Genomic DNA, 54948 nt, shown 5'->3' on the forward strand with positions numbered 1-54948 from the left:
GTCACCGGGTCTCCTCGGTGGGCTTCAGCCAGTAGCCGCCGCCGGGGGCGGTGGTGCAGTGGGAGGTGCGGTGCCCGTAGAACGGCTCGTCGCCGGATCCGCCGCCGTGGGTGTGCGACCGCCGGCAGAACGGGCACCTGCGGATGACGAGCAGCCACACGTGTCCGCCGCCGATGGTGCGGGTCCTCTTGGGGCGGCACAGTGCGACGGGGTCCGGTACGGTGTCGGAAGACCCGGTCATCAGCTGGTCTTCCTCGTTCGCCCCCGTTGCTGCGGGGGCGTTCGTCTTTTCGGTCGTCATGCCGCGGCCCCGCACTCCCGCGCCGTCAGCCACGCGTCGACGTCCGCGCGCCGGTAGCGGACGCGAGCGGTGCGCCCGTCCCCGAGCTTGGTGTAGCGGGGGCCCACCCCCGACCAACGCCAGTTCGCCAGCGTCCGGGTGCTCACCCCCAGTTCCTCTGCCAGCTGTCGCGGCGACAGCCTCACTTCCGCCATGCAAGCCCACCCCTTAGATGCACGACGCATCATCATGATGCGTGAACGATCAAGAGTGACGATACATGTGTAACGCGAGACATCCAAGGGGTTGCGTTCACATCATTTTGATGCGACGGTTTCTTTCGTGGCAGACGAACGAACAACATCGCTCGGCCCGACCGGGGAGCAGGTGCGCGCCAACGTGCAGCGACTCCGCGAGTCCGCCGGCCTGACGAAGAAGCAGCTCTCTGACCGCGTCGGCGAACTCGGACGTACCATCCCGCCCCTGGGTATCTCCAGGATCGAGATGGGCACGCGCCGGGTCGACGCCGACGACTTGGTGGCCTTGGCCGTCGCGCTGAACGCCCACCCCGCGGCGCTGCTGCTCCCGGAAAGCGTGCGCACCGGCGTAACCGCCGAGGTCACCGCCATGGGGGAGACCACCTCTCGCCGCGCCTGGGAGTGGGCACACGGCATGCGGCCTCCGTTGCCCAGCGGAGACGACAGGGGCAAGGCGTGGATGGAGTGGCGCCTACGCTCGCTGCCCGACGGGTGGCGGCCGATGTCGCCGGAGGACTACGCCGCGTGGGACATGGAGCAGGCCAAGGCCGACTACGAGCACCTGGTCAAGCAGCTCACCCCGAAGGACGGTCCGGAAGAGCCCAGGCAGGAAGGAGGGACAGATGGCTAGGGTCTGGATTGAAGACCGCGCGAACCACGCCGACTACCGCGAAGCGCTGGAGCGCTGGCAGGAGGCAAAGCGCGAAGGGTCAAAGCGACAGCAGCCGGGCCGCTGGCGGGTCCGCTGGTACGGCCCGGACGGGAAGCCGAAGGCGAAGACGTTCGGGAAGCTCCCCCAGGCCGAGGCGGAGAAGGCTGCGATCACGGCCCGTCTGGACAAGGGCTCGTACCGGGACCCGAAGTCAGGCAAGGCCGCGGTGAAGGTCGTCGCCGAAGAGTGGTTCGCGTCGAAGCGGAAGATCGGCCGGACCACGAAGCGGGACTACCGGGACCTGCTCGACAACTACGTGATCCCGAAGTGGGGCGACTGGCAGGTGGCCGCCGTCCAGTGGGAGGACGTCGACGCCTGGGTGACCGCCCTGGAGACGAAGCCGGGGAAGTCCGGCCGGCCGATCGGTCCGGCCCGCATCATCAAGGCGTACCGGGTGCTGGCCATGGTCATGAAGCACGCGGTGTTCTCGAAGCGCGTCTCTGTGAGCCCGTGCCACGACCACGAGTTGCCCCGGCCGGACGATGAGGACGAGCACGTCTACCTCACCTTCGAGCAGCTGGAGCAGCTGGCCGACGCGGCCGACGAATACCGGCTGCTGCTGCTCACCCTCGGGTACTGCGGCATCCGGTGGGCTGAGGCGTCCGCGGTGAAGGTCGGCCGGCTGTCCGTTGCTCAACGGCGCATCCGGGTCGTGCAGAACTACACCGACGTGTCCGGCGTCCTGGCCCTGGGCCCGGTGAAGAACCACGAGAAGCGCTCAGTGCCCGTCCCCCGGTCGTTCGCCGACGAGCTGGGCACCCTCACCCGCGGGCGGAAGGCTGACGCGCTGCTGTTCACCGCGCCGGAGGGCGGCCCGCTCAGGTACGCCAACTTCCGCTCGAGGGTGTTTGACCCGGCGGTGAAGGCGGCGGGCCTCGAGGGCCTGGGCGTCACCCCGCACAAGCTGAGGCACACCGCGGCTTCGCTCGCCATCGCGGCCGGCGCGGACGTGAAGGTCGTGCAGACGATGCTGGGGCACAAGGACGCGGCCATGACGCTGAACGTCTACGGCCACTTGTTCCCGGACCGGCTGGACGAGGTGGCGGACCGGTTGGACGCCGGGCGAGCGCTCGCACTGTCCAAGCTGCGTGCGCCGGTCGCGGGGAAGGCGTAGCCGAGATCATGTGTACAGAATGCGTACTGCCCGCCCGGGGACCTCCCCGAACGGGCAGTGACTAAACGGCCTATGACCTGCCGTTTCACCTGAGAGCCCCCTGTCGGATTCGAACCGACGACCTACGCATTACAAGTGCGTTGCTCTGGCCATCTGAGCTAAGGAGGCACCGCGTACGCGCGGAGCGCGCGAGGGCGGGTCCACTGTACACAGAGCCGGTTTCGCGGGGCCACGCGCTTTGGGGCCTGTCCGGCGGATCACGCCGGAGACGCGAGGGCCGGCACACCCTCCCCCAAGCTCTTCGAGCAGGGGGGACCCCCAGCCGCGTTGCCGTCGGTCACCGACTCCCCCAAGCTCGGCTGCTCCCCCACGCTCGGCTGCGCTCGAGCGGGAGGAACCCCCATGCGCGGGAGGGACCCCCATCGCGTCGACGCCCTCCTCCGCCTTGCAGCTGAACGCTCCCCCAAGCTCTCGGCTCCTCCCCCAAGCTCTCGGCTCCTCCCCCAAGCTCTCGGCTCCTCCCCCAAGCTCTCGGCTCCTCCCCCAAGCTCTCGGCTCCGCTCGAACAGGGGGGACCCCCATGAACAGGGAGGGCCCCCGCGACCCCGCTCACCCCAGCTGGACGGATACCGCCGATTGCCTCCGAATTGATCCGCCGGACGGACCCCAGAGGGCGCCCCCTCCGCTCAGCCCAGTTCGTACGCGAAGGTGTACGGCACCTTCGTCTCCCCGTGCCGGTAGGTGAACCCGCCGGTGCCGCGCAGCCCGGCCAGTTCCCCGGTGCCCGAGCCCTCGACGACCTCGAAGGAGCAGTGCACGGTCCCGTCGGGGTCGAAGCGCCCGCGCTCCTCGACGGCGAAGGTGCCCTCGCGCCCGTCGACCCGGCCGCGGACGAGTTCCATGCCCGCGAAGGAGCCGGTCGTGCCGGTCAGGTAGGAGATGGCGTAGTCGCAGGTCGTGGACTCGGCCTCGATGCCGCCGGTGAAGGCGTTGGTGACGGTGGCGTGGGCGAGCCGGGGGTGGGCGTCCTGCGGGCCCACGGGGACCTCCTTCCAGTCGGCGAAGGTGAAGTGGCCGGTGGTGCGGGTGGCGGGCATGGGTGTTCCCCTTCGGTCGTGTCCGGTCGCGTCCGGTCGTGCTGCCGGCGAGGGAGGTCCGCGCCGGCCCGGCACGACCATCCTGGGAGCCGTACCTGACATCTCCTGTCAGGTACGGCCGGGGCGGGCAGAATGCGTTCCGTGCGTGCCGACCGGCTTCTCTCCCTGCTCCTGCTGCTGCAGAACCGCGGTCTGATGACCGCCCCCGAGCTCGCGGCGGAGCTGGAGGTCTCGGTGCGCACCGTGTACCGGGACGTCGAGGCGCTCGGCGCGTCCGGGGTGCCGGTCCGCGCCGCGCGCGGACCGGAGGGCGGCTACCGCCTGATGGACGGGTACCGCACCCGGCTGACCGGGCTGACGGACGCGGAGGCCGGTTCGCTGTTCCTGGCCGGGCTGCCGGGACCGGCCCGGGACCTCGGCCTGGGTGCCGTGCTGGCGAGTGCCCAGTTGAAGGTGGAGGCCGCGCTGCCGGGTGAACTCGCGGATCAGGCACGGCGGGTGCGTGAGCGGTTCCACCTGGACGCGCCCGCCTGGTTCCGTGACGCGGACCCGGTGCCGCACCTGGAACGGATCTCCGGGGCGGTGTGGGAACGGCGGGTGCTGTGGACCCACTACCGGCGCTGGCGGGGCGAGGTGCACCGGGAGGTGCGCCCCCTGGGGCTCGTGCTGAAGGGCGGCATCTGGTACCTCGTGGCGCTGTCCGAGGACGTCGTGCGCACTTATCGGGTGTCGCGTTTCCAGGAGGTGGAGGAGACGGGTGACCTGTTCGCCCGTCCCGCCGGGTTCGATCTCGCCGCGTACTGGGCGGAGTCCTCCCGGCGGATGGAGGCGGCGCTGCGGCAGGGCACCGCCCGGCTGCGGCTTTCGCCCCGCGGGCAGAAGCTGCTGCCGATGCAGTTCGGGGCGGCGGGCGTAAGGGCGCTGCGGGACGCGGGGCCGCCGGACGGTGAGGGCTGGGTCGAGGTGGAGCTGTCCGTCGAGTCGGAGGCGATCGCCATCGGCGATCTGCTCCGGCTCGGCACCGAGGCGGAGGCGCTCGGACCGCCGGGACTGCGGCAGGCGGTCGCGGGGGCCGTGACGGTCCTCGCCGAGCGCTACGCGGCCGGAGACGGTACGGGACGGTGAGGGGCGGCGAGGTGCTGCGAGGGGCTGCGAGGAGCGGCCTTCGAAAGTTTCCACGAAGTTCACAGGGCCTCGGGTACTGACAGACCAGGTGAACGCCAGGTACCGTCCAGTGCCAGTTCACCCTCGTGGACTGCACCACACGGAACCACAACGGAACATCCCGTCGTGGCACCACCTTCCTACTCGGATCGTCCGGCACGTTCCTGCCGGTAGAAGGGGGCCCTTCACCATGGCCACTGTCACGTTCGACAAGGCGACCCGGATCTACCCCGGTTCGACCAAGCCCGCTGTGGACGCGCTCGAGATCGACATCGAGGACGGGGAGTTCCTCGTGCTGGTCGGCCCGTCCGGCTGCGGCAAGTCCACCTCGCTCCGCATGCTCGCGGGGCTCGAGGACGTCAACGGCGGCGCCATCCGCATCGGCGACCGCGACGTCACGCACCTGCCGCCGAAGGACCGGGACATCGCCATGGTGTTCCAGAACTACGCGCTGTACCCGCACATGTCGGTCGCCGACAACATGGGCTTCGCGCTCAAGATCGCCGGTGTCAACAAGGCGGAGATCCGGCAGAAGGTCGAGGAGGCCGCGAAGATCCTCGACCTGACGGATTACCTGGACCGCAAGCCGAAGGCGCTCTCCGGCGGTCAGCGCCAGCGTGTCGCCATGGGCCGCGCCATCGTGCGTGAGCCGCAGGTGTTCCTCATGGACGAGCCGCTGTCCAACCTGGACGCCAAGCTCCGTGTCTCCACCCGTACGCAGATCGCCTCGCTCCAGCGCCGCCTGGGCATCACCACCGTCTACGTCACCCACGACCAGGTCGAGGCCCTGACCATGGGCGACCGCGTCGCGGTCCTCAAGGACGGTCTGCTCCAGCAGGTCGACACCCCGCGCAACATGTACGACAGGCCCGCCAACCTCTTCGTGGCCGGCTTCATCGGCTCCCCGGCGATGAACCTCGTCGAGGTGCCGATCGCCGACGGCGGCGTGAAGTTCGGCAACTCGGTGGTTCCGGTGGACCGCGACGCGCTGGCCGCCGCCACCGACAAGACCGTCACCGTCGGTGTCCGCCCCGAGCACTTCGACGTGGCCGGTGCCGAGTCCGACCAGGGCCTCGCGGTCACCGTCAACGTGGTGGAGGAGCTGGGCTCCGACGCGTTCGTGTACGGCACCGCCACGGTCGGCGAGGAGTCCAAGGACCTCGTCGTCCGCGTCGGCGGCCGCAACGTGCCGGAGAAGGGCAGCACGCTGCACGTCGTGCCGCGGCCCGGCGAGAGCCACGTGTTCTCGACGTCGACCGGCGCGCGCCTGTCCGACTGAGCCGAGCGTCGTCACATCCGAAACACGACGGCCCGGGTAATTCACCCGAGTTGATGAAGAGGGCCCCGCAGTTCGCTGCGGGGCCCTCTTCGTTGCGTTTTCATTGTCGACAAACACCCTGACATAAAGGTCATTTCGAGCACTGTGCGTCAATACGCCACCCTGGAATCGCCCCCGCCGCGTCACCCGAACCGGTGACTGCATGTCCCCATTCCATTACCTGACGCTACTCTCACACGCGTGAAGCACTCCACTACCCCTCAGATGCGACGTGGCCGGGGCCCCGCCCGCCGGGTCGGCCGCACCCTCGCCTTCGTCCTGCCCGTCGTCCTGGTGTTCTCCGGAACCCTCGCGGTCGCCGGAGTCAACTGGTCGGGGATCCCTTCGAGTCCGGTCCTCGCCGCCGCCGACACCACCGTGTCCGATGCGTCCTCGTCCGGCGCCTCCTCGTCCGGCACGTCCTCGCGTGCCGTCGAGCGGGTCCCGCACGAGGCCCTGCGGGACAGGCTCCTGGTCGAGTTGCACAAGGAGAACCCGGGCGTCGCCCTCACCCACCTCCAGCAGGCGGTGAACGACCGCCCCTCGCTGGCGCGGCACTGCATGTCGATCGCGCGTGAGCTCGGCAAGGCGGCGGTCCGGGTGTACGGCCCCACCAGGGCCCAGTCCTACGCCCGCCCGGTCTGCGACACCTCCTTCGCGTCGGGGGTGCTCACCGCCCACGGCTGAGCCTTCGCCCACCTCGCGGCCGGACCACGCGGCCGGAGCTTCAGCAGCACCTCTGCCGGACTCTCTGCCGGGCCCGCTGTCCGTCCCGCTGTCTGTCCCGCGGCCAAGCGGGGCATCCGTGGGGCCCCGGGGCCCCACGGTCCGGCCCTCAGGGCGCCACGTACAGTGCGCTCATGACCCATCCGAGCGCCGCGTCGCGCCCCGTTCAAGCCGTCGTCCTGGCCGGCGGGCAAGGCACCCGGCTTCGTCCGTACACCGACGACCGGCCCAAGCCGATGGTCGAGATTCCCGGTACGGGAACCCCGATCATCGGCCATCAGCTCTCCTGGCTCGCCGAGGAGGGCGTGACGGACGTCGTCGTCTCCTGCGGTCATCTGGCCGAGGTACTGCAGGAGTGGCTGGAGGCCACCGATCTGCCGCTCTCCGTCACCACCGTCGTCGAGACGGAGCCGCTCGGCCGCGGCGGCGGTCTGCGGTACGCGGCCGCCCGCCTGCCGCACCCGGATCAGCCCTGGTACGCCACGAACGGTGACATCTGGACCCGTTTCTCGCTGCGCGACATGGCGGACTTCCACACCGAGCGGGACGCCGTCGCGACCCTCGCCCTGGCCCGCCCGCGCCTTCCCTGGGGTGCGGTGCAGACCGACGGGTTCGGTCACATCACCGACTTCATAGAGGCACCGCCGTCCCCGTTCGAGATCAACGCGGGGGTGTACGTCTTCTCCCCCGAGTTCGCCGGTCTGCTGCCGGAGCGCGGCGACCACGAACGCACCACGTTCCCGCGGCTGGCCCGGAAGAACCGGCTGGCCGGGTTCCCGATCCCCCAGGGCTCCTACTGGCGGGCGATCGACACCGCGAAGGACCTGACGGAGGCGGCGAAGGAACTGGCCTCCCAGAACCGCTGAGTCCCCGGCGCCGCCCTCCCCCGGCCACATCGTTCCCAGCACGACGAAGGGGTCCCGCACACAGTGTGTGCGGGACCCCTTCGTCGTCGCGACCGCGGCTTGACGGCCGGGCCACCAGGCCGCCGGATTCCCTGGCCGCCGGATTGCCTGGCCGCCGGGCCGCCCGGCTGTTTATCCCAGCAGCCCGCCCACGAGCCGACCGGGCTGCTCGGGCGCCGGGCCCTCGTCGCCGTCGCCCGCACCGTCGCTCGGGACGCCACTGTCGCCGCCACCGGTGGTGCCGCCGCCCGTGGTGGCACCGGCGCTGGTGCTCGGGGCCTGTTCCACCGGGGACGACTGCTGGGGCGGGGCTTCGCCGATGGTGCCCTGGGTCTGGCTGGGCGCGCCGGTGACACCACCGCCGGTGTCACGGGTCGCGTCGGGGACGGTGTCGCCCTCGGAGGGGCCTGCGCTGCCGGTTCCGGAAGTGGCTTCCCGGGTGGTGGGGGAGGTGGAGGCGGACGGGGTCCCCTTCCGGTCCTCGCCGGGCTCCTGCGGAAGCGGGGAGCCGGGGAGTTCGTTGCGCGGGGCCTCGCCGGGGCCGGGGACGATCACGCGGTCGGCGTCGCGCACAGCGCCGCCGAGCAGCGAGCCGACGAGCAGGGTGAGTCCGCAGACGACGACGGTGACGAGAGCACCGCGCCGCAGCACATAACGGCGCAGGTCCCAGAGGTCGGAGCGGGGTCCGAGGTGGCGCCAGGCGCGGGCGACGAGGCGGCCGTCGACGGAGTAGACGGGGGCGCCGGCGATGATCAGCGGGGACCAGGCGGCGAGGTAGATGATGTCGGGCGCGTCGTAGGCGGGAACGCTCTTCCAGCTGACGGTGACCAGCAGCGCGACGGAGAGCAGGGCACCGATGGCGGCGCCGACGCGCTGCCAGCAGCCGAGGACGGTGAGGACGCCGACGATCACCTGGAGGAAGGCGACGAGGAGTCCGGAGCCGATGGGGTGTTCGAGGGCGAACTGCTGGAGCGGCTGGGCGACTTCCCAGGGGTGCAGGGTCTTGAGCCACGTCACCATGGAGCCGCGCTCGCCGCCGTCGAAGTAGAGCGGGTCGCAGAGTTTGCCCATGCCGGCGTAGATGGAGATGAAGCCGAGGAAGAGCCGCAGCGGGAGCAGGACGACCCCGAGGTTCATCCGGCGGCCGGGGTAGTAGGCGTGCCGGGCCGGGTCGTCGCCGTGGCGCCTGGCGCGGCGGCCGCCGGTATTCGGGTCGGTGGCGGTCCGGTGGTCACCGATGTCCCCGAACTCGCCGCTGTCGTAACCCTGTTCGCCGTATCCCTGTTCGCCGTATCCCTGCCGGCCGTAATCCTGCTCGCCGTAACCCTGCCGGCCGTGACCCTGCTCGCCGTAGCCCTGGTCCCCGTAGCCCTGGTCCCCGTAGCCCTGGCCGCCGTACGCCGGTTCGTCGTAGGCGCTGCCCACGGTGCGCATGGGGGGCAGCAGGGGCTGCCGGCCGCCGTGGGTGCGCTGGGGGCCGATGACGGGCGTTTCGAGGGTCTGGGCGGCCGGGTCCTCGGCATAGCCGTAACCGTCGTCGGCGCCGGGGACGACCTGGGTGGCACCGGCGTCGGTGAGCGGTTCGTCGGAGTGGCGGACGCCTTCGTGCCGCATGGTCTGGAGAAGTCGGTGCGCGCCGGTGTCGTCGGGGGCCGAGCGGCCGCTCCAGACGACGGGGCGCCGACGGGCCGCGGTCCGGCCCGGGGCGCCGACGGTGGTGACGACGGGGATGCGGGCCGTGTCCTCGGCCGCGGTCACGTGCCGTGCGATCCGCTGGGATTGGACGCGTCGGTTCGAAACGCCCAGTTGCACGCGGAAACTGGCGTGATTGACGATGACCTGCGCCGGATCACTCGGCACCTTCACCATGCTCAGCGCGGGAGCGTCGTCGAGTGCCGACGAGGGGTCCCCCGGAGGAGTGCGGGGTGTTCTGGTGTCCACACTCATCTAACCGAGTGACCCGACGTTAGGACACTGTCTTGACGCGCCGGATGTGTCCGGACCGCGTCAAGCATGTCCCCCACCCGTACGGAGCACCCGGAACACCCCGTACGGGTGAAGGCGCCGAACGACCGTTCAGGCGCGGCGCCGTGCCGCCTCGTACAGCACGATTCCCGTGGCCACACCGGCGTTGAGGGACTCGGTGCCACCCGGCATCGGGATCCGCACCCGGAAGTCGCAGGTTTCGCCGACGAGTCGGGAAAGTCCCTTGCCCTCGCTGCCGACGACGATCACGACGGGGCCCGCCAGTGCCTGCAGTTCGCCGATCTCGGCCTCTCCGTCGGCGGCCAGCCCGACGATCGCGATCCCCGCCTTCTTGTACGCCTCCAGGGTGCGCGTCAGGTTGGTGGCCCGCGCGACGGGCGTACGGGCGGCGGCACCGGCGGACGTCTTCCAGGCGCCGGCGGTCATCCCGGCGGCACGCCGCTCGGGGACGACGACGCCGTGGCCGCCGAAGGCGGAGACGGAGCGGACGACGGCGCCGAGGTTGCGCGGGTCGGTGACACCGTCGAGGGCGACGATCAGCGGGTCCTGGCCGGCGTCGTGGGCGCCCGCGACGAGGTCCTCGGGGTGCGCGTACTCGTAGGGCGGGACCTGGAGGACCAGGCCCTGGTGGTTCAGGCCGTTGGTCATCCGGTCGAGTTCGGGGCGGGGCGCCTCCATGAGGTTGATGCCGCCGCGCTCGGCCGCGAGCTGGAGCGCCTCGCGCACCCGCTCGTCGTTGTCGATGAACTGCTGGACGTACAAGGTGGAGGCGGGCACGCCCTCGCGCAGCGCCTCGACGACGGGGTTGCGCCCGACGACGAGTTCGGAGGTCGAACGTCCGCCGCCGCGCCGCTGCGGGGCGCGGCCGACGGTCCGGCGGGCCTTCGCCTGGGCGACGCGCTGCTTGGCGTGCCCCTTGCGCATCTCGGCGGGGGGCGTGGGCCCCTTGCCCTCGAGGCCCCGGCGCCGCTGGCCGCCACTGCCGACCTGCGCGCCCTTCTTGCCGGACATGCGGCGGTTGTTCGCGGCCATGATGTACCCGTCTCCATGAAGTCGTGTGTGCGTACGGATCTGCGTACGCACATCGGTGTCGCGTCCGTCGCGTCGGCGACTCGGTGCTGCGTCCGTCGCGTCGGCGTGTCGGTGTATCGGCGTGTCGGTGTTGCGTCTGTGTCGGTGTTACGTCTATGCAGTGTGCCGCCCGGAGGCCCGGACGGCACACTCGATCTTGCGGCCGTGCCCCGGCCGTGCTCCGGCCGCGCTTCCGTCGTGCCGCGGCCGTGCGTCCGTGTCAGCGCGGGCCGAGGCTCCAGCGTGGACCCTGCGGACCGTCCTCGATGACCAGTCCGGACTGGCCGAGCTGGTCGCGGATGGCGTCCGCGGTGGGCCAGTCCTTGCGGGCGCGGGCGGCCTCGCGCTGGTCGAGGACCATGCGGACGAGGGTGTCGACGACGCCGTTCAGCTCGTCGCCGCGGTCGGTGTCGCCGGCCCAGTGGGCGTCGAGGGGGTCCAGGCCGAGGACGGCGAGCATGGCGCGCACCTCGGCGAGGCGGGCGACGGCCGCTTCCTTGTCGTCGGCGGCCAGCGCGCTGTTGCCCTGCCGGACGGTGGTGTGCACCACCGCCAGGGCCTGCGGTACGCCGAGGTCGTCGTCCATGGCCTCGGCGAAGGCGGGCGGCACCTCGGCTGCCGGTTCGACGGCGCCCGCGGTGCCGGTCAGCTCGCCGACCCGCTGGATGAAGCCCTCGATGCGCGCGAACGCGGACTCCGCCTCACGCAGGGCCTCCTCGCTGTACTCGATCATCGAGCGGTAGTGCGGGGTGCCGAGGTAGTAGCGGAGCACGATGGGCCGCCACCGCTTGACCATCTCGCTGACGAGCACCGAGTTGCCGAGCGACTTCGACATCTTCTCGCCGCTCATGGTGACCCAGGCGTTGTGCACCCAGTACCGGGCGAACTCGTCGCCGTAGGCCTTGGCCTGGGCGATCTCGTTCTCGTGGTGCGGGAAGATCAGGTCGAGACCGCCGCCGTGGACGTCGAAGACGGTGCCGAGGTATTTGTGCGCCATCGCCGAGCACTCGAGGTGCCAGCCGGGGCGCCCGCGGCCCCACGGCGACTCCCAGCTCGGCTCGCCGGGCCTGGCCGTCTTCCACAGGGCGAAGTCGCGCGGGTCGCGCTTGCCGGTCTCGCCCTCGCCCGACGGCTGGAGCAGATTGTCGAGCTCCTGGTTGGACAGCGCCAGGTAGTCGGGGAACGAGGTGACGGCGAAGTAGACGTTGCCGTCGGCCTCGTAGGCGTGACCGCGCTCGATGAGGCCGCGCATCATCTCGACCATCTCGGTGATGTGGCCGGTGGCGCGCGGCTCGTAGGTCGGGGGGAGGCAGCCGAGGGCCTGGTAGCCGTCGGTGAAGGCGCGCTCGTTCTCGTAGCCGATGGACCACCAGGGGCGGTCCTGCTCCGCGGACTTCGTGATGATCTTGTCGTCGATGTCCGTGACGTTGCGGATGAACGTCGTGCGCAGACCGCGGTACTCGAACCAGCGGCGCATGATGTCGAAGTTCAGCCCCGAGCGGATGTGCCCGATGTGGGGTGCCGCCTGCACGGTGGCACCGCACAGGTAGATCGAGACACAACCCGGCTGGAGCGGGACGAAGTCACGAATCTGCCGGGCGCTGGTGTCGTACAGGCGAATAGTCACCCCTCCAGGGTAGTCGGCCCAGGGCGGTGCCTCACGCCCCTTCGCGCCGTCCCCGACCCGTGTTTCGGTCGACCCCGGCCCCCGGTTCGCACGGCCGGCGGTCAGCCCCGGCCCGTGCGGACGACGAGGGCGGTGGCGACGGCCATGAGTCCTTCGCCGCGGCCCGGGAAGCCGAGTCCGTCGGTGGTGGCACCTGAGACCGACACGGGTGCCCCGGCGGCCTCGGAAAGGATCTTCTGGGCCTCGTCCCGGCGTTTGCCGATCTTGGGCCGGTCCCCGACGACCTGCACCGCCACGTTGCCGATCCGGAATCCGGCCGCCCGGACGATCCGCGCGGCCTCGGTCAGCAGGGTCACGCCGGAGGCGCCGGACCACTCGGGCCGCCCGGTGCCGAAGTGCTGTCCCAGGTCGCCGAGGCCGGCTGCGGAGAACAAGGCGTTGCACGCGGCGTGCGCCACGACGTCGGCGTCGGAGTGCCCGGCGAGTCCGGGCCCCTGGCCCTCCCACTTCAGGCCGGCGCACCACAGTTCCCGGCCGTCCTCGAAGGCATGGATGTCGGTACCGATGCCGACCTGCGGGAGGACGGGCTCGGGGCGGACGGGCTCCGCGCGTGTGGGCTCGGCGTGGAGGGTCTCCGCGGACACGGCCTCCGCGCGGACGGGCTCGGCATGAAGGGCCTCCGCGCGGACGGGCTCCGCGGGCACGGGCTCCGCGCGGACGGGCTCAACGGGCACGGCCTGCGGCTCAGAAACCATCGTTGAGCCTCCTGCGGGCGAGGACCGCTTCGGCGAGAACGAGGTCGAGGGGACGGGTGACCTTGAACGCCTCTTCATGGCCGGGCACGGTGACGACTGCCAGACCCAGCTGCTCGATCATGCTCGCGTCGTCGGTGACGTCGTCGGTCACCGTCTCGTGCGCGCGCACCAGGGTGTCCCGGTCGAAGCCCTGCGGGGTCTGCACGGCGCGCAGCAGGGACCGGTCGGGGGTGGCGACCACGGGCTCCGGCTCGCCGGGGACGACGGCGGGCTCGACCTGCTTGACGGTGTCGGCGAGCGGCAGCGCCGGGACCACGGCGGGGGCGCCGTCGCGGACGGCCTCGACGACGGCGTCCACGGTGTCGACGGGGACCAGCGGGCGGGCCGCGTCGTGCACCAGAACGATGTCGAACCCGGGCGGCAGCGCGTCGAGACCGAGCTTCACGGACTCCTGACGGGTCTCCCCGCCGGGGACGACGACGAACTCGGTGCGGTCGGGCAGCGCGTGCGCGTCGAGCAGCGTCCTGACCTCCGCGGCATCCTCGGGCGGGGCCACGACGACGACCAGGGAGACGGCGCGGGAATCGGCCATCGCGCGGACGGCGTGGATGAGCATGGGTGTGCCGCCCAGGGTGCGGAGCGCCTTGGGCGCGCCCGGACCGAGGCGCACACCCCGGCCGGCGGCCGGGATCACGGCCGCCGTGCGGGCGGTCGTACGGCCGGGCACGGGCTGCGCCGACGGCTGCGGCTGCGGCTGCGGGAAGGGATCGTCAGACATCGGTTCCTGTCAGGTTTGTGTGCTGGACCCGAGTGGGTATGGCCTGGACGTACCCCTTGCTCCCGGAGCGGGGGAAGTGCCGGGCGTACCGTCTTGACCAGCCCCTTCCGTGACTCTGGTCGAGCCGGCCGCCCGGACCCGACAGGGTGCGGGAAGCGCGGCGGGTGCGAGGTGTACGGGCCGGGCGGCATACGGACGCGGCATACGAATGGTGTCCGGATACGAACATGCCGCAGCGCCCGGCGACTTCACATACGTCATCGGGCACCGCGGCATTTCGATGTGCTGATCCTCGAGGTGCACTGGAATCAGGTGTGCACCGGGCGACGAAGCTCCGTGCATGCCCCGCCTGCTGCCTTTCCCGCCTCAGGAGGCGAGAACCTCGTCGAGGAGCGCTTCGGCCTTGTCCTCGTTGGTCTTCTCCGCGAGGGCGAGCTCACTGACCAGGATCTGGCGCGCCTTGGCGAGCATGCGCTTCTCACCGGCGGAGAGTCCGCGCTCACGCTCACGACGCCACAGGTCACGCACGACTTCCGCGACCTTGATGACATCGCCCGAGGCGAGCTTCTCCAGGTTTGCCTTGTACCGACGGGACCAGTTCGTGGGCTCCTCGGCATACGGTGCGCGCAGCACCTCGAAGACCCGGTCCAGCCCGTCCTGACCGACCACATCACGTACGCCGACGAACTCCGCATTGTCCGCTGGCACACGTACCGTCAGGTCGCCCTGGGCGACCTTCAGCACCAAGTAGGTCTTGTCCACGCCTTTGATCTGGCGAGTTTCGATAGCCTCGATCAGCGCGGCCCCGTGATGGGGATAGACCACGGTGTCGCCAACCTTGAACGTCATGTGACAGGTACCCCTTCCGTGGCTATCCAGGGTAACACGGATACAGCGTGTTCTGAATGGCGTTTTCGCAGGTCAGGGCCATTCTCGGGGCTTGACAACAGCATCGGGAACGTGCTTCGACCGTTGAGTGGAAGCAGGTATTCGCAGGTCGGAAGGGCTCTCCGGGGCAAGTGAAACGCGTACGCTACACGTATCCGGAGCTCCCGGGAGACGCCCATACATCCCCATATGTCTGCCTCCGAGTGCTCGACTTCCGCTACTCCGTTCGGTGCGTGCTGCCGGGTTCCGGTCGAATCCGGAATTGATCACGAGCCCTCCCGGGACACGCCGACGGTGATCCATTTCCGGACCGCCCGCCGCATTTTCCGGCCCGGTCCCGCATTCCTTCACGGAATATGCGCCACGCCGAGGCGAGGACACCCCCGGCCGCACTTATGTGAATGCCGGATGAGTGTCCGGACGGAGTAACCCGCGAGTCACTTGCGCGAGTCGGTGGCGGGCATCGCACCCTCGTACGGCGGGCATCACGTCCCCGCATGCGGGCTCACGCCCGGGCAGCACACTCCGGGACCGCACGCGAGCCGGGGCGTCCGCGGTTCACCCCCGCATTCACCCCGGGCGACGCCCGCGCGTGTCATCCGGGGTGAACCGTGGACGCCCCAGGGAGGGTCGGGTGCGGACACGCGGGACCGGCTCGATAACCTGAGACCGCTGGCAGACACCCACTGACAGCGACGACAGACACTCAGGGCGGCTGACCGGTCGCCACCGCTCGCACGAGTCAAGGAGTTGCCGCCGCCGTGAGCAGCAGCCTTCGACGCGGGGCCATCGCCGCCGCCGCCATCGCGTTCTCGATCGCCTCGCTCTCCGCGTGCGCGGCCGGCAACAACGCCCAGACCCTGCAGGTCCAGCCGGACAACGCCGCGACGACCGTCGGCGACATCAAGGTCCAGAACGCCATCGTCGTCACCCAGCCGGACCTCGAGTCCACGGGCCCGGCCGTCGTCTCCGCGACCCTGTTCAACGAGGGCAGCACCGACCAGACGCTGGAGTCGGTCACCCTCCCCGGCACCGGCAAGACCGCCGAGCTGACCCCCGCCGAGGGCGGCAGCCTGACCGTCCCGGCCGGCGGCCGGCTCATCCTCGGCGGCGAGGGCAACGCCTCGGCCGTGCTGTCCAGCAGCCGTGAGTCCGTCCAGGACGGCAACGCCCAGCCGGTCACCTTCACCTTCAGCGAGACCGGTGACGTGAGCCTGCGCGCGTTCGTCTACCCGGCCGAGGGCTTCTTCACCGGCTGGGGCCCGAGCGACATCCCGACCGCGCCGGAGGCCTCGACGGAGCCGTCGGCGGAAGCGTCCGCGACCGAGGGCGCCGAGGAGACCGAGGGCGCCGCCGACGCGACCGGCGCTCCCGAGGGCACCCCGACCGACGCCGCCTCGGCCAGCCAGCCGGCCGGCAACTGAACAACAGCCGCAGCACGCGTACGCGGCTACGCATACACACGTAGCCGCGTAGCCGCACTGAATACGACGGTGGGCGGGACCGTTCGGGGCTCCCCCCACTGCCTCAAGGGCGTGGGAGGTGCCCCCAGGTCTCCGGCGTGCTCGGCCCCGGGGCGGTGACACGCATCCGGTGCGTGGTCCGATCCCGGGAGGCCTCCGCGGCCGGAGGTCGCTGAATGACACTGCCCCGCGCGACCCGGCCACACGAGTGCGGCCAAGGCGACGGGGAGGCCCCGAACCATCACTCCGGTGGAGCGGGGGCCCCGTTCACCGGCGCCGTACCCGGCGTCCGGATCGCACGATCACGCTGACCCGGACGGCCCACGACACCGCAAGCCGACCCTCACACGAACGAGTCACACCGCCGGGTGCCGGGCGATGGCACCCGGCACCCGGGGTCCGCCTACGGCTCGAACTTGTAGCCGAGCCCGCGGACCGTCACCAGGTAGCGCGGCGCGCCCGGGTCCGGCTCGATCTTGGCGCGCAGCCGCTTGACGTGGACGTCGAGGGTCTTGGTGTCGCCCACGTAGTCGGCGCCCCAGACCCGGTCGATGAGCTGCATCCGGGTCAGCACGCGCCCGGCGTTGCGCAGCAGCATCTCCAGCAGGTCGAACTCCTTGAGGGGCAGGTCGACCTTGGTGCCGCTCACGGTGACCACGTGCCGGTCGACGTCCATGCGGACGGGACCGGCCTCCAGGGCGGCGGGGGCGACCTCCTCCGGCTCGCCCCTGCGGCGCAGCACGGCGCGGATACGGGCGACCAGCTCGCGCGAGGAGAACGGCTTGGTGACGTAGTCGTCGGCCCCTATCTCCAGGCCCACCACCTTGTCGATCTCGCTGTCCTTGGCGGTCACCATGATGACGGGGACGTTGGAGCGGCCGCGCAGCTGACGGCACACCTCGGTGCCCGGCAGGCCGGGCAGCATCAGGTCGAGGAGGACGAGGTCGGCGCCGTTGCGCTCGAACTCGTCGAGGCCGTCGGGCCCGGTGGCCGCGACGGCGACCTCGAAGCCTTCCTTGCGGAGCATGTACGACAGGGCGTCGGAGAAGGACTCCTCGTCCTCGACGACGAGCACTCGGGTCACGGAAGGACCTCCGGGGAGGGAAGCGTTTCGTACGCGGACGGATCGGGGAAGTGGGGGGAGTCGGAGGAGCCGGCGGTCCGTCCGGCCTCGGCGTCGAGGCTTTCGGGTTCGTCCTGGTGGGACGGCCGGGGTGTGCGGTCGCGGGTGGGGGCCGCGGCGGCCTCGGGAAGCCGCAGGGTGAAGGTGGAACCCTGGCCTTCGGCGCTCCACACGGTGACTTCCCCGCCGTGCGAGGCTGCCACGTGCTTCACGATCGCCAGGCCGAGACCCGTACCGCCCGTGGCACGGGATCGGGCCGGGTCGACACGATAGAAGCGCTCGAAGACGCGCTCCTTCTCCTTCTCCGAGATGCCGATGCCCTGGTCGGTCACGGCGATCTCGATCATGTCCCCGCCCGGCCGGGCGACCTTGCGGGCCGCTATGCCGACGCGGGTGCGGGCGGGTGAGTAGTTGACGGCGTTCTCGACGAGGTTGCCGAGGGCGGCGGCGAGCTGGCCTCGGTTGCCCCAGATGCGGAGGTCGCCGTAGGTGGTCGATTCAGCCTTGTGTCCGGTGTCGCCCGGCTCCGCTCCTTCGGGTGTCCACACGTTGGAGGCCATGGTGATCTGTTTGGTGCCCGCCGCGTGCCGGCAGCGTCCGACGGCCTCGGCGACGAGTTCTTCCACGCGGACGGGTTCGGCGTCCTCGAGCGGGTCGTCGTTCTGGACCCGGGAGAGGTCGATGAGTTCCTGCACCAGGTTGGTGAGGCGGACGGCCTCGCCCTGCATGCGGCCGGCGAAGCGCTCCACGGCCTGGGGGTCGTCGGAGGCGTCCATGACGGCTTCGGAGAGCAGGGAGAGCGCGCCGACCGGCGTCTTCAGTTCATGGCTGACGTTGGCGACGAAGTCACGCCGTACCGCTTCTATGCGGCGGGCCTCGGTGAGGTCCTCCACGAGCAGCAGGACGAGCCGGGAGCCGAGGGGTGCCACCCGGGCGGAGACGGCGAGGGCCTCGCCGCGTCCGGTGCCGCGGCGGGGCAGGTCCAGTTCGACCTGGCGTATCTCGCCGTCGCGCCGGGTGTCGCGGGCCATCTGCAGCATGGGTTCCACGGCGAGCTTGCCGCCGCGGACCAGCCCGAGGGCGTACGCGGCGGAACTGGCCTTGACCACGCCGTCCGCCTCGTCCAGGACGACGGCGGAGGAGCGCAGGACGGACAGCACGGTGTCCACGCCCGGCGGAAGCACCGGTTCCGTGTGCAGTGAGGAACGCGTGGGGCGCCTCTGTTCGCGCTCACTGAAGCGGAACGCCAGCATGGCGATGACGCCGGTGAGTACTCCGGCGATCGCTGCCATTGCGGCGACCGCCGCGTTCACGTCCATGTGTCCAGGTTAGGCATGCGCCGGCCGGTGGCCACAGCCATGGGACGACAAGCTCGAACACTCGTCGCCCAGAGTTCACCTCGGAGCCAGGGATGATTCATGTAGGGGGCCGGATTCGGACGCGTGGAGAACGGAACGTGGGACCGTGGGTTTCGCACCCTCGGTCGCGCGGGGTTCGCGCCGTCGGCTGCGTGGCGGGGTACCTGCCCCGGGAACCCACGGGGGCCCCGGCTCCCGAAACCCCTTCGAACGCATGAGAGGAACCCTGATGCGGGACGCGTACCACGAGGAACTGGATTCGATCGGCGACGGTCTGGTGGAGATGGCCCGACTGGTCGGGTCGGCGATCGGGCGCGCCACGACCGCGATCCTCGACGCCGATCTGAAGCTGGCCGAGCACGTGATCGAGGGCGACCAGAAGGTCGACGAGCTCCAGCACGACCTGGAGGCCCTGGCCATAGCCCTGCTGGCGCGCCAGCAGCCGGTGGCGACCGATCTGCGGATCGTCGTCACGTCGCTGCGCATGTCGGCCGACCTGGAGCGCTCCGGCGACCTGGCGCAGCATGTGGCGAAGCTCGCGCGGCTGCGGTTTCCGGAGCGTGCCGTGCCGAGCGACCTGCACGCGACCATCCTGGAGATGGGCCAGCTCGCCCAGCGCCTGATGGCCAAGGCGGCCGAGGTGATCATCACCAAGGACGTCGACCTGGCACTCCAGCTGGAGCAGGACGACGACGAGATGGACCTGCTGCACCGCACCCTCTTCCAGCACCTGATGGACGACCGCTGGAAGCACGGCATCGAGACTGCCGTCGACGTGACGCTGCTGGGCCGCTACTACGAGCGGTACGCCGACCACGCGGTCTCGGTCGCCAAGCGGGTGGTCTACCTGGTCACGGGCGAGCACGCGGACGAGATCCAGCCGGACATCCAGCCCGACATCCAGGCGGCGCCGGGGACGGACGCCTGACCGGAGCGGGCGGGGAATCGGCCAGGGGCACGCGCGCGTCCCAATGCGCCGTCGATGCGCCGTTGATGTGCCCGGTGGCGCGGGCATCCAATGGGCACAGGCACCAGTCTCGAGGAGGGACCCATGGCCGATTCCCCCGGATCCACCGGATCCACCGGCACGACGCCCGATCCCGCGCGGGAGCGCGAGACCGAGCAGCCGGCCGAGATCAGAAGCCTGCCCCTGATCGCCGCGTGCGGCTGCGGCTCGGGCTGCGGCTGCGGCTGCCAGTCGGGCAGCCCCTGCCAGTGCGGCTGATTCCACCCGTACAGCCGTCCGACCCGCACGTGTCGAAGGCCCCGGCGGCCGTCGGGGCGACGGCATCGGCATCCACTGCCGCCGTCGCCCGGCCACCGGGGCCTTCGGCGTGCCTCATGGGCGGCGCAGGCGCAGTATGGAAAATGCCCAGACCCGAAGCAGACGCGTACGCCCGAGGGAAGGTCCGTACGGTTCGCACGACCGGACAAAGGTGCGTACGGCCGGCTGAAGCCGGAAGGAGGTGCGAGGCCATGGCGCAGTACATGGATATCCACCACAACATGCGCGGCATCACGGCGGACCAGCTGGAACAGGCCCACGCGGCCGACCTCGCGATTCAGCAGGAAGAGGGCGTCCTCTTCCAGCACGCGTGGGCGGACCCGGAGTCCGGCACGGTCTACTGCCTCTCGGAGGCGCCCTCCGCCGAGGCGGTCCAGCGCATCCATGAACGCACCGGCCACCAGGCCGACGAGATCCACCCGGTGCCGTTGTCGGTGCGGTGAGCCTCAGGAGGCGCTGACCTCCGACCGCCCCTCACCCCCGCACCCCGGCCTTCTCCACGCTCGCGTCCACTCCTGTGGCGACCACCGACGCCCCCTCGACGATGACGGGGGCGGCGCCGGCGGCAAGGACGGGAGCCGGAGGCGGGGCCGGGGCGGCGAGGGTGGAGGTCTCGGACGGCAGCCGCCGCATCAGCAGCGCGTACCCGAGTCCCGCCACCGTGCCGACGACGGCGCACATGCCCCACAGCCACTCCGCCCCGTACCGGTCGATGACGAGTCCCGACATCAGCGGGGCGACGAGCGCGGCGACGGCCCACGACATGGTGTACATGCCCTGGTAGCGCCCGCGCCCGTGGGCCGGGGACAACTGGACGACGAGTCCGGTCTGGGTGGGCGCGTTGATGATCTCGGCGAGCGTCCACACGCAGACGGTGAGGGCGAAGACGCCCACCGACCCGGCGAAGGCGGTGAGGCCGAAGCCGTACCCGGCGAGCAGCGCGGAGGCCACCAGCAGGCGGCCGGGATCGCGGTGCTCGATGAACCGGGTGACCGGGATCTGCAGGACGACGATGAGGACGCCGTTGACCGCGATGGCCATGCCGTACTCGGCCGGGGTGAACCCGGCCGCCCCCATCGCGACGGGCAGTCCGACGGCCCCCTGCTGGAAGATCAGCGCGACGAGGAAGGACAGCCCGACGACGCCCATGAACCGCCCGTCGCGGAGTACGGTCCCGAGCCCGACGGAGTCCGCACGCTCCTCCCCCGCGGCCTGGACGGGCTTCGACTCGGGGAGCTTCACGAAGACGACGATCGCGCAGATCATCGTCATCACGGCCTCGAGGAGGAACCCGGCGGCGTAGCTGTGCTCGGCGATGAACCCGGCGGCCGTGGTCGAGACGGCGAACCCGAGGTTGATGGCCCAGTAGTTGAGGGAGAAGGCGCGGATGCGGTCCTCGGGCCGGACGATGTCGGCCATCATCGCCTGGACGGCGGGCCGGGAGGCGTTGGAGGCCATCCCGACGAGGAAGGCGACGACGGCGATGGCGACGGGGTCGCGCACGAAGCCGAGCAGGGCGACGGACACCGCGGTGGACGCCTGCGCGACCAGCAGCGTGGGGCGCCGTCCGAGCCGGTCGGTCATCACCCCTGCGCCCAGCGAGGACAGCACTCCGCCGAGGCCGTGCAGGGCGGCGATGAGACCGGCGTAGGTGGCGGAGTAGCCGCGGTCGAGGGTGAGGTAGAGCGCCATGAAGGTGGCGACGAAGCCGCCGAGCCGGTTGACGAGGGTGCTCGTCCACAGCCACCAGAAGGCAGATGGCAGCCCGGACACGGTCTCCCGCATCGCACGCCCGGTACGCCCGATGAACACCACGAAACCCCCGAATGTAAGCGCCTGAACCGGCAGGCACACATTACGAAGGTCGCCGGGGCGCCCACCACTCGATTAACAGATCCCGTCAACCCGCCGCCCCCGCCCTTCACCCACCGGACAGGGGCGCGGCCCGCGCGGGGCTTCGATTACGCTCGGAGCCATGGCCGACGCACCGTACAAGTTGATCCTCCTCCGCCACGGCGAGAGCGACTGGAACGCGAAGAACCTGTTCACCGGCTGGGTGGACGTCAACCTCACCGAGAAGGGCGAGAAGGAGGCAGTCCGCGGCGGTGAGCTGCTGAAGGACGCCGGCCTGCTGCCCGACGTACTGCACACGTCGCTCCAGAAGCGCGCCATCCGCACCGCCCAGCTCGCGCTGGAGTCCGCCGACCGCCTGTGGATCCCCGTGAACCGCAGCTGGCGCCTGAACGAGCGCCACTACGGCGCCCTCCAGGGCAAGGACAAGGCGCAGACCCTCGCGCAGTACGGCGAGGAGCAGTTCATGCTGTGGCGCCGCTCCTACGACACCCCGCCGCCCCCGCTGGACACCGACGACGAGTACTCCCAGTTCGACGACCCGCGCTACGCCACCCTCCCGCCGGAGCTGCGCCCGCGCACGGAGTGCCTGAAGGACGTCGTCGTCCGCATGCTCCCGTACTGGTTCGACTCGATCGTCCCCGACCTCCTGACCGGCCGCACCGTCCTGGTCGCCGCCCACGGCAACAGCCTGCGCGCCCTGGTCAAGCACCTCGACGGCGTCTCCGACGCCGACATCGCCGGCCTGAACATCCCGACGGGCATCCCCCTGTCCTACGAACTCGACGCCGACTTCAAGCCCCTCAACCCGGGCGGCACCTACCTCGACCCGGACGCCGCGGCGTCGGCCATCGAAGCGGTCAAGAACCAGGGCAAGAAGAAGTAGTCCGACGCCAGTAAGCCCCCGACCTGCGGTTTCCCGTCAGGTCGGGGGCTTCTTGGTGGGGTGGAGCCGTCTCCGGGCCGTCAATTGCCCGGCCGAGCCGTCGGACGCCGACGAGGTGCGAGCCCGGATTGCTTACGCGCCTCGCCGGCGTCCCCGCCGACTCGGCGGTGAGCGGCTCAGCGGACGGTCATCCGGTGCCAGACCTCTTCCGCCCGCTGCCGAAGGGCGGGAACGAGTTCCAGGTTGTCCCCGCGTTCGGCGCTCTGCAGGAGTTCGGTGATGACCACCAGTTCCGCGAAACGCCCGCCCTCACTGTCGAGAACGGTGGAAAGTTCCCGGCGGACGCGCTCGGCGGTCGCCGGCATCCCGACGCTGTAGGCGTGCAGCAAGGCGGCGTCGTAGCCGGCCGGGGCGGTGCCCCAGCCTTCCCAGTCCAGGATGCCGAGTTCGGGACCGGCGAGGTTGGCCCAGTGCAGGTCGCCGTGTGCGGTGGACCACGCGGGCGGCATCGTAGGGACGGGCCCGCCGAGGAAGGCGAGGTACTTCGGCATGGCGCGGTCCAGGTATGCCTGACGTACGGCCGTGCGGTCGGTGCGGACCGCCGAGAGACAGGCGAGGGTCGTGCGGAGGTCGCTCCACCAGGCTGTCGTCAGAGGGGGTGCAGCGGGGACGAGCGCGGGGGTGGGCGACACGGTTGTGCCGGCGACGTGGTCGTACAGCTCTGCCTTGTACGCGTTCTCTCCCTCCGTCCACTGCCGTGCGAGACGCAGACAAGGGCGCGGCACCTGCCGGGGCACCAGCCGTTCGGCATCCTCCGGCCCCGTCCACAGCTTGCCGCTTGCCTTGTCCACCGGGCTGTGGACAACACGCAGCCATCCTTGCCCGTAAGGCCCGGTGACGGGTCGGCCCAGTGTGCGTCCCCTCCACCCCCACACCTCCTGCGCCCCTCCACCGGACGGCCGAGCGTCAGGGACAGTCCTGAGGAAGCCGCACGCCACGGTATGGGCCCTCCGCATGCGCGCGGCGACCTCGGGGTCGTCAGGTTCCGAGGACATCGATGACCTTTCTCAGGTGATCGGGCGGCAAGGGCTCGCAGGCCGCAGCGCCCAGAGCGTCAGCCCAGTGTGCCGGTGTGCTCGCCGACAACAGGACACGCGACACCCCGGGAGCCGACAGAGCAACCAAGAGCGCGGCCTGCGCCGGGGAGGCAGCGGAATCGATGATGCGCACCAGCTCATCCGTCATCGCGCCGAGCAGTTCACCGCCTCCGAGTGGGGCCGATGCGAAGACGTCGAGTCCCGCTTCCCGGGCTTCTGCCAGTGCTCCGCGCCCGTCGAGTGCGTCCGCCACCACGGCGAGTTGAATGAGTGAGACCGGGAACTGCACGGCTCGGAAGTGGTGGTGTGGCCCGCCCACGGTTTCCGCAAGTGCCGTGAGTTCAGGAACGGTGAACATGCCTCCCGACAGGCCCGCCCAGGTGGCGACGCCGTAGCCGCCGATCTTGTCGGCGTCCGCCGCACTCTCCAGTTCCTCGAATGCCTCAGTCAGCGTCCGTGACAGATCAGCCCGGCCTGTCCGGCCGTGTTCCGGATTGTGGACGAAAACCAGGTCCGGGACGCGGCCGAGGCGGGCGCGACTGCGGGCGAGCTGCCAAGCGATGTAGGGACGTGCCAGGCAGTGGCCTTGCTCCCGGTCGTACGGCGGCACGCCGGCATCCCGAGCAGCCTGCCGGTCGGAGTCGGGCACGAAGCCGACCTTGGTCGAGACACCTACCTGGGGACAAGCGTCGAGTACCGGACGCAGAGATGCCTCGGCCGTACCGGACGCGTAGTTCGGCGCCGTGTCGATCCATGTCACCCCGGCGTCCACAGCCGCGGCCACCGACTGCGACACGTCACGGCACCGGTACGTCCCGGCCGCGAACTGAGCGCTCATCCTGCCCGCCCCACGGCCGCGACCTCGCCGTCCACCAGTTCGCTCACGAGTTGCGCCACCTGCCCTACGCGAAGTCCGGCAGCTTGGGCGAGTGTGTCCAGGCGGTGATGGCCTCCGTCCATGAGGAGGGACAGCAGGGGCGCGGCCTGCGGGGAGAAGGTCCACTCCTCTCCCCCTGCTGCCAGTACCGCGTGACCCTCCGTGTCGCTGTGCAGCCGGGCGCGGGCGGTTACGAGGTGTACGGCGAGAGCGGGGTCGGGCGGTACGCCCTCGACGTACGGCAGTGAGGGCACGAGGCGGGCCCGGTCGGTGGCGTCCCGCACGGTGAGGAAGCGGTCGAGCAGCGTCCCGTCCTCGAACTCCTTCATGACGAGGTCGCCCAGCGACCGCACGAAGTCCGCCTTCTCCTCCTCGGTCCCGAAGCGCGGCAGGTCGCTGCGCACGGTCGTTTCGCGGCGCAGGTCCTCGGAGAGCCACTGGAGGAGGTCGGCGCCGGTCGTCGTCTGCATGCCGCAGGTGAGGTGGAGGGAGTGGACGCCTTCGGAAGCGTCGACCGCGTGCCACCAGCCGCGTGGCAGGTACAGCATGTCTCCTGCATGCAGGACCAGTTCGACGAGCGGCTCGTTCGGCGGCGGTTCGGGTACGTCCGTGTCCCGGTGGAGCGGGGCCTGCCTCGTGGGGCCGTGGATGCGCCATCGTTTGGCGCCGTCGAGCTGGAGGACGAGCACGTCGTGGTCGTCCCAGTGGACTCCGAAGCCTTCCTCGGGGGTCCAGGAGGCGTAGGCGTTGACCTGGATGCCGGTGCGCAGGTGTCGTTCCAGCTCCTGGGCGAGGTGGCCGACGGCCGGGTGCAGCTCGTCGATCGCATCCAGGACGAGGGTGGCGCCCTCGGCAAGGTGGTGGTGCAGTTCGGCGGGCTTGAGCCGGTGCCACACGGTGCTGCGACGGGTGGTGACCGGCGCCGAGTAGGCGTGCTGGGGCATCGCCTCGCCGCCCGCCGAGAGGCGCAGGCGGGGCGGTTCGAGCCGGTGGTGGGTGAGCAGGGCGTTCAGGTCGTCCCAGCCGAGCAGGTCGCCGAAGCGGCCCGGCTCGCCGGGAAAGTGGCGGTAGGTGTGGCCGTACACCTGGGCGAGGAAGTCCTCGCCCAGGCGCGCGACCACCTCGGGTACGTCGGTGGTCATCGGTTACGGCCCTTCTCAGTCGTTGCCGTCGGAACGACCGGTGGAACCGCCGTCCGAGGGCTGCTCGGCCCGCGAACGGGCGGCGGCGATCCGGCGACGGGCGACCAGCAGACCGCGGCCCTCCTGACCACTGTTCGTGGTCACGTTCTGTTCGGGCATGACTGTGTCTCCTTCGGTGTGGGCGGAAGCGAGCCGGTTGTTCGCTCCCTGGTTTGTGGCGTCTCCAGCTGCCCCACCAGGCGGTGGCGGCCCGGCCGGAGGCGCCTGTACCCGACTTCGGGACTCGTGCATCCGAAGTCAGGTGGTCGGTGGTCAGGGGCAGTGATCAGGTGGCAGTGACATGCGCACGGGAGCCGCTGAGCACGTCGCATCCCGGTTCGGCAACCGCCACCGGCCGCTGTGCACCCCCGAACGAGGGATCGCTTTCGCATGCGGCGGGAGACAGGCGGGACGGCGAGAGTGAGCAACCGTCGATCTCGAACCAGACCGCCTTTCCTTCTGGGGTAGGCCGGGAGCCCCACCTCTGAGCAAGACCGGCGACCAACTGCAGTCCGCGCCCGCTCTCCTCGTCCAAGTCGGCCGGCGCCCGCTGCGGGAGAAGACCGCCTTCCGTGTCCTCGGCCTCCAGCCGCACACGGGTCCCGTCCCAGCTCACCGTGACCTGACAGCCCTCCCCGGTGTGCACCACGGCGTTCGCGATCACCTCGCCGGCCAGCAGCTCCAGCGTCTCGACCGTGTCCTCCGCGAGCGGCAAGTCCCAGTCACGGACGATCGCGACAACCCTGCGACGAGCGGAAGACACGGAGCCGACGTCGGACGGGACACGGAAGGACGAGGACTTCGGGGCGGGTGTTCGGAACGTCATGGAGGGCGAACCTTCCTGGCTGTGTGCGTCGGAGTTCCACACAACCGCCCACAGCCACCAACGCCCAGAGCACAATGGACGCACCAATGCGGCATCCGTGCGTCACACCCACGCCTCACCTGGGGAATCACGCAGCCGCACGTCCCTGGCAGGGCAGGCGAAACGGGGAGACAGCGTCATGGCGCACCACCGCAACGGCCTCGCAGCGCGCCGCCGAACCGTGGGCCTCACCCAAGAGGCTCTCGCCGAGCACATGCAGGTGGACCGCTCCACCATCGCCCGCTGGGAATCAGGCCGCACCGCCCCGCAGCCCTGGATGCGTCCACGGCTGGCCCGCCTTCTGCGCGTCAATGCCGAGGGCCTCAATGACCTACTGACCGCACGGCTACCAAGTGGCACGCAGGATCAACAGGACGCCCTCGATTACGCGCTGCTTCACCCGGACCGCATCGATCTGCCCGCCGTCGCCACCCTTCGCACGCGCTTCGACGACTGCGCCGCTCGCTACGACCGTGTGCCTTCGGCCGGCCTCATCGCAGAAGCAGCGGCGCAGCTCAACCGCATCGACCAGCTTGCCGCCGGCTCCGCCCGCGGACGCGTTCAAAGGGAACTCCACGCCCTGCACGCCGATGCGTGCACTCTCATGGGGCAGTTGGTCTGGGACGCCTCCCAGCGCCGCGACCACACCACCGCGAAGACGTACTACGAGCAGAGTGCCGACCTCGCTCGGCACCTACGGGACACCACTCTCGAAGCCCACGCCTTACTGCGCACCTGCTACGTCGCGCTGTACGGCGCCCGCGACGCGCAGGCCGGGCTCGCGCTCGCGGAGCAAGCAGCCGAAACCGCCGAGCGCACGAGTCCCGCCCTGGCCGGGTTGGCGCTCCTGCACGTCGCCGAGGCACACGCCATACTGCGGTCGGCCTCGGACTGCGAACGTGCTCTCTCCGGCGCAGAACGCCAACTCGCCCACGTGGACGGCAGCGACGCCGCCGCCGACCTGGTGTCACCCACCCAGTTCGGGCGCCTCGCAGGATCCTGCTACCTCTCCCTCGGAGACCACCGACGGGCCGAAACCCTGCTGGCCGGCACGGCGGAGAAGCTACGGGACAGACGAAAGTCACGCGCGATCGTGCTGGGGAACCTTACGCTCGCCCGTATCCGTCAACACGATGTCGAGGCGGGGGTGGCCAGCCTCACCGAAGCCATCGCCGAGCTGGAGACCACACGCGGAGGCGGAGGCATGAACATCGTCTTCGGAGCCGCCCGCGAACTGCGCCCCTGGCGACAGGAGCCCCTCGTCGCAGAGGTCCACGACAGACTGCTCGGCTTGATGACGGCAGCGTAGAAGAGAGAAGGAGACACCGGTGGCAGCCAACTTCCTGGACCACGCCAAGCAGGCGGTACGCACGCAGGTCTGGGACGCCCTGACCGCCGCGGACGCCGCCCACGACCTCTCCGTCCACGGCCGCATCCCCCACTTCAAGGGCGCCGAGGAAGCCGCGGCCCGACTCGTGGGGCTCCCGGCCTGGCAGCGCGCGAGCGTCGTCAAAGCCGTACCGGACAAGGCCCAACTCCCGGTCCGCGCAAGGGCCCTGGAGGAGGGAAAAACCGTCTACATGGCGGTCCCGAAGCTGGCCACCCTCAAGCCCTTCTACCTCCTCGACCCGGCCACCCTCACCGTCCCACCCACCGAGGCCGCAGCCAGCCGCACCGCTGCCGCCATCGCCCCCACCGTCGAGGTGGACGCCCTCCGTCCACTGGACCTGATCGTTCTCGGCAGCGTCGCCGTCAACCGCGACGGCGCCCGTATCGGCAAGGGCGCCGGCTACTCCGACATCGAGTTCGCCCTGCTCACCGAGGCCGGCCTGGTGACGCCGGAGACCCTCGTCGTCACCACCGTCCACGCACTCCAGGTGACCGAGACCCCGATCCCCACCACGGAGCATGACGTCGGCGTCGACCTGATCGTGACTCCCGACGAGACCATCACCTGCCCGAACCCCCACCGCCCGTCAGGAGTCGACTGGTCGGCCCTCACGGCGGAGAAGATCGCCCAGATCCCGGCGCTCATGGCTCGACAGGGCACCTGACGACCGAAGCGGGAAGTATCCGCTCCCCACAAGCCCCACACCACAGACTGAGTTACAACCTTCTCTACTGGTTCAAGGCGGCTCGCTCCGCTCCCCGCGCGCGGCCCGGCCCCCGGCCGGGCCTGCGCTCCTGCCTCCGCCCCGCTCCAGCCCGGCCGGCGCCCGAGCCGCGCGCACAGCAATCAACCGCCGACACCAGAGCAGAGGCCCGCCCGTACTGGGGTGGAGCACACTCCGGAGCCTGCCTCAACCCCCGCTGCAGCGGCTAGAATTCTCGCCTTGCTACGCGATGACAACCCGCCTTGTGTACGACAACCGACTCTACGGGGGAACTGATGGAAGAGCGGAACATCCCACTTTCGGAAGCTACGAAGATCATCTCGAGGCAAGAGTCGCATTTCTGGGACTTTAAAAGCGCCGAGTCTGACGGTAAGAAGATTCAAGAGATTGCGACGGCGCTCGCAAATGCCGAGGGTGGAGAATTCATCGTCGGCATCGAGGACGAAAAGCGAGTGTCCGGAATCTACCGCTGGCAAGGTTTCAAAAATATCGAAGCCACAAATTTCATTCATCAGAACTTGGTTAATGAGACACAGCCGCCGATCCCGTACGACATGGAATACCTTTGGGTTAAGGGGGCGTCAGAGCGTGGAGTGTGCTGCCTTGTCACAGTGCAGAAGAGTGCAGACGTCCACAAAACCTCTAGGGGAGAGGTACATCAGAGGCGAGGAGCCCAAACCCTCAAGCTGACCGGTCATCGGATTGCAGACCTTGCGCTTTCCAAAGGGGCGAGGTCATACGAAGACCAACTCCTTGAGGACTATGAGCTGGACGAAATCAAGGAAGAGGATGAGCTAGCCTACTTCCTTTCAAACTATAGCCCCGCGACCTCGGCGGACAAATTCTTGACTCGCCAAAGGCTCGTATCGAAGAAAGATCGTAAGGCTACAGTATCCGCCGCAATTCTCTACTCCGAGGAACCAGCAGCCGTTGTGCCCAAGCGGTGCTCGGTGAAGATCGCTCGATATGAGAGTAATGAAGGACCAGATCGCAAGTTCCTCAAGGGTACGCCACTAACCATCGATGGACCTGCGCGAGCCCTGATCGAACGCACGCTCGATGCAGTGGCGGAGATCATCGAGGCTGTCCCAATTTTGGGGACCGACGGCCAGATGTCGCCAGTGAAGTATCCGCCAGAAGCCCTCAAGGAAATTATCGTCAACGCCGTCATCCATAGGGATTATAACGTTTCCGACGACATCTTGATCTCAATCTTCGACAACAGAGTCGAGGTGAGGAGTCCTGGCCGACTCCCCGGTCACATGACGACCGAGAATATTTTGACCGATCGATTCGCTCGCAACCCTAGTATTGTCCGAATGTTGAACAAGTACCCCGACCCGCCGAATAAAGACATCGGCGAGGGGCTCGATACCGTAATGAGCGCAATGAAAGCGGCAAAACTGAAGGAACCTCAGTTTGTCGTTGAGGACAACGCTTTCGTTGTTATTCTCGCACACACGCCGCTTGCGCGACCCGAAGAGCTAATTCTTGAGTACCTGCGCAATAATGCCGAGATTTCCAACAAGGTTGCGCGATCACTCACCGGGATCGCCTCTGAAAACCGCGTAAAGCAAGTATTTTACAAACTGAAGAAAGCGGGCATGATCGAGCCTGTTCCTGACAGGATTCGATCGCAGTATGCCTGGCGATTGACAGAAAAGGGGAAGCGTGGAAAGTAGCCTTTGATGTGATGAGAGCACCATCCGCGGACCCCGCCCTTCGCAGGCTGGCGCTTTCGTCCCGGCCATCGCAGCTTGCTCTGGTCGACGGCCATGGCAGCGTGGCTGAGGCCGGTGGGGGTGCGGCGAAGCACACGCGCGCCCCGTCGATCGGCCGACCCGCCATCGTGGCTGACTGTCGTCGGCTGAGGCTCAAGCGGGGCGCATCGAAGGTGCCGGCCGTCAGCCAAGCGCACGAATCCACCGCCTCTGACCAGCAAAAACCCAGCTCACCAAGATCCCCGGCAAGACTCAGGGCAAGAAGAAGTAGCCCGACGCCAGTAAACCCCCGGCCTGCGGTTTTCTGACAGGTCTGGGGCTTCTTGCTGGGGTAGCGCCGCCCCTGAGCCGCCAGTTGCCCGGCCGAGCCCACCCGGGTGTGCCAGAGGAGTGCCGGGTCCAGCAGAGAATCCTGGGGAGGGGACACCGGGTCCAGGCCGCGCGAGAGCACCCTGGAGGGGGTGGGCATCACCGGATGTCAGTGCCGCTTGGCACGATTGCGATCATGAGCCACAACATCGCGTACTCCACCGCGGACAAGGCCGACGTCCTGGCCTACCTCGGCGGCAACGGCAACCTGACCGCAGACCGACGACGCCGCCTCATCGGAATACGCAAGGACGCCCGGGCCCACCAGGACGACCTCGATCACCAGCGCGTCGACTGGGGCTTGTCCATCCCCGACGCCCTCGATGACCTCATCGCCGGGCGCACCGACTCGGACGCGGAGCACGCGGGCAACGCCTACAACTCCGCTTTGCAGCACATCATCGACCACAACGCATCCGACCCGGCCGACCTGGGCACCTACTCGAAGCCCTCGACGTTCTTCGGCCTGGTCGACGACGAGATGCGACGCCTCGGCGTGCCCGCCGACCTCCTGCCCCACGGCTACCTCTACGGCGGGCCGCCCGACGACTTCCCGTTCGTACCGCACTCGATGGACGGCTACCCCGCCATCGGCCATCTGCCGCTTGCCAAGACCAAGCCCGCCGCCGACGCCTATCGCGCCGTCCTGGACCGGATGGCCCCCGACTTCAGGTACGACGTCCAAGAGCTGATCGAAAAGCTTGAGTGCGAGCACAACGAGTGGGAGTACGCCACGAAGAATATCGGCTGGTACACCCAGGACACGCTCTTCTTCAAGCTCACCTGATCATCCTGCGGGGCTGCCGGCGGCCGTTTCGCGTCACGCTCCGCGCGGGGTGCTGTCCATCTCGTGACCATCGAGCCCGGCCGGGACCGGGGCCTCCCGTCGAGGCGGACACCTACCGCCCGAAACCCGCGGACAAAGCCGCACAGGCCAAGCCCGGAGACGGCGGCTCAGCCAGACATACGCGGCCAGGGCCAACGAGCCGCGTGCCATGAAGTCGGCCCACAGGGGAAGGGCCTGGGCGACACTGCCGGCCCCCAGGACTCCCCACAGCAGAACGATCGTCAGGACACCCGCCACCGCCAGGACGCCCACATAGCAGACGCCGGCAGTGCGGTTCCGGCCGAGCCAGGTACCCAGCAGCCCCGAGGGGATCTGCACCACCACGTGAAAACTCACACCGCTGAACATGACCACAAGGAAGATCACGAACGGCGGCACGTCCGCAGAAAGATCATGGTCCGGGACTGCCCCGTAAGCGTCCAGAGCCCAGGCCGGCGGCACAAGGAAGGTGAGCAGGAGCAGCACTCCGCTCAGATGCATGGCGGCGAGGTGTGCTGCCGCGCTGCGGAGCACAGTCCTCGTACGACTGCTTGCAGACGTCGTCTCGCGATTGCTTGTCCTCACGGTCCCCTCGGCCCCTCGCGTATCACGCCTCATCGCGGCAACCGCGGCACGGTAGGCCCCACCGTTCCTGCCACCCCCAGCATCTCAGTTCCCTTCTCGGCCAGTCTCGTTCACGGCCGTTCAGAGGGGGCCACTACGCCGCCGCACTGCCGTGATCGCTGCCGGCCGGCATCCGCAGCGTGTGATCACCGAAGTCCGCAACCAGGTCCAGCCGGCCGCCGAGCGCTTCCACGTAGCGGGCGATGACGTCCAGCGTGGCCCCCTCGCCGTGCTCGATCTGGGAGACCCTGGCGATGCTGACTCCCATCCGGGCCGCCACTTCCCGCTGGGCGAGACCGGACTGCTTGCGCGCCTCGGCGAGCTGATGGCCGCGCGCTTCGGCGAGGATCCGACGAGACCCTGCCTCCACCTCGGCCGGCTCCACGCCCGCCGCGTACAGCTCCCGCTCCAGAACCTCTCAGTCCTGCGCAGCCTTCTTGGGCATGGCTACTCCTCATCCTCGTCGCTGGTGTACTCGTGGTGGAGCTGCTCGGCCAGAGGGATGTGGTCGCGATACCAGCGCTCCCAGTTTCCGGCCTTGTCACCGCCGAGAAGCAGCAAGGCCGCGCGAGTCGGATCGAAGTGGAAGCCGACGAAGCCGAAGCCGAGGGGCCCCGGCCTCGACGGCGGACTGTCGCACGAGGACCTGCGATTCACCCACCACTGGGCCTGAACCGACGTCATCACCAGCGCGACCGAGTGACTCGACGCCCTCCCGAACCCCGGTCGACCAGCAGATCCATCTGCCCCGACGAGCCTGACCCACCCACCGGAAGCAGGGAACCCGGCGCCCGCCCAAGGCGACCATCGGGCCGGCGGCCTGCCCACACGCCCCAACGGACGAAAGAGCCCGCCAGCGAACTGACGGGCTCCCGCGAAAGACCGAGGCTAACCTGCCATCAGGTCAGATCGTCGGCGTCTCGTCGACGACCTCTTTGTGCGGTTCGACAATGAACTTCCAGCCATCGCTGGGCTCCATGAATCGCACTCGGGTCGGGTAGATGTCCAGGGCGCGGCGGTCGCGGTTCTGGCCGCTCGCGTTCTTCCGCCCCCGGGCCGGCTCCTCGAACAGGTCGACCTTGACGTCTGGCACCGTGACGACTTCCTCGCTCCAGCGCTGAACGATCCCCGCACCGAAGGCGTCCCGGGCGGCGGAGTAGAGCGACTCCAGGGATTCCTTGTTCCCGTTGGGCACGAAGAGGGCGAGATTCAGGAGGACGCCGGCGTTCTGAAGAACCTCGATTTCTTCCCCCGCCTTGTCGGCAACCCAGATCCCGGGCTCTTCGACATTGTCCGGGAGGACGCGGACTTCCTGACCGAATATCGTCCTCGCGGTGAAGGACCCTCCCTCAAAACTCTTACCCGGCTCCGTAAGGGAAGCCGGAGCATAGCAGTCGAGAGGAAGGCCATCCATCTCTGCCGAGACGAAGATTCCATCCTGGAGACTCAGCTCCGAAACCTCTTCGGCCGTAAGACGTCGAGCCGTGACCTTCTCGGTGTTCACGCCATTCCCCTTTTTTCGCGGCGTCCTGTGAATTCATTGAAACTCTACCACGAAAACGATCACTCAACCCCCGTCCAATTCCCCTGGAGGAACAGTAGAAGAGTCCCCCCATCCCATCGGCGAAGCACGGCAAGCGTAGGGAAATGATGCGAGATTCGAGAGGTTACCCACCCGCTCCAACGGCACTCTCGGCAACCAAGTCAACCGTCAAGTGAAACAATGAGCAAACCCGGCGGAATGGGAAAAAGCAGACAGACGGCGCCTTGCTGCTCGGCATTGCGCTGCGCTTGTGCGTTCCCATCGCCATCTCCTTCAGGGCGTCCTTGCCGACCGCCGGTTCGAAGGAGACGGGAACAGGTTCCCGTGTCGGCTCCGGTTCTCCCCCTGGCGTGGAACGCGTAGTGCGGGAACAGGTTTGCCGGGACGGGAGACACCGAAGCCCTTTGCGGGGTTCCGCGCTCCCGCTTCGACAAGGAGCCGCCGGGCAGGGCGAGCGGGGCAGCGTGCCACCGCCGCACACCACTTCACCCAGACGGCGTCGGTGTGCGTTTCCACCGCCTTGACCAGCAGATCCCAGGGCACGCTGTCGAAGAACTCGGTGATGTCGAACTCGACCACCCAGTCTCTTTTCCGACAACGATCCCGGCGCTTCCCATCGCGTCCAAAGTGGACCGTCCGGGCCGGCATCCAAAGCTGTCCGAACGGGAAAGGAACTCCATCTTTCGCATCAGATACCGGGGCACTACAGTCCGTGCCGCCCGATCCGAGACAGCGGGAGTTCCGAGCACTCTCGCGCCTTCGCCGTGCGACTCAGAAATCACCACCGCGCGCACCGGGGGCGGAAAGTACGGGCCCTACGGCATCCGGTTCCAGACCCTGCAGAGATTACCCTTCACTCCCTTCTCGAAGTCGATGGCGCTCTGCCCGTCCCCACCCGATACGCCTTTATTCACCCTGCCTTCCTCCCACGCCCCCTTGACTTCCCACTTCGAGCTCGTAATACGATCATGAGCGGGCCTTCTTGAGGCGTCGGTAGCAGATAAGACTGCAGGCGAGGGAGATGAAGGCGTCGTGGAGTTCGGTGCGGCGTTCCCAGCGGACCACGAGTCGTTTGAAGTGGTGGAGCAGGGCGAAGGTCTGCTCCACGACGTAGCGGAGCCTGCCCAAACCCTTGATGTTCGGGCGGCCTTTATGGGAGATGACGGGCAGGATCCGGCGCTTGCGGAGCTCTTCACGGTTCGGGTGGGAGTCGTAGCCCTTGTCGCCGAGCAGGGCTTCGAGGCGTCGGCGGGGCCGGCCAGGGCGGCAGCAACGGCTCGATCAGCGCCCACAACTCATCGTCCACGATCCACGGTCGAGTACCCACACCATCACGAACGGCCGAATCGGCACACCGGTCACGCTCAACCAGCACACTTCAGCAAGATCGTGTTACGAGCTCTCAGGCCGAGGAGGGCGTCAATGATCACGCCTGAGGGAGCTTGGCTCGGCATGGAGACTCCGCCGATCCTGCCGGACGCACCCCACCGTCCACCTATCGAACAAATCATCTGATGATCGGACCCCGGGCGAGCCTTACCGTTCCCATCGTGGATGCCGCAACTCCACACACCTCGCATTTTGTGACCATGCGTTAGATCACTCTTACGCACCGTTACTTCACTGCGTGCCGAGGGGAGACCTACATCACAGTGGCCCAAAGCGAAAGCCCACCGATCGCCGCGCAGGCTTCCTGACAGGAGCGGCGATCCGCGGGCGGGCACCCAGGAGGTACTGCCATGAGTGTGACCTCAGCGAACCCACCTTCGATCCCCCGACTGCGAGACCGGGCGGCCGTCCTCGTCGTCATCGTGGTCGTCTACATCCCCGTCGCACAGATCCAGGACATTCTGACCAGCTTGATCGCGCTGTCAGCAGTCCTGGTCTGCGGTTCCGCGGTGAGCGCGGTATCAACCCGACGGCCGCAGCAGACGACGGTGTGACCGTCGGCTAGGCCCTGCGAATCCCTCCCGGCCTCCCCCTCCCCGGGAAGCCGGGAGAAAGCCGCCCGTGCCCCTGGCGTGCCCGATCCAGCAGGAACAGACGGGGGAGCGACCGGGAACATCGGCCGACGAATCGAATCAGCCCAGGACGGCATCTCACCAGGTCGGGCAAGGTCCGGTTGCGCAATCTTCCCGACTGGTGACATGGCCGCACGGGGAGTGGGGTCCGGGTTCTCCCTCTGCGTACCGGCGTGCGTCCGGCGCGCGTCCTGTCTACGCGTTGCCTCTGTGCCCGGCATGTCGTCCCTGACTGGTGGGCACAGGCGCCACCGGACGGACCGCGGTGAAGTTCTGGAACTCGTCGCGGGTGGCGGAGAGCAACAGCAGCCACTCGTCGCAGCCCTGCCACGGATGGAGGTCGCCGGCGCCCCCGCGCACCACCCGCGGTCCGTCCCCGGTACGGGGGCGTGCGTCCACCGGCGCGTCCGTGAAGTGCGGGATCCACACGTCGGCGCAGACTTCGTTCGCCGAGCCCATCGCCGCCAGCCCGAAGGCGTTCTCGGCCGCGGCGGTGCGCTCCTCGTCGGCGAAGTCGTCGAGCACCTGCCCCTCGTCCGGCCTCCCGTCCCCGCGGAAGGTCAGGGTGGTCGTGCCCGCCCGGGCCGCGTACTCCCACTCCGCCTCGCTCGGCAGCCGGAAGGGCACCATCCCCAGCAGGTCGTCCAGGTCGTCCTCGAACCGGGCCGTGCCCGAAGCCGAGTCGGCGAAGCTGTCCTCGTACTCGGGCAGCCAGTGCCGTACTTGCGCCACCGTGAGCGGATGCCGGGCGATCAGGAACGGCTCGACCCGCACCTCTCGCACCGGCCGGGCCCGGACGGCACCGGTGAAGAACGCTTCGAGGTCGTCGTCGGCGCCGTCGGCCCGTTCGATGGCACGGACGGCGTCCAGTTCCGCGTCGGACAGGCCCATCCGGAACGTCCCACCGGGAACAGCCCGGAAGACCACCCCGGAGGGGGTGTGCCGCCATGCCGGTCGGCCGGCCACGATCTCTTGAGCCCACATGGCGCCGGACGCTAGCAGCCGGGCATCCCGGTTGGCTTCCTCCCCCTCGTGAACGGGGGGATTCCTACGGCTCGCGCCGTGGGGGTTTCTGCTTCGCCGCCGACCGCCCGCCCGGAGAACTCCGTTGAGGTCTTACACCGGCTCCACAGACAGACACGGCCAGCCCGGCCGCCAGAAGGTTCTTCGCCGCGTTCACGTCCCGGTCGTGGACCGTGCCGCAGCCCTCGCACGTCCAGGTACGGACGCTGAGCGGCATCTTCTTCTGCAAGGTGCCGCAGGCGGAGCACAGCCTGGAGGAGGGGAAGAAGCGGTCGACCGCGATCACTTCCCGCCCGTACCAGGTGGCCTTGTACTCCAGCATGGAGCGGAACTCGCTCCAGCCCGCATCCGAGATGGCCCGGGCGAGCGTGTGATTTTTGACCATGTTGCGCACGGTCAGATCCTCGATCACGATCGTTTGGTTCTCACGAACGAGCCGAGTGGTCAGCTTGTGCAGGCCGTCTCGCCTGCGGTCGGTGATCCGGGCGTAGATCTTCGCGACCCTGATCCGGGCCTTGCGCCGGTTGGCTCCGTCACCCCTGGCCTTCTTCGCCAGAGCCCGCTGGGCCTTGGCAAGACGGATACGGTCGCGGCGCTCGTGCCTCGGGTTGGCGATCTTCTCACCGGTGGAGAGAGTCAGCAGGTGCTCGAGGCCCACGTCGACGCCGACCGCCGTATCCGCGGCGGGCAGCGGTTTCACGGTCGGGTCCTCGCACAGCAGCGACACGAACCAGCGCCCGGCCGCGTCCTGCGACACGGTCACCGTGGACGGCGTCGCCCCCTCGGGGAGCGGACGGGACCACACCAGGTCCAGCGGCTCGGCCATTTTCGCCAGCGTCAGCTTCCCCTCGCGGAAGCGGAAACCACTGGTGGTGTACTCGGCGGACCTGCGCGACTTCTTCCGGCTCTTGAAGCGCGGGTACTTGCACCGCTTGCCGAAGAAATGGGTGAACGCCGTCTGCAAGTGACGCAGCGTCTGCTGCAACGGCACGGAGGACACGTCGTTGAGGTAGGCGAGTTCCTCGGTCTTCTTCCACGCGGTCAGCATCGCCGAGGTGGCGTTGTAGTTGACCCGCTCCTGCCGCGCCCACGCCTCGGTACGGGCGGCCAGGGCCAGGTTGTAGACCTTGCGCACGCAGCCGAACGTGCGCGACAGCTCCGCCGCCTGCGCATCGGTCGGATGGAAGCGGTACTTGAACGCCCGCTTCACACACGTCGCGGTCACGCTCACAAACTAGTGGTATTGCGACTTAAGCCCAAATCCGCGGGTCAGAACACTGCGATCCACCCTGACCGCGCATCACAGCCCGTCGCCCTGCTCCGCGGGAACTTCATTTCCTCCCCCGGCTGAAGCCGGGGGTATCCACGAAGGAGGCCACATGAGCGCGGCTCCTCGGACGGTGTGAACGACCACTACGGCCGACGGTTCAAGGGAGTGGCGGGCCGCTCGGGGGTGGACCGAAGGCCGGGGAGGTCTGGGTCCGTTGTTCGACCCATTGGCGGAGTTCCTCGTCGCCCACCCGCTCGACCGCCGCGAGGAGTTCCTGCCGGGCTCTCTCGTCGCGGTCGGCCGCGGGAAGCAGGCGGTAGCGGTTGACAGCTCGACGGAGCGCCTCGTGCGACTGCGCCGCCAGGACGTAGCGGGGGCCGTGTCCGAACACCTGCCGGAAACCGGTTAAGAAGAGGGCCCCGCCGGCGATGAGGGCCGTGAGCCACGCCGGGGCGCTGAGCCCTGCCGCCACCACGGTGGAGGAGGCGGTGGCGAGAGCACCCAGCTCGGTCAGGCGGTACCACCGCCGGGACGCGTTCCGCACCTGCTCGTAGAAGGCCAATTCGTCCTGGGCCAGGGCCAGCACGGGGTCCGGGGCGTCCAGCCAGTCGGCATCGGGTATCCGTCGGCGCATGAGCACATGGTGTCCTCAGAAGGTCGCGCGCGGAACACGTTGTGATCGAACGGTTCATGTGTCGGGTGGGCCGGGCGCGGGGCGGGGGCTTTCCAGACGGAGGACGAGTGCGCGCAGGGCGCGGAGCTCGGCGTCCAGCGCCTGCGCGCCTTCGCGGGTGAGGGCGATCCATGTCCGGGGGCGCCGGCCGACGTAGCCCTTCTCCACGGTGATCAGATCCGAGTCCTCGAGCACCTTCAGGTGCCGGGAGAGGTTTCCGTCCGTGGCGGCCAGCTGCTTCTTCAGGAAGCCGAACTCCACCCGGTCGGCCTCTCGGGCGATGGTGAGGATACCGAGCCGCACACGCTGGTGGACGGTGTCGTCCAGCGACTGGGTCGGATGGATCTCTTCCTGGTCGTCCCACGCAGCGGCCGCACCGACACTCATGGGGCAACCGTACTCGCGCCGGCGTCACCGAACGCGGCTCGGCGACGTGCCACCGCCCGCTCGGCCAGGCCGGCGAGAAGCAGGACGGCGGCGAGCAGGAGCGCCTTGGTCTGCGGTCCGTCGGCCCAGCCGGGGTGGGAGGGACGCCACCAGGGAAGCCATCCACTGCCCCAGGAGGCACCGAGGTAGCCGGTGAGCAACAGGGCATGAGCGGCGCCGGCGGCTGCCGCGATCCAGCTGCGTTCGATCATCCCGAGGGCGACGAGCCCGATACCGACCAGGTACCACGGGGTGGCGTAGCTGTTCTCCAGCACCTCGAACTCCCATGACGGGTTCCCGCTGAACAGCAACGCCAGCAGGGTGGCCGTGATCACCGCGGCGGCCACCGCGGCGGCCACCGCGGTCGCGCGGATCCACACGCTGCGGCGGGGGACGATGCCCCGGGCCTCGCCACGCAGGCGGTACCAGCGAGCGAAGGCGAACCATGCCAGAGGAAGGAGCACGAACCACACGCCCCAGGCCACGAAGCGCAGGACGGCGCCGTCGAACTCGCCCTCCAGGCAAGGGGTTCCCGTTTCATGGACGACGCACAGTCCGGTCACCTCGGCATAGGCGAAGGCCGGATAGGACATGACGTTGCGGCCGTGGGCGCCGAAATTGAAGGCGTACCGGGCAACCGGGGCAGCCGCCAGCGTGAGAAGGCCGAAGCCGAGGAGAGCGACCCATGAGCCGTTCGTCTGCGCACGGGTCCTGGTCCGCAGACCTTCCGTGGCCGCCAACAAAGCGGTCACGCGCGCCCCCGGTTCGGATTCCGCGCTGCTCAGTGACGGTGTTCCCACGGTATCCCCCTTGTGGTCGCGCTTCGGCAGCGCAGGGAAGTGGACGATCGGCCGCCCACCGAACTACTTTGCATTACAAAGTACACTGCGTTCAAGAGTTATTGGTCGGACCGCCCCGCACTGGTACGGGGAGTCACCTGCGCGCTGCAGCCGGAGGCTGGAGACACCACGGGCTGCTCCACTGGCGCGAAGTCCTCCGGCAAGCCGGGTACACCCACAGGGGTGAGGCTCGGGCTCGGCGTGCGGGCGCCGGTCGGCTGCCGAGTGATCGCCTCAGGGCCACCCCGAACCCCGGGCCACCGGGCCACTCGGCAGCGACCGGCAGCGACCGGCAGCGACCGGCGGCGAGATTCAGCGGCAGGTCGGCTCCCGGCGAGATCGGCGGGCGGCCGGATCGCCTCACTGACGAGCGAGTCACTCGGGCCCGGTGGAGCCGACGCGGTCGTCGAAGGACCGCTCCCTCACGCCGACGTCTCCTCCGGACGGAGTCGCGCTCCCGCGTGTCCACCGGGGGAGAGCTCTCGGCTCCAGTGGGCCAGGGCACGTTCCGTTCCGGGGAGGGCGCGGTGGTCGGCCGACTTCGTGCGGAGGGCGTCGGCCAGAGCGGACAGCAGGGCCGCGGCCTGCTCGGGGGATCCGGCGGCACCGGTCATGACGGCGTGGTTGCGGCGGACGGTGATGCTGAAGTCGTCCAGCGGGCCCAGGATTTCGGTCGCGTCCCGGGCCAGGTCGGCCAGGAGGTCGACCAGTTGCCGCAGTCTCGCCGGATCGGGCACGGGGGTGTCGGGCGACGGCTCGGTGAGTTCCTTGAGCCGCTGGGCGAAGTCGCCCCGGTCGCGCAGTCCCGCCGGTGTCCGATGGGTGTCGTGGGCCGGGTTGACCGCCAGCGCGATGTGGCCCGAGCCGTCGACGGTCTGCTGGTGGGGCACGGGGTATCCGGTGGGGAAGATACCCGTCCGTGGCGCCGGGGTGGTCGGCAGGACCACCGCCAGCCGGTCGTAGAGGGCGGAGAGGCCGAGATGGCGAGGCCCGTCGGGTATGCCCTTGTCGAGGATCCTGAGCAGTTCCCCGGTGAAGCCGGTCAGTGTTCCCTCGGGCGGGAACAAGGCCTTCTGGGTGCGGCCGCACGCGGTGAGCAGGTGGATGCCGTGGCCGTCCGGGCCGAGGGCGTGGCCGGAGAAGCAGCAGTCGAGAATCGCGACCTTGTGCCTCGCCGACGACTCCCGCATCAGACGGGCGACTTCGGTGAACGGCAGGGACGGGCTCGGGTCGCCCCCGCCGCCGTACTGGCTGGAAGGGGTGAGCGCCAGGCAGAGGCGGTCGCCCCGGCCGAGCAGTCCGTGGCCGCAGTAGAAGAAGAGCAGCAGGTCGACGTCCTTTTCCTGGACCATGCGGCGCAGGGGGTCCAGTACCTGGCGGGTGTCGGCGGGCTCCGGGACCACCGTGGTGCGCCGTACGTCGAACACTCCCCGGTCGCCGCTGAGAGCGGCCCCGAGGGCCCGGGCCCCGGTCACGGCCTGGGGAATGGGGGACAGGGAGCTGGGGTGGACGTGCCGGCCGGTGCCGACGAGCAGTGCGTACGCGGCGGCGGGGCGCCGCACGGCCCAGGTCATTCGTCCGTGTCGGGCGGGGTGACGGCGAACCCGGCCAGTTGGGTCATGACCGCGGGCAGTTGGCCCTCGTCGTCGACCGCGCCGCTGATCCGGGTGCCGTCGGGCCGCACCACCTCGAACTCGATCCGCCGGTAGGCCGGCCGCCGTTGCTGCAGCCAGAGGAAGAACGTGTTGGTGACCGCGGCGATCATCGCCGCGGAGGCGTTGATGATGTCCACGGCGACGGCGACGTCACCTTGTTCACCGGGGGCGGGTGGCGCGGTGCGCAGGCTCGCCCTGCCGCCCAGCTGGTCCGTGGCGTTGACCCACTCCGCGAAGTCTCGGTTCAGAGCGTTGGCTTGAGTCTGCGACCCCGGGAAGGTGAAGGTCAGAGCGTTCTCCGGCGCCTGGGACGCGGGTGCTTCGGTCATGTCCGGTGGCTCCTGTTCGTCGGTCGGATCGTTGCGGAAGCGGAAGCGGGAGCCGGGTTCGGCGGTCGGGTCAGACACCGGGGCCGAAGTCGGTCCAGCCGTCGGTGCCGCCGGCGGTGCCGACGGCGGGTGCTCCGTGGCGGGGGATGTCCGGCGCTCGTCGCTTCAGCGCGAAGAGTTCGGGTTCGCCGGGCTCCTCGTGGGGCAGGCGGAAGACGGCGGCCGCCTCGTCGGCGTCCACGAGATCGGCGAGGGCCGCCACCGTCCCCGGATCGCTCAGCCACAGTTGCCCCGCGGACGGTGTCCGCAGGAACACGGGCACCTCCTGCCAGCAGGCCTCGCCCTGCCAGTCCCGGTTGACGCCCAGCAGGTTGCCGCAGGCCACTTGGTGTTCCTCCCAGCTCTGCGGACGGACGACGACCGCCCCGGAACTCGTCGGCGCCACGGTGTGACCGAGGAGACCGGGCAGGATGTCGGACACCGGGGCCTCGCCCTCGACGGCGACCGAGACGCGCGCCCGGTGCAGCCGCCCGTTGTAACGTCGCGAGGCTGCTTCGTACAGACCGTGCGCCTGCTGCGCGAAGGGGTCGCCCGGCACGGGGTTCCCGTACAAGGGGTCGGGTGGTCCCGGCACCGCGAGTGTCCCGAACACCTGCGCTCTCATCGTCAGACCCTCGGCGAGTCCGGGCGGAGCGGCGCACGGTTCGAGGCACACGCTGACCACCGTCCGCCTTTGCTCCGCGGCCAGTTGGGTCCAGATCCGGTTCCAGGAAGGGTCATGGGCGTCGAACCGGGAGACCGCGGTCGCGATGCGTTCCGCTCCCCACGAGCGGGTCAGTGTCCGGCAGGTGATGCGTTTGCGGATCTCGGCGATCGCGCCCCATCCCGGTACGAACGGGGCGAGCAGACGCTCGATCTCCGCGGTGTCCTCGATCCGGGTCCCCGTCACATGCGCGGGGAACCGCGCCAGGGTGGGGAGCACGTCCCGCACGGCCCGGACCGCGGCCGCCGGGTCGGTGCCGTACAACTGGGCGATGACGACGGCTTCGACCCGTCCGCTCACCGGATCGCCGATGAACCGCAGATCCCAGCGGGCGGTGGTGCGATCCGTCCAGAGCGCCGCGAGCCAAGCCCGCTCGGCGGCGACCCGGTCGGCTCTGCGCGGGGCTTCGGAGAACTCCGGATAGTGGCCCCCGGGCAGCGGGACGGGACTCAGTGAGAAGGCGACGTGGGCCCAGGTCTCCCCGCCAGGATCACCGCGCAGCAGAATGCCCTGCGCGCCCTCCGGAGCGGCTTCGGCCATCTGCTCTTCCCTTCCCGGTCCCGCCGGTCTTCCCGGTCCCGCCGGTCCCGTCGATCCTTCCGTTCCCTCCCTGACCGGCCGCCGGCTCGCACCGCACGCGGCGGAGCGATCCGGCGGCCGGGCGCTTCAGGTCCAAGGCTGCGCACCGCTCGTCGGGGTGCCGCCCGCGGGCGGGCCCCAGGCGCCCGTGGGGTTGAGGCCCGGCGTCGGCGCGGACCTCGCGTGGTCGGCCCGCACCGGAGGCAGCCCCTGCGGGAAGGCGTAGGCGACGGGCACCACGAGCTGGTCCACCGCCGTGGCCAGACCCTCCCGGCACGCCGCGTGCACCGCCTCCCGCATGGCCCTCACGCCCTCGGTGCGCATCATGATCCGCTCAGGGCTCAGCCGGCCCATGATGGACGCGAGCAGGTCCGACACGAACCCCCCGATCAGGGCGTACCCGCGGCGCGAACGCCACATCTGCCACCCCAGGTAGAGGCTCGTACCGTACGAGAAGACCGAGATGTAGACCTGGCACTTGCCCTCCGAGAGCACCAGGCGACTGCGGACCTGATCCCGGCCCAGTCCGGTGGCGATGACCCGTTCAGCACGCTCGACGGGGATGGAGCGATGCGCGAGCGTGCCCGCGATGGAGACGTACGCCGAGTCGAGAGATCCGCTCCGGTCCGCCAGCAGCACCCGCCATTCGGCAATCGGTTCGACCAGACGCATCCAGAGCAGCGTCACCCAGAAGGCGACGCCCGAGGCGATGTACGCCAGCATGATCATGACGGCGAATCCCTCGCCACTGCCTCCGACGAGGAGGATGAGCCCGAAGAAGAGGAGCGGCAGGAACGCCAGGAACGAGGCGAGGACGGCATAGACGAACAGCTGGAGCAACTGCTGCCAGCGGACCGAGTCGTCGAGGTAGGTCTCCACCGGCATGTGCAGCAGGTTCTTGTCGAGATACGCGGCGTTGGCGTCGCCGCCTCTCCATCCCGGCAGGCTCGTATATCCGTTCTCGTTCATCTGTCCCCCTGGCTGTTCACGTATCCGGGATAGCGAGGATTACCCACTGTCAATGTAGGCTCACGCGTCTCCGACGGTCTCGGAATCGCGACAATCCAACTCCATGGAACGAGCGCGGATTTGAGCGGAAGCGTTGAAGTACCTCGTCGACGACCCGGCTCGGGAGGCCCGGAGCCGCCTCCGCCGGCGGACGGTCCCGTACCGAGCGGTGGGTGGCGAACTCCCGTCCGCGCAACGTGGTCTCGCGTACGCCCCACGGCTCCGCAGTGGTACGTAGGCGCGGGCGCGGAGGCGTAGGAAATCAGCGTAGGCACGGGTGAGCTCCGGGGCCGGCCGACCCGATTCCTCGCTGTCCGCCGTCTCCCACACCGTCCTGGTCACGCCCGCGGTGTGGACGGCGACGTAGTCGAGCACGTCCACCGCGTCGGTGTACGCCTCGCCGGGCGGGGAGGGAGCCCGCTTGCGACGCCCGAGCGGGTTGACCCGCATACTCTCCCGGCTCCAGCCGAGCGCCGACCGCGCCTGGTCGACCAGGCGGCCCAGACGCAGCGCCCGCACATGCCAGTCCCCGGCCGCGTGGGCGTCCCACTCACCGGTGGCCAGCCCCTCGGCCACCGCGCCCAGGAGCTCGTACGCCTCCTGGGCGGTGTCCTCCAGCGCGGCGCGGGCGTCCCGCAGGTACACCGGAGGCCGGATCAGCACGTTGACCGTCACGCCGACCGCCGCGCCGAAGACCGCCTCCAGGACACGGGCGGCCGATCCGGCGACGGTGACCTCGCCACCGGTCAGCACGAAAAGCGCACCGGTGGCGGCGTAGACGCCTTGGCTCCCCAGGCGCTGCCACTGGCCGAGGAGCAGCACCACCGGAAGCACCAGGGCCATCGCGGCCATCGTGCTGTCCAGCAGCAGCGCCACCGCTGTCGCCAGCACCGTACCCACCCCGATCGCCGCGAGCTGCTGCAGCCCGTGCGCGACCGACCGGTACACCGTCGACTCCACCAGCACCACCGCGACCCACGGCGCCACGAACGCCATCGGCGCCTGGAGCCACCAGCCCATCACCGCCCACGCGGCCAGCGCCCCCTTGCCCGCCTGCACCGCCAGATCCCGCTCACGGCCCGGACCTTCCCATGCCCGCCGAACGGCCGTGACGGCCGTTCCGGCCCAGCGCCGGGCGGCCCGGTGCGCCCCATGCATCCACTCCATGGGACAGCAAGTGCCACACCAGGGACGAGACGCACCTACGGTTCCCGGAATCGAAGCCGGCTGGTGGTGCGGTCCGGCCCACGGCACCACCGGCGCGGAAGGCCGAGGACACAGGAGGGAGCACAGGAGGGGGCACAGGAGGGAGCACCGGAGCGGAGTCCGAAAGGATTGACATGTCTCGCTTCATGCATGAGTGGCGGTGGGCCGGATACCCGCAGAGCATGGCGCGGACAGTGGGATGGCACGGAAAGCACGGCGGGCAGACCTCTGCCGAGAACCGCGAGGACGAGGGCCGTCTGGACGAAAGCCGCCAGGCCACGGACCGTCAGGCCGAGGACCGCCGAGCTGCGGACCATCAGGCCGAGACCGGGCGGGCCGAGACCGGGCGGAATCCTGACGCCGGGCGGAATCCCGACGCCGGGCGGAATCCCGACGCCGGGCGGGATCCCGACGCCGGGCCCGGCGAACAGGTGGCGGAGCGGGCGCCGGACAGCCTCACCGACCTGCCCAAACGCTCCTGGGGTGCAGTCCTGAAAGGCACCCTGAAGGAGTTCCGGAAGGACGAGCTGACCGACCGGGCCGCAGCGCTGACCTACTACTCGATCCTGGCGCTGTTCCCCGCGCTGTTGGCGCTGGTGTCGCTGCTGGGGGTCGTCGGGCAGTCGGCCACGCAGTCGGTCCTGGACAACATCCAGAAGCTCGCGCCGGGCCCGGCTCAGGACGTGCTGCGCACCGCGGTGCAGCAGATGCAGGGCCAGAGCGGGATCGGCTCGATCGTGGCGATCGTGGGTCTGGTGCTGGCGGTGTGGTCGGCGTCGGGCTACGTCGCCGCGTTCATCCGCAGCGCCAACGCGGTCTACGACGTCCCCGAGGGCCGTCCGGTGTGGAAGGTGCTGCCGGTGCGGGTCGGCGTGACCGTGCTGCTGATGGTGATGGCGGTGATCAGTTCGCTGATCGTGGTCTTCACCGGTGGCCTGGCCCGGCAGGCCGGCGATGCGCTCGGGGTCGGTGACGAGGCACTGACCGTGTGGTCGATCGCGAAGTGGCCGGTGCTGGTTCTCCTGGTCATGATGATGATCGCGGTCCTGTACTGGGCCACCCCGAACGCGAAGGTCCGCGGCTTCCGCTGGATCACGCTGGGCAGCTTCCTCGCCCTGGTGATCTGGATGATCGCCTCGGCGGGGTTCGCGCTGTACGTGGCGAACTTCGGCTCGTACAACAAGACCTACGGGACCTTCGCCGGTGTGATCATTTTCCTGGTGTGGCTGTGGATCACCAACCTGGCCATCCTGCTCGGTCTGGAGTTCGACGCGGAGCTGGCCCGCCAGCGAGCCGTCGCCGGGGGCCATCCGCCCCACGAGGAGCCCTACGTGGAGCCGCGCGACACCCGGAAGTGGGACGACGAGGACCGCCGCCGCCTCGATTCCTGACGGCCCGCCCTCCCGGAGGGGGGCACCGCCAAGTCCACGGCGGCGCCCGACCGATCCCGTCCGTCACGACGGCTCACGGGCGCCACGGCCCACAGGCGTCACCGCACTACTGGTGGGGCTCGGTCGGCACCTCCGCCCACACCGCCCTGCCCACCGGATCACGTGGCGTCCAGCCCCAGCGCGTTGCCAGGACGTCCACGAGGGGCAAGCCGTGGCCGACTCGCTGCCGGAGTGCGCCAGAGTCGGGTGGTGGGCGGCCATCTCTCGCCGACACCGGCGCTGGCGCCGGCGCCGGCGTCGACCTCGCTCCGGACCAGGCCGGCCCGACAGCCTCGTCGAGGCCGCGCCGGAGACGGATGTCGCGTCCCGGCACGCGGCCGTGCCGTACCGCGTCCGCGGTGGATTCCCCGCCGGGGTCCCCGTCCATGACAGCAAGGTCCCGTACGGCCCCGCCCTGTTCTTCGGTACGGGGGTACGGGCTCCTGGGCCGCGTTCACAGGAGAGTTGGAGACCCGCTGACAACGGCCGTATTCGGTCGATCAGTTGCTCTATTCTTCTGGTGTGAAGAAACGGTGGAGGTCGCTGAGGGACGCCTATTGGGCTCTGGATCGGTTCCTGGGCGGGCAGCAGCGGCCGACCCGGTCCCAGCGGTGGGTGGCCCGCCACCCGGTCAAGGCCGGTCTCTGCTTGGGCGTTCCCTTCGCGTTGTTCTTCTGGACGGTGACGCCCGAAGAGGAACCCGACGGCTTCCTGTTCGCTGTGCTCGGCGGACTGCTCATGAGCTCTTGTTTCGGCCTCTTCGCCTTCGTGGAGCGGCTTCGGCAGCGTCGGCTCAGGCGGCTGGGGATATGGGACGGGTCTGGAGCGGGTGGTGATCCGTACGAGGTGAGGAAGCGGTCGGCGCCGCCGGGTGAGGAACGCGGAGCGGCGGGGACGGACCGGCGCGTCTCCTGGACCGAGGCCCTGCTCGTGGCCTCGGTCTGCTGGGTGGTCAACTGCCTGGGGTATGCCGTGCTCGCCGCCCTGGACGAGCCGGGCATCGCGGTCGCGCCTCTCCTGTGCATAGGCCTCGCCCAGTGGTTCTGGACGCGCCACCGTGTCTGGCCGGCCGCGGTCGCCGCGGGCCTCGCGGGGATCGCCGTCCTGTTCGGGACCCTCGATCTCCTCCGACCGGACCTGGGCCGGTACGCCGGTGACGCACTGGCCACCGGGCTCGCTGTGACGGCGGCCCTGGGCGCCTTCGCCCTGACCTGCCGCGTCCGCACGCGGGCCGGTGGCCGAAACCACTGAGCCGGAGGGGAGGAGGGTACGGCGCAGCCGAGCTGAGCGATCCGGAGGAAGGCACGCTCGACGGCCGGGTCCGGGAGCGGTCCGAGCTCCTCGCATGAGGTCTGCGCCGTGGGCCGTCTCGGTTTCCGTCTCGTTCAGCGCCGCTCACGCCCGTTCAGGCGAGACCCGGAACCGTTCCCGCGCCAGTGGCCGGCCACACATGAACACAGGTGAACGCCTCCGCGCGAGGACGGCGTCCCGAGGGCGCCGAGCGGCTGCTGCGGCAACCACCCGGCGCAACGGGCGGATGCCCTGCTGAAAAGCGTGAGCAGTCGGCGGGTGAATGGCATAGGAGCGCTCAAACGAGCGGCATGCGGACAGTGGCAGCCGAAGTGCTCACGCCGTTGGGCAGGTGCAGGTAGGTCACACCCGGGGGCGAGGGCGGCCGTCTCGATGGTGCGGGCAGACCGCCAGAACGCTCCCGAGGCTCGCGGATCGCCTCATCCAGGTTTGCGCCCGGCCCTCCCGACGTCCAGGTGGATCATGGCCCGGACAGCGGGCCGAGCGGACGCCGGTCGGTGGACCCGTCGGGGCCGAAGAGATCAGCGGGCGTCGGCGCCCGCTGCCGACCGCCGCCGGTCAGCCCTTCTTCACGACGCCGGACTTGAGCTGCATCGCCCCGAAGCCCTCGACCTTGCAGTCGATGTCATGACCGTCGACACCGTCGACCAGCCGGATGTTGCGCACCTTGGTACCGGCCTTGATGCCTGACGGGCTCCCCTTGACCTTGAGCGTCTTGACGACGACCACGGTGTCGCCGTCCTGCAGCACATTGCCGACGGCGTCCTTCACGACACGCTCCCCCGCCGCGTCCCCGCCCTCCGAGCCGCTCTCGGGGTTCCATTCATGGGCGCACTCCGGGCACACCATCAGAGAATTCATCTCATAGGTGTACTCACCGGCACACTTCGGGCAGGGCGGAAGGTTCTCCATCATCTCGCGAGCGTATCCGGACATCAGTGCGCTCGGCGAACAGCCCGCGGGAGCCCCATCGCGGACGCCTGCGGGCTCCCCTCAAGAAGAAGCAGGTTTCGTGACCGTGCCCCTTGCCCGCGTTTTCGTCGCGGGGAAGGGGTGGCGGGCCGGGCGGCACGGGGCGGCGCCTCACGGGTACTCACCGCTTCTCGCGGGTTCTCACGGGTGCATGCGGGCTCCCTTGAGGACTTTGTCGACCGCGTTCCTCGGGCCGTGCACGGCCAGGCCGACCAGGTCCAGGTCCGCCGTCGGGACCGCCCGTACCGCCGCGCGGTTGGCGTCGTCGTGGCCCGTGGCGAACAGGTCGCCGGTGAACAGCGCACGCGGCAGGGCACGGGACAGCGCACGCGTGTGGGCCGCCGTCATGATTTCCTTGGTGCCTTCGAAGACCAGGACCGGCTGGCGGAACATCGGCAGGTAGGGCACGTCGTCCGCGTCCTGGTAGGGCTCGCCGATCAGTTCGGGGACCTGGCTGCCCAGGCCGCTGACCAGGAACGCGGTGACGTTGAGGCGCTGCCAGGTTTCCAGGTCCTCGCGCAGCAGGACGGCGATCTTCGTGTCGAAGCGAGTGCTCATGCTCTGAGACTGCCGATCGGCGTACGTCCCCGTCTTGTACGTTGTTTGCATGCCCGCAGCGCGCGCGGAACGCCCCGAGCGGAACGTTTCCGCCTGGCGGCCCCGGGTCCCGGGCGTCGTCGAGGTGTTCCACGCCTCCTTCACCGAGTACGCCTATCCGATGCACGTCCACGACGCCTGGACGCTGCTCCTCGTCGACGACGGCGCCGTACGGTACGACCTCGACCGGCACGAGCACGGCACCCCGCACGACACCGTGTCCCTGCTCCCGCCGCACATTCCGCACAACGGCGCCTCCGCCACCCCGGACGGCTTCCGCAAGCGGGTGCTGTACCTCGACGGGACGCACCTCGGGGACGAGCTGATCGGGTCCGCCGTCGACCGGCCCGACCTGCGCGATCCGCTGCTGCGGCGGCGTGTCGGGCAGGTGCACGCGGCGCTCGTGGGGCCCGGCGACGAGTTCGAGGCGGAGAGCAGGCTGACGCTCGTCGGGGAGCGGCTGCGGGCCCATCTGCGGTCGCGGGGCACCGCGCGGGAGCCCCGGCGTGATGATCCCGTCCTCGCGCGGCGGCTGCGGGAGTTGCTCGACGAGCGGGTCGTGGAGGGGCTGGCCCTGGCGGAGGCCGCGGGGCTGCTGTCCGCGCATCCCGCCCATCTCGTACGGGCGTTCAGCGGCGCCTACGGCATCGCCCCGCACCAGTACCTGATGTCCCGCCGGGTGGGGCGGGCCCGTCGGCTGCTGCTCGAGGGCCGGCCGCCGATCGAGGTCGCGGTGGCCACCGGCTTCTACGACCAGGCCCATCTCACGCGGCACTTCAGGAAGCTGGTCGGCGTCACACCGGGCCGTTACCGGACCACGTCCGACACCGTGCCCCCAGGGGCGGGGCTGCCGTGAGCACTCCCGTGAGTCCTGCCGTGAGTCCTGCCGTGAGGACGGGTCCGCCCGTGCGCCTGCACGTCCTCTTCGCGCGGGGGTCCTGCGGCGACTGTGCTGTGCCTACTCGCCCGCGGGCCGCTCGATCAGGCGCGCGAACGCGTCCAGGTTCCGGGTCGACTCGCCGCGCGACACCCGCCAGGCGTGCTCCTTGCGGATCGCGGTGGCGAACCCGAGCTCCAGAAGGGTGTTGAAACTTCCGTCGGCGGCCTCCAGGACCTGGCCGAGCAGCCGGTCGACCTCGTCGGGGGTGACGGCGGCCAGCGGGAAACGGCCGGTGACGTAGATGTCGCCGAGCGGGTCCACGGCGTAACCCACGCCGTACAGCTTGAGGTTGCGCTCGAGGAGCCAGCGGTGGACGGCGGCCTCGTTCTCGTCGGGGTGGCGGACGACGAAGGCGTTGAGGGAGAGCGAGTGACGGCCGACGATGAGGGAGACCGTCGTGGACAGCTTGCGGGTGCCGGGCAGCTTCACCACGTACGTGCCGGGGGCCGGAGTCTCCCACTCGAGCTCGGCGTCCTTCAGTACGCCCTCGACGACGCGTGCCGCCCGCTGCTCCGCTCCCGCCGCTCCCGCCGTCCTGTCAGCCATGGTGGGAGCGTACGTGACGGCGGTGCGCCTGCGTCGCGGCCGTGTAGACGTCGGCCGTGGCGGCGGCCGCCCTGTCCCAGCCGAAGGACCGGGCGTGCAGGGCGGCGGCCTCGCCCATCCGGTCCACGAGGTGCGGCGCGTCGGCGAGATCACGCAGCACGCGCGCGTACGCGCGCGGGTCGTGGCCCTGGACGAGGAAACCGGTGTCCCCGTCCCGTACGGCCACCGGCAGTCCGCCGACCGAGGCCGCGAGCACCGGGGTACCGGCCGCCTGCGCCTCTATGGCGACCAGCCCGAAGGACTCGCTGTAGGACGGCATGACGAGGACGGACGCGGCCCGGAACCAGTCCGCGAGCTGTTCCTGCCCGACCGGCGGACAGAACCGTACGACGTCGGCGACGCCCAGGCGGGCGGCCAGCTTCTGCAGCCCCTCGGGCTTGGCGAGGCCGCTTCCGCTGGGACCGCCGACCACGGGGACGCAGATCCGCGAGCGCAGCTCGGGGCGCTCGCCGAGCAGGACGGCGACCGCGCGGAGCAGCACGTCCGGAGCCTTGAGGGGCTGGATGCGGCCCGCGAAGAGCGGGATCAGGGCGTCCTGGGGCAGGCCGAGGCGGGCGCGGGCGGCGGCCCTTCCATCGGCTGGACGGAAGCGGGACAGGTTGACGCCGGGGTGGACGACGGCGACCTTGTCCTGCTCGGCCTCGTAGTGCCGGACGAGTTCGCCCGCCTCGTCGGCGGTGTTGGCGATCAGCCGGTCCGCGGCGGCGACGATCTGGGTCTCGCCGATGACGCGGGCCGCCGGTTCGGGGGTGTCGCCGTCGGCGAGGCTGGCGTTCTTGACCTTGGCCATGGTGTGCATGGCGTGCACCAGGGGGACGCCCCAGCGCTGGGCGGCCAGCCAGCCGACGTGACCGGAGAGCCAGTAGTGGGAGTGGACCAGGTCGTAGTACCCGGGCCGGTGACCGGCCCAGGCCTGCATCACACCGTGGGTGAAGGCGCACAGCTGGGCCGGCAGCTCCTCCTTGGCGAGGCCCTCGTAGGGGCCCGCGTCGACGTGCCGGACGAGGACACCGGGCGCCAGGTCGACGGTGGGCGGGAGGGCGGCGGCGGTCGCGCGCGTGAAGATCTCGACCTCGATGTTGATCGCGGCGAGGCACTGGGCGAGTTCCACGATGTAGACGTTCATGCCGCCGGCGTCGCCGGTGCCCGGCTGGTGGAGCGGGGAGGTGTGCACGGAGAGCATCGCCACGCGGCGGGGCCTGCGGTGCAGTCGCAGCCGTGGAGGTGCGGCGGGAGAGCGCCGCCCGAGCCTGGCGATGTACTGGCTCACGTGCCGGTCCTCCTCGCTGCGGGCATGACTGTGGGGGCATGACTGTGGGGGGCATGCGATGCGCCCGCCAGTTCCCCAACACCGGAGGGACACGTTCCAATTTCCGGACGACCTCCACGGATCGCGTCTTTGCCGAATCATTACCGGATATCGCTCAACCGTTCGAGCGCGGAATGAGTGGGGTGCGCGGGAGGCGCGGGAGGCACGGCACCGGCCGACACAGCACCGGCGCACCGGCCGACGCGGCCCCGCTCCGGGGGCCCGCATACCCTCGTACGCATGACCGCCCGCGCCGTCGCCCTCCCCCACGCTCGACCTCTCCCCCACACTCGACTCCGCTCGAGCGGGGGGACCCCCGTCGTGGGCGCGGTGACGCGCGGTACCACCAACCCGAACCGCCTGCGCCGCATGGATCGCTGGATCGCGGCCACGCACGGCGCCGAACTGCGCCGCACCGAGCACCCCGTCGCCGTCGACCTCGGCTACGGCGCCGCTCCCTGGACGGCGGTCGAACTGCTGCACCGTCTCCGTGCCGTGGCTCCGCGCGCGTGCGTGGCGGGCGTCGAGATCGAACCGGCCCGGGTCGCGGCGGCCCGCCCGTACGAGCGTGAGGGGCTGTCCTTCCGGCACGGCGGCTTCGAGATCCCGCTCCCCGGCCGGCCGGCACTGGTCCGCGCGGCGAACGTCCTGCGCCAGTACGACGAGGCCGAGGTCGCCGCCGTATGGCAGCGGCTGTGCGCACGGCTCGCACCGGCCGCCCCGGAACGGGGCTCGCGCGGAGGGCTGCTGGTCGAGGGGACCTGCGACGAGATCGGACGGCGGCACGTCTGGGTCGCCCTCGGCCCCGAAGGACCGCGCACGGTCACGTTCGCGACCCGCCTCGGCTCTCTGGAGCGCCCCTCGGACCTGGCGGAACGCCTGCCGAAGGCGCTCATCCACCGCAATGTCCCCGGCGAGCCGGTGCACGCCTTCCTGCGCGACTTCGACCGCGCCTGGGCGGCGGCGGCGCCCTACGCCTCGTACGGGGCCCGCCAGCGCTGGATCCGTACGGTGCGGGACCTCGCGGCCGACTGGCCGGTGACGGACGGCCCGGCGCGGTGGCGGCAGGGCGAAGTCACGGTGCGGTGGGAGGCCCTGGCACCCCGGGGGTGAGTCGTTCGTCACATCGACGGGGCGATCGCCATGACGGGGAGGGGGAGGTGGGAAGGGTCACCTCTGGTCACTTCACAGGTCGGCATGGCAACATCCCCCGAGTAACAGGATGTTACTGACGGTTCATCAGCTTGGGGGCGGGGTCATGAAGGCGGGCAGGCGCACTCTGACGGCGACGGCGGTGGCCGTGGTCTGCGCGATCACCGTGCTGGCGGCACCGGGCGCGGCGTTCGCCGCCCCCACCCCCCGGCCCTCCCCGGGCACCACGACGGGCGCCGGCGCGCATCCCGGCACGGACCCCGAGGTCGCACCGTCCAAGGACCTCGAAGCCGTCCGCAAGAAGCTCGAGAAGTTCTACCGCGCGGCGGCCGTCGCCACCGAGGAGTACAACGCCGCCGAGGAGAGGACGAAGCAGCAGTCGGCCGAGATCGTCGAGCTGACCGGGAAGATCGTCGAGGGCCAGGAGAAGCTGGACGACCTGAAGGACCGCGCGGGCGCCGCGGCCGCCTCCCAGTACCGCGGCGGCGGGCTGCCGCCCGAGGCCCATCTGATGCTGAGCGACACCCCCCAGGACTTCCTCGTCGACGCGGGCCGGATACGTCAGGGCCAGCACGCGGCCAAGGGCCTGCTCGGTGAGATGAAGCGCGCCCAGGAGGACTTGGAGCGGTACGCGGAGGACGCCGAAGCCCAGTGGCGGAAGCTGGAGACGGGCCGCAGGGCCAAGGCCAAAGCACAGCGGAAGGTCGAGAAGAAGATCGCGGAGGCCGAGAAGGTCGAGTCCGAGCTGGAGCAGGAGGAGAAGGAACGCCTGGCCGAACTGGAGCGGCAGGCCGCCCGGAAGGCCCAGGCCGCCTGGCTGAAATCCGGCGCCCTCGAAGGCACCGCGGCCGCGGCGACCGGGCAGGGCAGGAAAGCCGTCGCGTACGCCACCGCCCAGATCGGCAAACCGTATGTGTGGGGCGCCGAGGGCCCGAAGGCGTACGACTGCTCGGGGCTGACCTCACAGGCGTGGATATC

At 69.9% G+C, this 54948-nt stretch carries 57 protein-coding genes, 1 tRNA gene and 1 pseudogene (2 of these 59 running past the window's edge); 21 read left to right on the top strand and 38 right to left on the bottom strand.

Going from position 1 to position 54948, the window contains the following annotated elements; genetic code table 11:
- The 3 genes in view from V4Y04_RS16805 to V4Y04_RS16815 are tightly spaced (each overlapping or abutting the next) and all read right to left on the bottom strand, a layout consistent with a single transcriptional unit that may run on beyond the window.
- On the bottom strand, positions 1–5 hold the start of the coding sequence (locus V4Y04_RS16805) for a bifunctional DNA primase/polymerase (protein WP_332428902.1). The gene continues 853 nt to the left of window position 1, outside the view; the window shows 5 of its 858 coding nt (coding positions 1–5); the start codon lies at positions 3–5; the stop codon falls past the left edge of the window.
- On the bottom strand, positions 2–301 hold the full coding sequence (locus tag V4Y04_RS16810) for a hypothetical protein (protein ID WP_332428904.1): 300 nt from the start codon (positions 299–301) through the stop codon (positions 2–4). The genes V4Y04_RS16805 and V4Y04_RS16810 overlap by 4 nt, the downstream gene beginning before the upstream one ends.
- Positions 298–495, bottom strand: a complete 198-nt coding sequence (locus V4Y04_RS16815; protein WP_332428905.1) for a helix-turn-helix transcriptional regulator — start codon at positions 493–495, stop codon at positions 298–300. The genes V4Y04_RS16810 and V4Y04_RS16815 overlap by 4 nt, the downstream gene beginning before the upstream one ends.
- Positions 496–622: 127 nt before the next feature.
- Between V4Y04_RS16815 and V4Y04_RS16820 the strand changes: the two genes are divergently transcribed.
- A complete protein-coding gene (locus V4Y04_RS16820; protein ID WP_332428906.1) occupies positions 623–1168 on the top strand; it encodes a helix-turn-helix domain-containing protein in 546 nt (181 codons plus the stop codon).
- Positions 1161–2363 (top strand): tyrosine-type recombinase/integrase, encoded by a 1203-nt coding sequence (locus tag V4Y04_RS16825; protein WP_332428907.1) that lies wholly within the window; start codon positions 1161–1163, stop codon positions 2361–2363. Before V4Y04_RS16820 ends, V4Y04_RS16825 begins: the two co-directional genes overlap by 8 nt.
- Positions 2364–2457: 94 nt before the next feature.
- Here the strand turns inward: V4Y04_RS16825 and V4Y04_RS16830 are convergent.
- Both V4Y04_RS16830 and V4Y04_RS16835 read right to left on the bottom strand, forming a co-directional pair.
- Positions 2458–2531, bottom strand: a tRNA-Thr gene (locus V4Y04_RS16830).
- Between the two features lie 518 nt (positions 2532–3049).
- Complete coding sequence (locus tag V4Y04_RS16835) at positions 3050–3460, bottom strand: DUF3224 domain-containing protein (protein WP_332428908.1); 411 nt, start codon at positions 3458–3460, stop codon at positions 3050–3052.
- A 132-nt stretch (positions 3461–3592) separates the two neighbouring features.
- Between V4Y04_RS16835 and V4Y04_RS16840 the strand changes: the two genes are divergently transcribed.
- The 4 genes from V4Y04_RS16840 to V4Y04_RS16855 all read left to right on the top strand — a co-directional run bounded on the left by V4Y04_RS16840 (position 3593) and on the right by V4Y04_RS16855 (position 7534).
- The gene (locus V4Y04_RS16840) at positions 3593–4585 is read left to right on the top strand and encodes a helix-turn-helix transcriptional regulator (protein WP_332428909.1); all 993 of its coding nucleotides are present in this window, start codon (positions 3593–3595) and stop codon (positions 4583–4585) included.
- 229 nt (positions 4586–4814) lie between these two features.
- Positions 4815–5903, top strand: a complete 1089-nt coding sequence (locus V4Y04_RS16845) for an ABC transporter ATP-binding protein (RefSeq protein WP_332428910.1) — start codon at positions 4815–4817, stop codon at positions 5901–5903.
- A gap of 240 nt (positions 5904–6143) precedes the next feature.
- Positions 6144–6629 carry a hypothetical protein gene (locus V4Y04_RS16850; RefSeq protein ID WP_332428912.1) on the top strand — a complete coding sequence of 162 codons (486 nt, stop codon included), beginning with the start codon at positions 6144–6146 and terminating at the stop codon, positions 6627–6629.
- A gap of 173 nt (positions 6630–6802) precedes the next feature.
- Positions 6803–7534, top strand: a complete 732-nt coding sequence (locus tag V4Y04_RS16855; protein ID WP_332428913.1) for a nucleotidyltransferase family protein — start codon at positions 6803–6805, stop codon at positions 7532–7534.
- Between the two features lie 171 nt (positions 7535–7705).
- Here V4Y04_RS16855 and V4Y04_RS16860 read toward each other — a convergent pair whose 3' ends face one another.
- From V4Y04_RS16860 to V4Y04_RS16885, 6 genes are all read right to left on the bottom strand, one after another.
- The gene (locus tag V4Y04_RS16860) at positions 7706–9520 is read right to left on the bottom strand and encodes a DoxX family protein (protein WP_332428914.1); all 1815 of its coding nucleotides are present in this window, start codon (positions 9518–9520) and stop codon (positions 7706–7708) included.
- A gap of 129 nt (positions 9521–9649) precedes the next feature.
- On the bottom strand, positions 9650–10591 hold the full coding sequence (gene rlmB, locus V4Y04_RS16865) for a 23S rRNA (guanosine(2251)-2'-O)-methyltransferase RlmB (protein WP_332428915.1): 942 nt from the start codon (positions 10589–10591) through the stop codon (positions 9650–9652).
- Between the two features lie 259 nt (positions 10592–10850).
- A complete protein-coding gene (gene cysS, locus V4Y04_RS16870; protein ID WP_332428917.1) occupies positions 10851–12257 on the bottom strand; it encodes a cysteine--tRNA ligase in 1407 nt (468 codons plus the stop codon).
- Between the two features lie 101 nt (positions 12258–12358).
- A complete protein-coding gene (gene ispF / locus V4Y04_RS16875; protein ID WP_443080181.1) occupies positions 12359–12901 on the bottom strand; it encodes a 2-C-methyl-D-erythritol 2,4-cyclodiphosphate synthase in 543 nt (180 codons plus the stop codon).
- A 100-nt stretch (positions 12902–13001) separates the two neighbouring features.
- Positions 13002–13790, bottom strand: coding sequence for a 2-C-methyl-D-erythritol 4-phosphate cytidylyltransferase (gene ispD / locus V4Y04_RS16880; protein WP_332428919.1), 789 nt, complete (start codon positions 13788–13790; stop codon positions 13002–13004).
- A gap of 366 nt (positions 13791–14156) precedes the next feature.
- Positions 14157–14639: a CarD family transcriptional regulator gene (locus V4Y04_RS16885; RefSeq protein ID WP_042168913.1), complete on the bottom strand. Its 483-nt coding sequence runs from the start codon at positions 14637–14639 to the stop codon at positions 14157–14159.
- An 800-nt stretch (positions 14640–15439) separates the two neighbouring features.
- Here V4Y04_RS16885 and V4Y04_RS16890 point away from each other — a divergent pair.
- The gene (locus V4Y04_RS16890) at positions 15440–16102 is read left to right on the top strand and encodes a DUF461 domain-containing protein (protein WP_332428923.1); all 663 of its coding nucleotides are present in this window, start codon (positions 15440–15442) and stop codon (positions 16100–16102) included.
- A 442-nt stretch (positions 16103–16544) separates the two neighbouring features.
- On the opposite strand, the gene V4Y04_RS16895 is transcribed toward V4Y04_RS16890, so the two are convergent.
- A complete protein-coding gene (locus tag V4Y04_RS16895) occupies positions 16545–17225 on the bottom strand; it encodes a response regulator transcription factor (protein ID WP_042168908.1) in 681 nt (226 codons plus the stop codon).
- Positions 17222–18583, bottom strand: coding sequence for a sensor histidine kinase (locus tag V4Y04_RS16900; protein ID WP_332428926.1), 1362 nt, complete (start codon positions 18581–18583; stop codon positions 17222–17224). The genes V4Y04_RS16895 and V4Y04_RS16900 overlap by 4 nt, the downstream gene beginning before the upstream one ends.
- 268 nt (positions 18584–18851) lie before the next feature.
- Here V4Y04_RS16900 and phoU point away from each other — a divergent pair, with 268 nt between their 5' ends.
- From phoU to V4Y04_RS16915, 3 genes are all read left to right on the top strand, one after another.
- Complete coding sequence (gene phoU, locus V4Y04_RS16905; RefSeq protein ID WP_332428928.1) at positions 18852–19550, top strand: phosphate signaling complex protein PhoU; 699 nt, start codon at positions 18852–18854, stop codon at positions 19548–19550.
- A gap of 123 nt (positions 19551–19673) precedes the next feature.
- Positions 19674–19847, top strand: coding sequence for a hypothetical protein (locus V4Y04_RS16910; RefSeq protein ID WP_332428930.1), 174 nt, complete (start codon positions 19674–19676; stop codon positions 19845–19847).
- 251 nt (positions 19848–20098) lie between these two features.
- Positions 20099–20350: an SCO4226 family nickel-binding protein gene (locus tag V4Y04_RS16915; protein WP_332428931.1), complete on the top strand. Its 252-nt coding sequence runs from the start codon at positions 20099–20101 to the stop codon at positions 20348–20350.
- 31 nt (positions 20351–20381) lie between these two features.
- Here V4Y04_RS16915 and V4Y04_RS16920 read toward each other — a convergent pair whose 3' ends face one another.
- Positions 20382–21692, bottom strand: a complete 1311-nt coding sequence (locus V4Y04_RS16920) for an MDR family MFS transporter (RefSeq protein ID WP_332432878.1) — start codon at positions 21690–21692, stop codon at positions 20382–20384.
- A gap of 190 nt (positions 21693–21882) precedes the next feature.
- Between V4Y04_RS16920 and V4Y04_RS16925 the strand changes: the two genes are divergently transcribed.
- On the top strand, positions 21883–22644 hold the full coding sequence (locus V4Y04_RS16925) for a phosphoglyceromutase (protein WP_332428933.1): 762 nt from the start codon (positions 21883–21885) through the stop codon (positions 22642–22644).
- 176 nt (positions 22645–22820) lie between these two features.
- Here the strand turns inward: V4Y04_RS16925 and V4Y04_RS16930 are convergent, their stop codons facing one another.
- The 5 genes from V4Y04_RS16930 to V4Y04_RS16950 form a co-directional block, all read right to left on the bottom strand.
- Positions 22821–23495: a phosphotransferase gene (locus tag V4Y04_RS16930; protein WP_332428934.1), complete on the bottom strand. Its 675-nt coding sequence runs from the start codon at positions 23493–23495 to the stop codon at positions 22821–22823.
- Between the two features lie 187 nt (positions 23496–23682).
- Positions 23683–24525, bottom strand: coding sequence for an aldo/keto reductase (locus V4Y04_RS16935; RefSeq protein WP_332428935.1), 843 nt, complete (start codon positions 24523–24525; stop codon positions 23683–23685).
- Positions 24526–24575: 50 nt separating this feature from the next.
- Positions 24576–25760: a cupin domain-containing protein gene (locus tag V4Y04_RS16940; RefSeq protein ID WP_332428936.1), complete on the bottom strand. Its 1185-nt coding sequence runs from the start codon at positions 25758–25760 to the stop codon at positions 24576–24578.
- Between the two features lie 15 nt (positions 25761–25775).
- Positions 25776–25919, bottom strand: a complete 144-nt coding sequence (locus V4Y04_RS16945; protein WP_332428937.1) for a hypothetical protein — start codon at positions 25917–25919, stop codon at positions 25776–25778.
- Between the two features lie 166 nt (positions 25920–26085).
- Positions 26086–26625, bottom strand: a complete 540-nt coding sequence (locus V4Y04_RS16950) for an ATP-binding protein (RefSeq protein WP_332428939.1) — start codon at positions 26623–26625, stop codon at positions 26086–26088.
- Positions 26626–26803: 178 nt separating this feature from the next.
- On the opposite strand from V4Y04_RS16950, the gene V4Y04_RS16955 reads away from it, so the two are divergent.
- The 4 genes from V4Y04_RS16955 to V4Y04_RS16970 all read left to right on the top strand — a co-directional run bounded on the left by V4Y04_RS16955 (position 26804) and on the right by V4Y04_RS16970 (position 31655).
- On the top strand, positions 26804–27973 hold the full coding sequence (locus tag V4Y04_RS16955; protein WP_332428941.1) for a helix-turn-helix domain-containing protein: 1170 nt from the start codon (positions 26804–26806) through the stop codon (positions 27971–27973).
- Between the two features lie 19 nt (positions 27974–27992).
- A complete protein-coding gene (locus V4Y04_RS16960) occupies positions 27993–28718 on the top strand; it encodes a 5-formyltetrahydrofolate cyclo-ligase (RefSeq protein ID WP_332428943.1) in 726 nt (241 codons plus the stop codon).
- Between the two features lie 335 nt (positions 28719–29053).
- A complete protein-coding gene (locus V4Y04_RS16965) occupies positions 29054–30460 on the top strand; it encodes an RNA-binding domain-containing protein (RefSeq protein WP_332428945.1) in 1407 nt (468 codons plus the stop codon).
- 544 nt (positions 30461–31004) lie between these two features.
- Positions 31005–31655, top strand: coding sequence for a DUF7691 family protein (locus V4Y04_RS16970; RefSeq protein ID WP_332428947.1), 651 nt, complete (start codon positions 31005–31007; stop codon positions 31653–31655).
- Between the two features lie 33 nt (positions 31656–31688).
- Here V4Y04_RS16970 and V4Y04_RS16975 read toward each other — a convergent pair whose 3' ends face one another.
- From V4Y04_RS16975 to V4Y04_RS16995, 5 genes and pseudogenes are all read right to left on the bottom strand, one after another.
- Complete coding sequence (locus tag V4Y04_RS16975) at positions 31689–32228, bottom strand: hypothetical protein (RefSeq protein ID WP_332428948.1); 540 nt, start codon at positions 32226–32228, stop codon at positions 31689–31691.
- A gap of 184 nt (positions 32229–32412) precedes the next feature.
- On the bottom strand, positions 32413–32688 hold the full coding sequence (locus V4Y04_RS16980; protein ID WP_332428949.1) for a helix-turn-helix domain-containing protein: 276 nt from the start codon (positions 32686–32688) through the stop codon (positions 32413–32415).
- A gap of 77 nt (positions 32689–32765) precedes the next feature.
- Complete coding sequence (locus tag V4Y04_RS16985; RefSeq protein WP_332428950.1) at positions 32766–33002, bottom strand: hypothetical protein; 237 nt, start codon at positions 33000–33002, stop codon at positions 32766–32768.
- Between the two features lie 220 nt (positions 33003–33222).
- Positions 33223–33822, bottom strand: coding sequence for a hypothetical protein (locus V4Y04_RS16990; RefSeq protein WP_332428951.1), 600 nt, complete (start codon positions 33820–33822; stop codon positions 33223–33225).
- Between the two features lie 1005 nt (positions 33823–34827).
- Positions 34828–35170, bottom strand: a pseudogene (locus V4Y04_RS16995) (transposase).
- A 430-nt stretch (positions 35171–35600) separates the two neighbouring features.
- Between V4Y04_RS16995 and V4Y04_RS17000 the strand changes: the two are divergent.
- Positions 35601–35804 (top strand): hypothetical protein, encoded by a 204-nt coding sequence (locus V4Y04_RS17000; protein ID WP_332428952.1) that lies wholly within the window; start codon positions 35601–35603, stop codon positions 35802–35804.
- A 273-nt stretch (positions 35805–36077) separates the two neighbouring features.
- On the opposite strand, the gene V4Y04_RS17005 is transcribed toward V4Y04_RS17000, so the two are convergent.
- The 10 genes from V4Y04_RS17005 to V4Y04_RS17050 all read right to left on the bottom strand — a co-directional run bounded on the left by V4Y04_RS17005 (position 36078) and on the right by V4Y04_RS17050 (position 45614).
- The gene (locus tag V4Y04_RS17005) at positions 36078–36866 is read right to left on the bottom strand and encodes a formylglycine-generating enzyme family protein (protein WP_332428954.1); all 789 of its coding nucleotides are present in this window, start codon (positions 36864–36866) and stop codon (positions 36078–36080) included.
- A 64-nt stretch (positions 36867–36930) separates the two neighbouring features.
- Positions 36931–38136, bottom strand: a complete 1206-nt coding sequence (locus tag V4Y04_RS17010) for an RNA-guided endonuclease InsQ/TnpB family protein (RefSeq protein ID WP_332428955.1) — start codon at positions 38134–38136, stop codon at positions 36931–36933.
- A 196-nt stretch (positions 38137–38332) separates the two neighbouring features.
- Positions 38333–38809: a DUF4231 domain-containing protein gene (locus V4Y04_RS17015; protein ID WP_332428957.1), complete on the bottom strand. Its 477-nt coding sequence runs from the start codon at positions 38807–38809 to the stop codon at positions 38333–38335.
- A gap of 54 nt (positions 38810–38863) precedes the next feature.
- Complete coding sequence (locus V4Y04_RS17020; RefSeq protein ID WP_332428958.1) at positions 38864–39235, bottom strand: winged helix-turn-helix domain-containing protein; 372 nt, start codon at positions 39233–39235, stop codon at positions 38864–38866.
- Positions 39232–40026 (bottom strand): hypothetical protein, encoded by a 795-nt coding sequence (locus tag V4Y04_RS17025; RefSeq protein ID WP_332428960.1) that lies wholly within the window; start codon positions 40024–40026, stop codon positions 39232–39234. The genes V4Y04_RS17020 and V4Y04_RS17025 overlap by 4 nt, the downstream gene beginning before the upstream one ends.
- 509 nt (positions 40027–40535) lie before the next feature.
- Positions 40536–41687, bottom strand: a complete 1152-nt coding sequence (locus tag V4Y04_RS17030) for a caspase, EACC1-associated type (RefSeq protein WP_332428961.1) — start codon at positions 41685–41687, stop codon at positions 40536–40538.
- The gene (locus tag V4Y04_RS17035) at positions 41684–42097 is read right to left on the bottom strand and encodes an effector-associated constant component EACC1 (RefSeq protein ID WP_332428962.1); all 414 of its coding nucleotides are present in this window, start codon (positions 42095–42097) and stop codon (positions 41684–41686) included. Before V4Y04_RS17035 ends, V4Y04_RS17030 begins: the two co-directional genes overlap by 4 nt.
- A 70-nt stretch (positions 42098–42167) precedes the next feature.
- A complete protein-coding gene (locus V4Y04_RS17040) occupies positions 42168–43400 on the bottom strand; it encodes a hypothetical protein (protein ID WP_332428963.1) in 1233 nt (410 codons plus the stop codon).
- A 126-nt stretch (positions 43401–43526) separates the two neighbouring features.
- Positions 43527–44408 carry a hypothetical protein gene (locus tag V4Y04_RS17045; RefSeq protein ID WP_332428964.1) on the bottom strand — a complete coding sequence of 294 codons (882 nt, stop codon included), beginning with the start codon at positions 44406–44408 and terminating at the stop codon, positions 43527–43529.
- A 60-nt stretch (positions 44409–44468) separates the two neighbouring features.
- Positions 44469–45614: an FUSC family protein gene (locus tag V4Y04_RS17050; protein WP_443080032.1), complete on the bottom strand. Its 1146-nt coding sequence runs from the start codon at positions 45612–45614 to the stop codon at positions 44469–44471.
- A gap of 173 nt (positions 45615–45787) precedes the next feature.
- Here V4Y04_RS17050 and V4Y04_RS17055 point away from each other — a divergent pair, with 173 nt between their 5' ends.
- Together V4Y04_RS17055 and V4Y04_RS17060 are read left to right on the top strand one after the other, a co-directional pair.
- The gene (locus V4Y04_RS17055; protein ID WP_332428967.1) at positions 45788–47044 is read left to right on the top strand and encodes a YihY/virulence factor BrkB family protein; all 1257 of its coding nucleotides are present in this window, start codon (positions 45788–45790) and stop codon (positions 47042–47044) included.
- Between the two features lie 561 nt (positions 47045–47605).
- Positions 47606–48334: a hypothetical protein gene (locus V4Y04_RS17060; protein ID WP_332428969.1), complete on the top strand. Its 729-nt coding sequence runs from the start codon at positions 47606–47608 to the stop codon at positions 48332–48334.
- Between the two features lie 618 nt (positions 48335–48952).
- On the opposite strand, the gene V4Y04_RS17065 is transcribed toward V4Y04_RS17060, so the two are convergent.
- Together V4Y04_RS17065 and V4Y04_RS17070 are read right to left on the bottom strand one after the other, a co-directional pair.
- Positions 48953–49309, bottom strand: coding sequence for a zinc ribbon domain-containing protein YjdM (locus V4Y04_RS17065; protein ID WP_332428971.1), 357 nt, complete (start codon positions 49307–49309; stop codon positions 48953–48955).
- Positions 49310–49507: 198 nt separating this feature from the next.
- Positions 49508–49975, bottom strand: coding sequence for a DUF2000 family protein (locus V4Y04_RS17070; protein WP_443080033.1), 468 nt, complete (start codon positions 49973–49975; stop codon positions 49508–49510).
- Between V4Y04_RS17070 and V4Y04_RS17075 the strand changes: the two genes are divergently transcribed.
- Positions 49974–50819, top strand: a complete 846-nt coding sequence (locus tag V4Y04_RS17075) for an AraC family transcriptional regulator (RefSeq protein WP_332428975.1) — start codon at positions 49974–49976, stop codon at positions 50817–50819. The two genes, V4Y04_RS17070 and V4Y04_RS17075, sit on opposite strands and share 2 nt — an antisense overlap.
- A 102-nt stretch (positions 50820–50921) precedes the next feature.
- Here V4Y04_RS17075 and V4Y04_RS17080 read toward each other — a convergent pair whose 3' ends face one another.
- Both V4Y04_RS17080 and mshA read right to left on the bottom strand, forming a co-directional pair.
- Positions 50922–51449 (bottom strand): YbjN domain-containing protein, encoded by a 528-nt coding sequence (locus V4Y04_RS17080; RefSeq protein ID WP_332428976.1) that lies wholly within the window; start codon positions 51447–51449, stop codon positions 50922–50924.
- Entirely contained in the window at positions 51442–52779 is a 1338-nt protein-coding gene (gene mshA / locus V4Y04_RS17085) for a D-inositol-3-phosphate glycosyltransferase (RefSeq protein ID WP_332428977.1), read from the bottom strand. Before mshA ends, V4Y04_RS17080 begins: the two co-directional genes overlap by 8 nt.
- 360 nt (positions 52780–53139) lie before the next feature.
- Between mshA and V4Y04_RS17090 the strand changes: the two genes are divergently transcribed.
- Both V4Y04_RS17090 and V4Y04_RS17095 read left to right on the top strand, forming a co-directional pair.
- Complete coding sequence (locus V4Y04_RS17090) at positions 53140–53931, top strand: class I SAM-dependent methyltransferase (RefSeq protein ID WP_332428978.1); 792 nt, start codon at positions 53140–53142, stop codon at positions 53929–53931.
- Between the two features lie 145 nt (positions 53932–54076).
- A protein-coding gene (locus V4Y04_RS17095; RefSeq protein WP_332428979.1) for a C40 family peptidase crosses the window boundary here: on the top strand, positions 54077–54948 show its 5' portion. It continues 301 nt past the right edge of the window; 872 of the gene's 1173 nt are visible here — the first part of the coding sequence; it begins with the start codon at positions 54077–54079; the stop codon falls past the right edge of the window.

This window comes from Streptomyces sp. P9-A2, assembly GCF_036634175.1.
Taxonomy (GTDB): Bacteria; Actinomycetota; Actinomycetes; order Streptomycetales; family Streptomycetaceae; genus Streptomyces; species Streptomyces pratens.

What these genes read in the sequence shown, in the direction of transcription:
- V4Y04_RS17020 (WP_332428958.1), bottom strand. Translation starts at nt 39,235, where the DNA reads ATGAGTGTCGGTGCGGCCGCTGCGTGGGACGACCAGGAAGAGATCCAT.
- V4Y04_RS16910 (WP_332428930.1), top strand. Translation starts at nt 19,674, where the DNA reads ATGGCCGATTCCCCCGGATCCACCGGATCCACCGGCACGACGCCCGAT.
- V4Y04_RS16955 (WP_332428941.1), top strand. Translation starts at nt 26,804, where the DNA reads ATGGCGCACCACCGCAACGGCCTCGCAGCGCGCCGCCGAACCGTGGGC.
- V4Y04_RS17050 (WP_443080032.1), bottom strand. Translation starts at nt 45,614, where the DNA reads ATGGAGTGGATGCATGGGGCGCACCGGGCCGCCCGGCGCTGGGCCGGA.
- V4Y04_RS16810 (WP_332428904.1), bottom strand. Translation starts at nt 301, where the DNA reads ATGACGACCGAAAAGACGAACGCCCCCGCAGCAACGGGGGCGAACGAG.
- V4Y04_RS16985 (WP_332428950.1), bottom strand. Translation starts at nt 33,002, where the DNA reads ATGACGTCGGTTCAGGCCCAGTGGTGGGTGAATCGCAGGTCCTCGTGC.
- V4Y04_RS16885 (WP_042168913.1), bottom strand. Translation starts at nt 14,639, where the DNA reads ATGACGTTCAAGGTTGGCGACACCGTGGTCTATCCCCATCACGGGGCC.
- V4Y04_RS17015 (WP_332428957.1), bottom strand. Translation starts at nt 38,809, where the DNA reads ATGCGCCGACGGATACCCGATGCCGACTGGCTGGACGCCCCGGACCCC.
- V4Y04_RS16815 (WP_332428905.1), bottom strand. Translation starts at nt 495, where the DNA reads ATGGCGGAAGTGAGGCTGTCGCCGCGACAGCTGGCAGAGGAACTGGGG.
- V4Y04_RS16950 (WP_332428939.1), bottom strand. Translation starts at nt 26,625, where the DNA reads ATGACGTTCCGAACACCCGCCCCGAAGTCCTCGTCCTTCCGTGTCCCG.
- V4Y04_RS16900 (WP_332428926.1), bottom strand. Translation starts at nt 18,583, where the DNA reads ATGGACGTGAACGCGGCGGTCGCCGCAATGGCAGCGATCGCCGGAGTA.
- V4Y04_RS16825 (WP_332428907.1), top strand. Translation starts at nt 1,161, where the DNA reads ATGGCTAGGGTCTGGATTGAAGACCGCGCGAACCACGCCGACTACCGC.
- V4Y04_RS16970 (WP_332428947.1), top strand. Translation starts at nt 31,005, where the DNA reads ATGAGCCACAACATCGCGTACTCCACCGCGGACAAGGCCGACGTCCTG.
- ispD (WP_332428919.1), bottom strand. Translation starts at nt 13,790, where the DNA reads ATGTCTGACGATCCCTTCCCGCAGCCGCAGCCGCAGCCGTCGGCGCAG.
- V4Y04_RS16925 (WP_332428933.1), top strand. Translation starts at nt 21,883, where the DNA reads ATGGCCGACGCACCGTACAAGTTGATCCTCCTCCGCCACGGCGAGAGC.
- V4Y04_RS16945 (WP_332428937.1), bottom strand. Translation starts at nt 25,919, where the DNA reads ATGCCCGAACAGAACGTGACCACGAACAGTGGTCAGGAGGGCCGCGGT.
- V4Y04_RS17000 (WP_332428952.1), top strand. Translation starts at nt 35,601, where the DNA reads ATGAGTGTGACCTCAGCGAACCCACCTTCGATCCCCCGACTGCGAGAC.
- V4Y04_RS16860 (WP_332428914.1), bottom strand. Translation starts at nt 9,520, where the DNA reads ATGAGTGTGGACACCAGAACACCCCGCACTCCTCCGGGGGACCCCTCG.
- V4Y04_RS16940 (WP_332428936.1), bottom strand. Translation starts at nt 25,760, where the DNA reads ATGACCACCGACGTACCCGAGGTGGTCGCGCGCCTGGGCGAGGACTTC.
- V4Y04_RS16965 (WP_332428945.1), top strand. Translation starts at nt 29,054, where the DNA reads ATGGAAGAGCGGAACATCCCACTTTCGGAAGCTACGAAGATCATCTCG.
- V4Y04_RS16915 (WP_332428931.1), top strand. Translation starts at nt 20,099, where the DNA reads ATGGCGCAGTACATGGATATCCACCACAACATGCGCGGCATCACGGCG.
- V4Y04_RS17005 (WP_332428954.1), bottom strand. Translation starts at nt 36,866, where the DNA reads ATGTGGGCTCAAGAGATCGTGGCCGGCCGACCGGCATGGCGGCACACC.
- phoU (WP_332428928.1), top strand. Translation starts at nt 18,852, where the DNA reads ATGCGGGACGCGTACCACGAGGAACTGGATTCGATCGGCGACGGTCTG.
- V4Y04_RS16855 (WP_332428913.1), top strand. Translation starts at nt 6,803, where the DNA reads ATGACCCATCCGAGCGCCGCGTCGCGCCCCGTTCAAGCCGTCGTCCTG.
- V4Y04_RS17065 (WP_332428971.1), bottom strand. Translation starts at nt 49,309, where the DNA reads ATGATGGAGAACCTTCCGCCCTGCCCGAAGTGTGCCGGTGAGTACACC.
- V4Y04_RS17030 (WP_332428961.1), bottom strand. Translation starts at nt 41,687, where the DNA reads ATGACCTGGGCCGTGCGGCGCCCCGCCGCCGCGTACGCACTGCTCGTC.
- V4Y04_RS17045 (WP_332428964.1), bottom strand. Translation starts at nt 44,408, where the DNA reads ATGAACGAGAACGGATATACGAGCCTGCCGGGATGGAGAGGCGGCGAC.
- V4Y04_RS17075 (WP_332428975.1), top strand. Translation starts at nt 49,974, where the DNA reads ATGCCCGCAGCGCGCGCGGAACGCCCCGAGCGGAACGTTTCCGCCTGG.
- rlmB (WP_332428915.1), bottom strand. Translation starts at nt 10,591, where the DNA reads ATGGCCGCGAACAACCGCCGCATGTCCGGCAAGAAGGGCGCGCAGGTC.
- V4Y04_RS16835 (WP_332428908.1), bottom strand. Translation starts at nt 3,460, where the DNA reads ATGCCCGCCACCCGCACCACCGGCCACTTCACCTTCGCCGACTGGAAG.
- V4Y04_RS17070 (WP_443080033.1), bottom strand. Translation starts at nt 49,975, where the DNA reads ATGCAAACAACGTACAAGACGGGGACGTACGCCGATCGGCAGTCTCAG.
- V4Y04_RS16845 (WP_332428910.1), top strand. Translation starts at nt 4,815, where the DNA reads ATGGCCACTGTCACGTTCGACAAGGCGACCCGGATCTACCCCGGTTCG.
- V4Y04_RS17055 (WP_332428967.1), top strand. Translation starts at nt 45,788, where the DNA reads ATGTCTCGCTTCATGCATGAGTGGCGGTGGGCCGGATACCCGCAGAGC.
- V4Y04_RS17040 (WP_332428963.1), bottom strand. Translation starts at nt 43,400, where the DNA reads ATGGCCGAAGCCGCTCCGGAGGGCGCGCAGGGCATTCTGCTGCGCGGT.
- V4Y04_RS17035 (WP_332428962.1), bottom strand. Translation starts at nt 42,097, where the DNA reads ATGACCGAAGCACCCGCGTCCCAGGCGCCGGAGAACGCTCTGACCTTC.
- V4Y04_RS17080 (WP_332428976.1), bottom strand. Translation starts at nt 51,449, where the DNA reads ATGGCTGACAGGACGGCGGGAGCGGCGGGAGCGGAGCAGCGGGCGGCA.
- V4Y04_RS16920 (WP_332432878.1), bottom strand. Translation starts at nt 21,692, where the DNA reads ATGCGGGAGACCGTGTCCGGGCTGCCATCTGCCTTCTGGTGGCTGTGG.
- V4Y04_RS16840 (WP_332428909.1), top strand. Translation starts at nt 3,593, where the DNA reads ATGCGTTCCGTGCGTGCCGACCGGCTTCTCTCCCTGCTCCTGCTGCTG.